This is a genomic window from Leucobacter sp. OLIS6, assembly GCF_002752355.1.
Classification (GTDB): Bacteria; Actinomycetota; Actinomycetes; order Actinomycetales; family Microbacteriaceae; genus Leucobacter.
Map to the genome: position 1 here is coordinate 1 of NZ_MRAV01000011.1, position 55,724 is coordinate 55,724.

The window sequence follows — 55,724 nt, forward strand, 5'->3', positions numbered from 1 at the left end:
CACTCGACCGGGGTAGGAGGGGAGACGGAGTGGGGTGGGCGGGGGACGGGGCGGGACGCAGCGAGGCAGCGGGTCGTAGGCTGGTGGGATCCGGCGGCCGACTCCGCCGCCCGACAACGAAGGGCCCGAGATGACCCACGAGCCGCAGAACGAGCTGCCCCCGGAGCTGCGCGAGTACCCCGCCGAGAGCCCCATCCCGACGGAGGCTCCGCGCCGCGGGCGCCGCGTCGGACCACTGGTCGCGATGACTCTCGCACTGCTGCTCGCCGTCGGCGGCGTCTTCGCGCTGCCGTTCAACGTCGGCGGCGCCTGGACCCAGCCGACGGTCGACTTCGAGCAGGCGACGCTCGCCAAGGTCGCCGAACAGACGGAGGGACTGCAGCCGCTCTGCGGCGAGGGTGTCGATCCGTCGAGCGTCCGCGTGGCCGGTCGACCCGCGAAGGACGTCCTCTTCGTCGTCGCGCGCACGCCGTCCGGCGCGCTCTGCGGCATGGCCGCCGACCCGAGCGGGACGGTCTCGTTGGCTTCCAGAACGCCGAATACTCCGGTCTCCGGAGTCGTCTCCCTCGGTCCGGATCAAGGCTATCTGGCGTTCTGGCTCGCGCCGGCCGCAGCCGGCGCCTCGGGGTTCCGGTCCGACTTCAAGCTGTTCTCCTCCGAGGCCGAGTCCTCGACCTGGTCGGGCTTCGGCTCCGACGCAGGGTCCCCCGCCTGAGCGCTGACGCACCCGCAAGTGACACACTCGGTGCGTGAGCGATTCCGCACCGACTCCCCCGCACGCACCGTCCGTTGCGCTCCCGACGGCGCTCGAGCTGCGTGATGCGCTGCGCCGCGGCGAGGTCTCGGCGGTGGAGCTCGTGCACGACGCCCTCGACCGGATCGCGGGCGACGAGCTCGGCGCCTTCGTCAGTGTGCAGCCCGTGGCGGCCCTCGCCGAGGCGCACGACGGCGACGCGCGGGTCGCCGCGACGCCGCGCGAGGAGCGCGGATCCCTGCCGCCGCTGCTCGGCCTGCCGACCGCGCACAAGGACCTGATCGATGTGCGCGGCGCGGTGACGAGCCACGGCAGCCGCGCGGTGCCGCACGTCGCGGCACGGCACGATTCGCCGGTCGCCGCGGCGGTCCGCGCCGCGGGGGCGATCTCGCTCGGCAAGACGCAGGTCCCCGAATTCGGCATCGCCGGGTACTCGGAGAATCTGGTCGCACCGCCAGCCCGCAACCCGCACGACCCAAGCCGCACCCCCGGCGGGTCCTCTGGCGGGTCAGCGGCTGCGGTCGCGGCGGACCTGATCCCGCTCGGGGTCGGCAGCGACGGGGGCGGCTCGATCCGGATCCCCTCGGCCGCGTGCGGTCTCGTCGGGCTGAAGCCGGGCCGAGGCGCGGTGCCGGCGGACCGCGGGAGCGGACTCGTCGACGAGATCGGCGCCCCACGGCTCACCGTGTCGGGACCGATCGCCCGGACGGCCGCCGACGCCGCGATGCTGTTCGACGCGATGCGCGGCCTCGCGTCCGAGCCGAGTCTCGCGGCGGTGCGGCGGGCGCACGAGCTGCGCGGCCTGCGTATCGGCGTGACGCTCCGCTCCCCGTTCGAGGGGGAGGTGCCGGTCGCGTACTCGCCCGACGCGCTCGCGGCGCTGGACACCGCCGTCACCCGGCTCGGCGAGACGGGGCACCGCATCGAGGAGGCGGACTGGGTACCGGATCCGCGCTATCCCGGGGCGTTCACGGACGTCTGGACGGCGGGCCTCGCCCGCATCGACTTCGGCCCCGATGCGGAGGCGCTGCTCGGCGAGCTGGCGGCAGCGTTCCTGGCGCGCGCCCGGCGGGCGTCGCCCGAGCGGCTGATGCGCGCGGCGCGCACGCTGCGCGAGTTCGCCGCGGATTGCGTGCGGCAGTGGGGCGCGTACGACGCGATCCTGACGCCCGCGCTCGCGTTCGCGGCGCCCCGGGTCGGCGCGTTCGTCGCGGCCGGGCCGGAGGACGACTACCGCCTGCAGTGCGAGTGGGCGCCGCAGACATCGATGGTGAACGTGGCGGGCCTGCCTGCGATCGTCGCGCCGACCCACCGGGACGCGGCGGGGCTTCCGTTCGGGGTGCAGCTGATCGGCCGAACCGGTGCGGAGACGACGCTGCTGCAGCTCGCGGAGCAGTTGGCACCCTCGGTTTCGACTCGCTAGCGCGCGCTCGACCACCGCAATCCCGGCGCCGAGCGAACGGCCTGCGGGGCGGGCGCGGTGTCTGGGATTGCCCGGCGGCGCATCGGGGTTGGCGTGGCGCGACGGAGGAGCGACATCGCCGGGGGATCCCCGCCTAAGCCGCGGGGCAATCCCAGACACCGCGCCCGCCCCGACCGAGAGCGACCCCTACTCGTACGCCCCCACGACGGTCTGGTCCCAGTCGATGATGGATCCGGTGACGACGCCGCTGCGGTCGCTGAGGAGGAAGACGACGGCGTCGGCGATCTCGTCGGGCTGGCCGAGCTTGCCCATGGGCATCGCGGCGGACGCCTGTTCGAGCCAGCCGTCCTCGGCGCCGTGGAACTTCTGCTGGGTGGCGTTCTCGCCGGGGGTCGCGGTCCAGCCGATGTTGAGGCCGTTGATGCGGATCCGGTCGAAGCGGTGCGCGAAGGCGGCGTTCTTGGTGAGGCCCGCGAGTCCGGCCTTGGAGGCGACGTAGGGCGCGAGGTAGGGCTGCCCGCCGTGCGACGAGATGGTGATGATGTTGACGATCGTGCCGGGCGCTCCGCGCCGCTGCATGTCGGCGACGGCGCCCTGCATGGTCATGAAGGGGGCGACGAGGTTGACGGCGAGGTGTTCGCCGAGCAGTTCGCGTGTGGTGTCGGTGAGGCTGCCGCGGGTGGGCAGGGCGGCGGCGTTGACGAGGCTGTCGATGCGGCCGAAGCGTGCGACGGTCTCGGCGACGGCGCGTTCAGCTTCGCCGGGGACCGCGAGGTCGGCGACGACGGCGATCGCGTTCGCAGGTCCGTCGTCGCTCCGGAGCGCGGCTTCGTGGATCTCGGTGAGCGCGCGTTCGGCTTTCTCGGCGGAGCGTCCGACGATCGCGATGCCGGCGGCTCCTTCGCGGGCGGCGGCGCGTGCGATGGCGAGGCCGAGGCCCTGGGTGCCGCCGGTGACGAGCAGGATCCTGCCGGCCATGAGGTGCTGCATCATGCCTCCTGGGGTGCGGTGAGGGCCGCGGTCGTGCCGGGTTCGGTGGGGATCCGTTCCCAGCTGCGTTCGGCTGCGGAGCGTTCGGCTGCGGAGACGACCCGGGCGGCCGAGAGGGCGTCGTGGATGTTCGACGCTGCGGCGTCGCGGCCGAGCACGGCGGAGAGGAACTTCTTGGCTTCGATGACTTTGAGGTCGTCGTAGCCCATGGAGGTGCCGGCGCCGGGTTGGAAGCGTCCGAATTCGCCCATGCCGGGGTGCGCCATGACGGTGGTGTAGCCGGGGTCTTCGGTGCCGAGCGGCGTGGAGACGCGCAGGAAGTTGAGCTGTTCGAAGTCCCAGATCGCGGATCCGCGCGTGCCGTAGACGGCGATCCCGTAGCTGGCGCGGGGGCCGACGGCGACGCGGGAGGCTTCGAGGGTGCCGACGGCGTCGGCCGCTACGGCGTCGCCGGAGAGCCGCACGAGCATGCCGGCGTAGTCCTCGTTCTCGACGGGTGCCATCTGGCCGCCTTCGATGAGGGCGAAGTGGGTGCCGGTGCCCATGGGCAGTTCGGGTCGTTCGGCGTAGACGGTGGAGGTGAGCGCGCTCACTTCGGCGACGGGCCCGAGCGTGTAGTGCACGAGGTCGACGAGGTGCCCCATGAGGTCGCCGAGCACGCCGGATCCTGCGAGTTCGCGCACGAAGCGCCAGGAGCGGGCGCCGCGCGGGTCGGCGGAGTAGTCGGCGAACATGTGGCCGCGCACGTTGGTGACGCGGCCGAGGGCGCCCGAGGCCACGAGCGCGCGGAGGTGCTCGACGGCGGGGGCGTGCCGGTAGTTGAAGCCGATGGAGGTGATGACGCCGGCCGCGTCGGCGGCTTCGGCGACGGCCGCGGTCTCGGTTTCGCCGCGTCCGACGGGCTTCTCGATCCAGAAGTGCTTGCCGGCCCGGGCGGCGGCGATCCCCATCTCGGCGTGCAGGAAGTTGGGGGCGCAGATCGAGACGACGTCGACTTCGGGGTCTTCGAGCACGGCCCGGTAGTCGGCGGAGGCGCGCTCGTAGCCGAGCACGTCGACTGCTTCGCGGCGCCGATCCTCGGAGGTGTCGGCGGCGTGCACGAGCCGCGGACGGACCCCGAGGTCGGGATAGGCGTATGCCAGGTTTCGGTAGGCGCGGCTGTGGAGCTGCCCCATCCACCCGACGCTGATGAGGCCGACCCCGACCTCGGTGGTTCCGTTCGCGAGCGTGCGCATGCGCCTCCTACTTCCGCGTCGCAGAGATCTCGTGGGCGAGCGATTCGAGCTCGGCGCCGCCGGCCATCGCCTGCACGAGTTCTTCGAGCTCGACCTTGCCGCGTTCGAAGTCGGCGATCATGCGTCCGCGGTTGAGCAGGTAGAAACGGTCGCCGACCATGAAGGCGTGGTGCGGGTTGTGGGTGATGAACACCACTGCGACGCCGCGTTCGCGGGCGGCGAGGATGTACTTCAGCACGATGCCGGACTGGCGCACGCCGAGGGCGCTCGTGGGCTCGTCGAGGATCAGCACCTTGGCTCCGAAGTGCACGGCGCGCGCGATGGCGACGGCCTGTCGTTCGCCGCCCGAGAGGGTGCCGATGGGCTGGTTGGTGTCGCGCAGGTCGATGCCCATCTCCATGAGCGCCTGCTTGGTGATGTCCTGCGACTTCTTGACGGACATGAAGCCGAAGAGCTTCGGTCCCTTGACCGGCTCGTTGCCGAGGAAGAAGTTGCGCCAGATCGACATGAGCGGCACGGTCGCGAGGTCCTGGAACACGGTGGCGATCCCGCGTGCGAGGGCGTCGCGGGGCGACGAGAACTCGACTGCTTCGCCTTCGACGCGGAACGCGCCGCTGCTCGGCTTGTGGACGCCCGAGAGGGTCTTGATGAGCGTGGACTTGCCGGCGCCGTTGTCGCCGAGCACGCAGGTGACGGATCCGGGGTCGACTTTGAGGCTGATGTCGCGCAGCGCGATGACGCTGCCGAAGCTCTTGCCGACGTTCTCGAGTTCGAGGGCCGGCGTCTTGGATTCCTGGGTCATTTCTTCCGACCTCCCTGTGCGCGACGCGAGATGGTGATGTTGATGAGCACTGCCGAGAAGAGGATCACGCCGAGGAACGTCGAGACCCAGTCCTGGTCCCACAGGGCGTAGGGGATGCCGACCGCGGCGAAGCCCATGATGAGCGCGCCGATGGATGCGCCGATCGCGGAGCCGGCGCCGCCGGTGAGGAGGCAGCCGCCGACGGCCGCGGCGATGATGTAGTAGAACTCCTGGCCGACGCCCTGGCCGGCCTGCATGCCCTTGAGTCGCAGCACGAACATGACGCCGACGAGCGCGGCGGCCATGGCGGTCATCATGAAGAGCAGGATCTTGGTGCGGTCGACGGGGACGCCCGCGTTGCGCGCGGCGTTGGCGTCGCCGCCGACGGCGAAGATCCAGTTGCCGAAGACGGTGCGGGTGAGCAGCAGCGTCGCGATGACGGTGAGCAGGATCCACCAGATCACGGAGATCTGGAAGGTGGTGCCGCCGATGGAGACGGTGCTGGCGAAGAGCGCCTGGGCCGAGTCGTAGCCGTCGCCCTGGTCGACGCCCGAGACGCGGACGGTGCCGGTGATGCCCTTGGTGACGGCGAGGTTGACGCCCTTGAGCACGAAGAAGGTGCCGAGGGTGACGATGAACGAGGGCAGCTTCGTCTTGACGACGAGCATGCCGTTGATGAAGCCGACGACGGCCGCGAAGACGAGGGTGACGACGATCGCGAGCCAGACGTTCATGCCCCATTCGGTGATGAGGAGGCCCGCGAGGAGGCCCGCGGTGCCGACCATGACGCCGGTCGACAGGTCGAACTCGCCGCCGATCATGAGGAGAGCCACGAACACGGCGACGATGCCGACGGGGGCCGCGAAGTCGGTCCAGCCGGCGGCGCCTTCGAGCGTCGCGAAGTTGCCGGTGGTGTCGGAGAAGGCGAACACCAGGAAGATGGCGACCGCTCCGATGAGTGCGCCGAGCTCGGGACGGCGCAGCACCTTGAGGTACCACGGCGTCGTGCTCACGCGTTCGTCGAGCTTGATGTTGCTGGTTTCGGTGAGGAATGTCATGGTCTCTCCCTGCGAGGGACGGGGCCGGCGGTGCGCCGCCGGCCCCGTCGTCCGCGTTAGCGCAGGCCTTCCTTCACGGATTCCTGCACGGCCTTCACGTTGTCCTTGGTCACGAATGCGGGACCGGTGTAGACGGGGAGCCCGCCGCCGATCTCGATCGCGTCCTTCACGGCGAAGTACAGCAGCTGCACGGCCATGTAGCCCTGCGCGTACTGCTGCTGGTCGATACCGAACTGCAGGGTGCCTGCGTCGATCGCCTTGAGGGCGTCGGCGGAGAGGTCGACGGTGCCGACCTTGATGTCGCGGCCGACGGTCTTGACGGCGGGGAGGACGGCGCCGGTGGCGACGTCGGCGTTCAGCGCGAACACGGCGTCGATCGACGAGTCGGCCTGGAGTGCGGCGAGGATCTTGGCCTGCGCGCCGTTCAGGTCGGCGAGCGCGCCGTCGGCGTTGAACTCCTGGACCTTGCCCTTGAAGGTCTCTGCGGCGCCCTTGCAGCGATCGGTGAGGCCGGAGTTGGCGGCTTCCTGGATCGGGCAGAGGATCTTCTTGACGCCGAGCTCGTTGAACTTCTCGCCCGCCTGGCGGCCGGCGACGATCTCGTCCTGGCCGACGTGGGTGAAGGCGCCGAGGTCCTTGTAGACGCTGGATCCCGAGTTGATGGTGACGGTGGGGATCTTGGCGTCGCTCGCCGCCTTCATCGCGGACTGGATCGCGCCGGGGTCGGGTGCGGAGGCGGCGATGCCGCTGCAGCCGCCCTTGACGCCGGCTTCGATGGTGGACGCCTGCTTGGCGGCGTCGTTGGTCGAGCCCTGGTAGTCGAGGGTGACGCCGAGCGTCTTGGCCGCGTCTTCGGCGCCCTTCTGCGCGACGGCCCAGAAGGTGCCGCCGTCGCCGTGGGTGTAGACGCAGATCTTGATGTTCTTGTTGTCGGGGGCGGCGCTTCCGCCGCCGCCTCCGCCCTTCGCGCCGGTGCCGGAGCAGCCGGCGAGCGCCAGGGTCAGGGCCGCAGCGGTGGCCACTGCGGCAGTGATGAGCTTCTTCTTCACCATGATGACGGTGCCTCATTTCCTCTTCATTGAGCTTTGCGAGGTGGGACGTGAACGGCCCTGTTCGCCAGTATCTTCCATCCCCGGATCAGGATCCAGCGATTCGGGGATATTTGTTATGACATTAGGGCATTTGAGACCAGATTGTTGCAAACTCCGCGCAAAGCTTCAGTTGAACGGCATCGCAACGACGCTACCGGTCTCGGCGGACCTCTGGGCGGCATCGGCGAGCAGCAGCGCGGCGCGGCCGTCGTCGAAGGTCGGGCTGTCGGACGGTTCGCCGCGCATGAGGCGCAGGAACGCGTCGAGCTCCGCTGAATACGACACGGCATAGCGATGCAGGAACTGCGGTTCGTAGGGCGCGCGCGCATCCACCGCCGTCGCATTCGACGCACTCACCAGGCTGAGCGACGGATTGTTCGCCTGCAGGGAGCCGAGCGACCCGAACGCCTCGATCCGCTGGTCGTAGCCGACGGCGCTGTGCCGCGAGTTGATGATCGTGACGATCGCACCCGACGAGGACTTCAGGGTCACGACGGCCGTGTCGAAGTCGCCGTGCTCGCGCGCGCCGTCGTCGAAGAGCGTGCTGCCCGTCGCGCTCACCTCGACGATGTCGGGCAGGAAGAACCGGGCCATGTCGAAGTCGTGGATCGTCATGTCGCGGAAGATGCCGCCCGAGACCCCGATGTAGGCGGCGGGCGGCGCCGCGGGATCCCGGCTGATGATGGTCAGCTGCTCGAGCGGCCCGATCTCGCCGGCCGCGACGCGGGCGCGCACCTCGGCGAACGCCGGATCGAAACGGCGGTTGAAGCCGAGCGCCACCGGCACCCCCGACGCCGCCACCTTCGGCCGCAGCGCTTCGACGCGCGCGATGTCGAGGTCGATCGGTTTCTCGCACAGCACCGGGATCCCGCGATCCACCGCCGCCTCGATGAGCGGGACGTGCGTGGGCGTCGGCGCGGCGACGAGGATCGCGTCGACCTCGCCCGAGTCGAGCAGTTCGTCGCTCGAATCGGTCACGCGACCGCCGAAGCGCGCCGCGAGCGCGTGCGCGCCGTCGACGAACGGATCGGCGATCCAGCTGAGCTCGGTCTCGGGATGCGCCGAGATGCTCGTCGCGTGCACCAGGCCGATGCGGCCCGTGCCGATGAGCCCCATGCGCACTCGGTTCTGCGTCATTGCTTCGGTTCCTTCTGCTCGTGGTGCGGTTCGGGAGCGCGTCCGCTCAGGCCCAGGGCCGGAGCGCCTCGCGGTTGGTGCGGTGATCGGCCAGGCGCCGCTCGGCGAAGGTCGCGAGGTCGATGCCGGCCTCGGGCAGCACGTCCTGTTCGACGACGACCCAGCCGGCGTAGCCCGCCCGATCCATGGCGTTCATGATGGTCGCGAGGTCGATGTCGCCGTCGCCGAACGCCGCGAAGGCGCCCGAGCTCCAGACCTCGACCATGCCGCCGCCCGCTTCGATGACCCGGGCGAGCTCGGCGCGGTCGACGTCCTTCAGGTGGAGGTGGTTGATGCGGGGCGCCCAGCGCTCCACCACGGCGGCGGGATCGCCGCCGCCGAGCAGCAGGTGCCCGGTGTCGAAGGTGAGGCCGACGTCGACCCGCTCGAGGAACCGCTCGACCTCGTCGGGCGACTCGACGAAGGTGCCCGCGTGGTGATGGAAGGTCGGCTCGAGCCCGGCCGCGCGCACCCGGTCGGCCGCGCGGGCGGCGTTCGCGGCGAGGCGGTCCCAGCCCGCGGCGTCGAGCGGGTCGACGGCGAGGCCGGGCCGCGCCTGGCGCGCTTCGGACCCGGAGTCCGCGAGCGTCGGCTTGGGCCGGAACGCGTCGGGTCCGCCGAGCGCGGCGGCCGCGTCGGCGAACACCGCGAGCGCCGCGTCGAGCTCGGGCAGTGCGGCCTCGAACGCGTCGTCGTCGCTCATGGGCAGTTGCACCCAGCCTCCGGCGAGCCCGAAGTCGTGCGCACGCAGGCGCGAGATCAACGTCTCCCCTTCGCCGAGGTAGCCCGCCGGCCCGAGATCGATCCCGGCGTACCCGGTCTCGTCGAGGATCTCGAGCATCTGCTCGGGGGCGATCGTGTCGGCTCCCTCGGGGGTGAGCTCGAACACTCCGAAGCTCACCGGGGCACCGGCGACTCGTGCGTCCATGCGTGCGCCTCCTTGCGCTGTTCGATCGCTCGGGCGGCTCCGCCCGAGGCTTTGATAAGACAATAGAGCATTTCTGGGGCGCCCGCTATCCGCCCGGACCCCGATTCCAACGATCGTCTCGTTTGCTAAAAATATGTAGACCGGTCTATTCTTCTGATCATGACATCCAAGGGAGATCTGACCCGAGCGCGGCTCGCGGCATCCATGCTCGAACTCATCCAGACGAGCGGTTACGCCGGCACCGGCTTGAACGCCGTGATCGAGCACGCCGCCGCCCCGAAGGGGTCCGTCTACTTCCACTTCCCCGACGGCAAGGAGGGCCTCGGAGTCGCCGCCGTCGAGCTGGCTGAGGCCCAGTTCGCGGCGCTGATCGCCGAGGCCGCCGCTCAGGCCGGAAGCGCCGCCGGTGCCGCGCGGGCCGCGATCGAGGCGTTGGCCACCCTCGTCGGCGAGAGCGACTTCCGCCTCGGCTGCCCGGTGTCCGTCGTCACCCTCGAGATGGGCGCGGAGAGCGAGCGGCTGCGCGAGGCCTGTGCGACGGCCTTCGAGTCGTGGATCACCCCGACGGCGGGGCTGCTCGTGGCGGACGGACTCACCGAGACCGAGGCCCGGTCGCTGGCGACCGTCATCGTCTCGATGATCGAGGGCGCGGTCATCGTCTCCCGCGCGACCCGGAGCACCCAGCCGCTGCACGCGGCCGCCGACGTCGTGGTCGAGCTCATCGAGGGGCGCATCGCGCAGGCGGGCGGCGCCCGATGAGCGCCGAGCAGACTCCGCGCAACGCCCTGGTCTTCGGGGCCTCCGGCCTCGTCGGCCGCACCCTCATCCGCTCCCTCGTCGAAGCGGGGGCGAACGTCACCGCCGCGGTGCGCAGCGTCGATTCCGGAACCGGGCTCGTGCGCTGGCTGCGAGAGCGCGGCGTGACGCAGAGCATCTCGGTGGCGATCGTCGACTTCGAGACACCCGATCTGCTGCCGGGCGGGCCGGCGGCCTTCAGCCGCATCACCGAGATCCACAACTGCGCCGGCTCCTTCCGATTCGGCATGCCGGCGGACGAAGCGCGCCGCGCGAACGTCGGCATCGTCGAGAAGGTCGTCGACTTCGCCGCCGGGCTCCCCCGGCTGCAGCGACTGCTGCACATCTCCGGCTACCGTGTCGGGGGCCAGGATCCCGCCGCGGTGCCGTGGTCGGACGCGCACCGAGCCGCGGTCTACGCGGAGCTCGGCGGCTACGAGGCATCGAAGGTGGAGTCCGACGCGATCTTCCAGGCCCGCGCGACCGAACGCGGGGTCCCCTGGACGATCGTCAATCCGGCGACCGTGATCGGCGACAGCGTCACCGGCGAGTCCGACCAGCACATCGGGATCGCGAACACGATCGAGCAGATGTGGCAGGGCACGGCGACCGCGCTGCCCGCGGGGAACTCCACGTTCGTGCCCGTGCTCACCGTCGATTACATGACCGCGTTCATGACCGCGGCGGCGATCGATCCCGACGCGAACGGGAAGGCCTATTGGCTCCTGGACGACGCCACCCCGCCGCTCGCCGAGCTGCTCGCGCACGCTGGCCGGCACCTCGGGGCGAAGGTCCCGAAGCTGCGGATCCCGGTCGGCGTGATCAAGCGGCTCCCGCAGGGGATCACGGGGGCGGATCCCGAAACCCTCGGCTTCCTGTCCTCCGAGCGCTACCCGACCGGACCCGCCGTCGCGCTCGCCGCGCGGCACGGACTCGCCATGTCCGACGTGCGCGCCTCGCTCGAGCGCTGGGTCGACTACATGGCCGCGCACCGGTTCGGCGCCGCGAAGGGCGGCGACCGACGCTTCGTCGATGCCGGCGGCGTGCGGACCTTCACGCTGGGCGCGCCCGACGCGCGGCGACTGATCCTGCCCGGGCTGCCGGTCAACGCCGACACCTGGGCCGACGTCGCGGCGGGCATCGAGGCGCGAGCGGTCGATCTGCCCGGGCTCGGGCTGAGCGGCGGCATGGGCATCCGCGACTGGGGACGCTGGCTGCCCGCGCTCCTGGGCGAGGAGCCCGTCGAGCTCGTCGGGCACTCGATCGGCGCGGCCGCGGCGGTCACCGCCGCCGATCGATTCCCCGAGCGTGTGGGGGCGCTCACGCTGATCGCCCCGTTCTTCCTGCAGGCTCCTGCGGGCGCGGGGACCCGCCTGCAACCGGTCGTGCGCGGCGTGCTGCGCCGCACGAGCGCGAGCGCGCTGTCGCGCCGCCTCACCGGCTCGGAGGCGAGCGCCGCGCAGCTCGCGAGCAGCGCCCAGGATCTGGGGCGCGGTCGCGCCAGGGCCGTCGCCGAGCACCTCGCGCAGGCCGGCTCGGAGCGCTGGCGCGCCGAGCTCCGCGAAGCGCTCGCACGGTTCCGCGGCCCGGTCCGCATCGTCACCGGAAGCGACGACCCGCTCGATCCGGCCTTCGCGGAATCGCTCGCGGCGCAGCCGAACGTCGAGCTGCACGAGGTGCGGGGCGCCGGGCACCACCCGCAGCTCACCCACCGCGACGCGCTCGTCGACCTCCTCGCCTGAGCGGATCGGGAGCGGGAGCGGCGGTCCCGCCGGGCTACCCCAGCAGGGGCCGCTGCGCCCGTACCTGCTCCTCGTACTCGGCGCGGGCCCGCTGCGTGGACGCGAGCTCCGAGACCTCGGCCACCGGCACGTCCCACCAGCCCTCGCCGTCGGGCGCGTAGACGAGCGGGTCGCTGTTGATGTGGATCACGGTCGACCGCGGCGACGCCTTCGCCGCGACCACGGCCTCGCGCAGCACCTCGGCGGCGCCGGCGGCGACCGGGATCTCGACCACATCGACGCCGTAGCTGCGGGCGTTCATCGCGAGATCGACGGGGAGCACCTCGTCGCCCTGGAAGTTGCGGGCCTCGGGGTCGTAGCGCCGGTACTTCGTTCCGAACCGCCCCGAGCCGACCGTCTCCGACAGGTGCCCGATCGAGGCGTAGCCGTGGTTCTGCACGATCACCACGACGAGCTTGATCCCCTCGGCGACGGCCGTCGCGAGCTCGGTGCTGAGCATCAGGTACGAGCCGTCGCCGACCATCACGATCACATCGCGATCGTCGCCGTCCGCTTCGAGCCCGCGCTTCGCGCCGAGCCCGCCCGCGATCTCGTAGCCCATGCACGAGTACGCGTACTCGACGTGGTACCCGAGCGGATCCCGCACCCGCCACAGCTTGTGCAGGTCGCCCGGCAGCGATCCCGCGGCCTGCACGATGACGTCGCGCGGATCGCTCGCGGCGTGCACGGCGCCGATGATCTCGGACTGGCCGGGCAGCGCGGCACCGGTCGGCGCGAGGGCCGTGTCGACGACGCCGTCCCACTCGCCCTTCTCGCGAGCGATGCGCTCGGCGGATTCGGCACCGAGGCGCCATCCGTCGAGCGCCGCGCCCAGTTCGAGCAGGGTCTCGCGGGCGTCGGCGACGACGGGCAGCTGCGATCCGTGCTTGATGGCGTCGAACGGCGCCACGTTGATGTTCACGAAGCGCACGCCCGGGTGCTGGAACGCGGTGCGGGAGGCCGTCGTGAAGTCGCTGTAGCGCGTGCCGATGCCGATCACGAGGTCCGCCTCGGCGGCGATGCGGTTGGCGGCGGTGGTGCCCGTGGCCCCCACTCCGCCGAGGTACTGCGGGTGGTCCCACGGCAGGGCGCCTCCGCCGGCCTGCGTGGTGCCGACCGGGATCCCCGTCGCCTCGACGAACGCGCGCAGCGCGTCCTCGGCACCCGAATAGATGACGCCGCCGCCGGCGACGACGATCGGGCGCTTCGCGGAGCGGATCGCCTCGGCCGCCGCCATCAGCACATCGCGCTCGGGGCGCGGGCGCCGGATCCGCCACTCGCGCGGCTCCAGGAACTCGACGGGCACGTCGAGCGCCTCGGCCTGCACGTCCTCGGGCAGCGCGATGGTCACGGCCCCGGTCTCGGCCGGATCGGTGAGCACGCGCATGGCGCCGAGCGCGATCGAGAACAGCTGCTCGGGGCGCTGCACGCGGTCGAAGAACCGGGACAGCGGGCGGAACGCGTCGTTGACGGTCAGCCCGATATCGTGCGGCTGCTCGAGCTGCTGCAGCACCGGATCGGCGACGCGGGTCGCGAAGGTGTCGCTCGGCAGCAGCAGGGCGGGCAGGCGGTTGGTCGTCGCGAGCGCTGCGCCCGTCAGCAGGTTGGTGGCGCCCGGACCGACCGAGGCGGCCGCGGCGAACGTGCCGCGGCGCCGGTGCATGCGCGCGTAGCCCACGGCCTGGTGCACCATCGCCTGCTCGTTGCGGGCCTGGTAGTAGGGCATCAGCGCCGGATCCTGCGCGTTGAGCTGCTGCAGCGCCTGGCCGACGCCGGCCACGTTGCCGTGACCGAAGATCCCGAAGACGCCGGGCACGGTGCGCTCGCGGATCTCGGCTCCCGACGCGTCGCGGTCGACGGTCCACTGGTGGGCCAGGAACTCGACCAGCGCCTGGGCGACGGTCATGCGGCGGGTGCTCATCGTGCGGTCTCCTCGGTGTCGGTGGCGGGCGCGGTGTGCGGAGCGAACGGCAGGCGGTCGTCGATGCCGAGCCCGTCCCAGGTGCTGCGCACCCAGCCGTGCGCGGGATCGTCGCTGATCAGCCAGACCCGCTCGGGGTCGGGGCCGGCCATGACGTTCAGATAGTAGAGGTCGTAGCCCGGTGCCGCGACGGCGGGGCCGTGGTAGCCGAAGGGGATCAGCGCGACGTCGCCCGTGCGCACCATCGCATCGATCTCGATGTCGCCCGCGGGCGACGAGTAGGTGCTGAACATGCCGAAGGCGTGCGCCTCGCTCGCCTCGGGCGCCGCGCCGCGCGCCGGAGCCGACTCGAAGTAGTAGATCTCCTCGAGCCGCGACTCGTGGCCGGGCACGTGCTCGTCGTGCTTGTGCGGCGGGTACGACGACCAGTTCTCGGCCGGGGTGATCACCTCGCACACGATGAAGCGAGCCGCGTCGAGCGCCTGCGGCGTGCCGAAGTTGTGCACCTGGCGGCTCGATGCTCCGCCGCCGCGCAGCTCGACGGGCACCTCGTCGGTGCCGATGCGCCGGGTGGGCAGCACGCGGTCGGTGGGTGACGTCGCGATCGCGAACCGCCCCGGTCCGCCGACGGCCGCGATCTCGGCCGAGGCGGTCGCCGCCGACAGGTAGAGCACATCCGTCGGCCCGTCGAAGACGGAGGCCCGGCCGACGAGCTCGGTCGTCGTGGCATCGCCGTCCGCCTCCGAGTGGGTCACCGCGAAGGATCCCGCGAGCGGCACGACGAGCCGTTCGACACCCGTGCCGTCGAGCGCGATCCGTTCGCCGGCCTCGAGCCGCGCGACCCGGAGGCCGGTGTGCGCCCAGCCCGGCGTCCGCTCGTCGACGACCGTCTCCCAGCCGCCGTCGGCCAGCGCTCCGCGCCGGTGGAACCAGCGCTCCCCGCCGCCGTTCGCCCGCTCGCTCATGCCGCCCCCTCCGTCGCCGTGCCTGCCGTGGACGCCGTGGAGGTCGTCAGATCACCGTGCACCAGTCGCGCGGCCGTGTCGACCGCGGCGGTCACATCGCCGTCCTGCGGGTAGAGCAGAGTGCGCCCGACCGTGAGACCGCGCACGCCGGGCAGCGCGAGGGCGCGTTCCCACGCGGCGAACGCCGCATCGGGGTCCCCGCCGCCCTCGCCGCCGAGCAGCAGGGTCGGCATCGTCGTCGCCTCCATCACCCGCTCCATCTCGTCCACGACGGGCAGCTTCATCCAGGTGTAGGCGCTCGACCGGCCCAGCCCCGATGCGATGGCGATCGAGAGGATCACCGCCTCGGGGCTCAGGTCGTTGACGACCCGACCGGTCCCGGCATCGCGTCCCGAGACGAACGGCTCGAGCATGATCGGCAGCCGGGCGTCGGCCGCGGCGTCGACCGCGCGCGCGGTCGCCTCGAGGGTGGGCGCGGTGCCGGGATCGTCGAGGTCGATGCGGATCAGCGTCTTCGCGAAGTCGAGCCGCTGCGCGACCATCGCGGGCACGTCGTAGGCGGTGTAGCGGTCGTCGAGCTCGAACGATGCCCCGCGCAGGCCGCCCCGGTTCATCGATCCGACGACGATCTTGCCGTCGAGCAGGCCGAGCGCCGCGAGGTCGTCGATGACATCGGGGGTGCCGAGCACCCCGTCGACGCCGGGGCGGCTGAGCGCGTGGGCGAGGCGGTCGATGAGCTCGCCCCGGTCGCCCATCGCGGTCGGATCCCCGCCGGCCGCGAGCGCGCCGCGCGCCGGATGGTCGGCGGCGACGATGAAGAGGCGTCCATCGCCCGCGAGCAGGTCGCGGCGTTGGCGGGTGGCCAGGTAGTCGCCGATGGCCTCGGGGCGTTCGGCGCGCGTCGCGCGCAGGCGCGCCAGGTCGGCGTCGCTGAGGTGCAGGTTCATCGTCGGACCGCGCCTTCCGCTGCGAGGCGGGCTATGTCCCGCGCCTCGGTGTCGCGCACCGCGTCGGCGGATCCGCCGGCGAGCACCGCCTCGACCTCGGCGGAGCTCGGCATGGCCGTGGAGCACTCGCGGCGGGTGGCGACGATCGCCCCGGCCGCGTTCGCGTACTGCAGGATCCGTTCGAGGCCCCAGCCCTCGAGCAGGCCGTGGCAGAGCGCCCCGCCGAACGCGTCGCCCGATCCGAGGCCGTTCACGACCTCGACGAGGTGGGGCGGCACCTCGACCGTCTCGTCCGCGGTCTTCGCCAGCACGCCCTTGGGCCCCTGCTTGACGATGGCGAGCCGCACCCCGCTCTCGAGCAGCGCGTCGGCGGCGCGCAGCGGCTCGGTCTCGCCGACGGCGACCTCGCACTCCTCGCGGTTGCCGACGGCGACCGTCGCGTGCGGGAGCGCGCGGGCGACCTGCGCGCTCGCTTCCGCGGGATCCGGCCAGAACATCGGCCGGTAGTCGAGATCGAGCACCGTGTGCTGCGCGGTCGGCACGGGGCTCGCGCTGCGCGCTTCGAGAGCGGCGTGGTGGGCGGCTCGGCTCGGCTCCTGACTCAGCCCGGTGACGGTGAGCCAGAGGATCCGTGCGGCGCGGATCGCGTCGATGTCGAGGTCCTGCGGGGCGATCTCCAGGTCGGGCGCCTTGGGCTCGCGGTAGAAGTAGAGCGGGAAGTCATCGGGCGGGAAGATCTCGCAGAAGGTGACGGGCGTCGGGTAGCGCGGGTCGACGCGCACCTCTCGCGGGTCGACGCCGAGGCGTGCGAGCTCGGCGAGGAGGTACCGGCCGAACGGGTCGTCGCCGACGCGCGACACGAGGGCGCTCGCGTGGCCGTAGCGCGCGGTCGCCACGGCGACGTTGGCCGCGGAGCCCCCGAGGTACTTGCCGAAGCTCGTGACCTCCTCGAGCCCCACACCGTCCTGCAGCGGATACACATCGACGCCGAGGCGGCCCATCACCAGCGCGTCGTCGGGATCCCGGTCAGCCATCGCCGACCTCCTCTCGGGCATCATTGCCGATCATTTGTCCTAACAATATCACTTTCTCGGAGTCCGTCCAGCGGTCGGCCCCCGCGAAGCCGCCGCAGGGCTCGCCCGAATCGGCGTAGGGTGGACTCACGTCTGGTTGTCCGCACAAAGTGCGGAAGGGGAGGAGGGCGAGATGAGCGCAGAACCGGTGTGGCCCGAAGAGCTGTTCGTCGATCTCGACCGCAACGGCCCCGTGCCCCTCTACTACCAGGTGTCCTCGCGCTTGGAGGAGGCGATCCGCTCGGGCCGCATCCCCGCCGGCGCCCGACTCGAGAACGAGATCTCGATCGGCGAGCGCCTCGGGCTCTCGCGCCCGACCGTGCGCCGCGCGATCCAGGAGCTCGTCGACAAGGGCATGCTGGTGCGCCGCCGCGGGATCGGCACCCAGGTCGTGCAGGGCCGCGTCAGCCGCCCCGTCGAGCTCACGAGCCTGAACGAAGACCTGAGCCGCACCGGCCACGCCCCCACCACCGAGGTGCTCGAGGTCGAGCGCGAGCCCGCGAGCGACGAGATCGCCGCGCAGCTCGGCGTCGAACCCGGCACCGAGGTGACCCGGATCCGCCGCCTGCGCCGTGCCGACGGCACCCCCATGGCGATCCTCGTGAACTACCTGCCGCCCGAGTTCTCCGACCTCACGGCAGAGCAGCTCTCGGAGCGCGGCCTCTACGAGATCCTGCGCGCCCGCGGCATCGCGATCCGCATCGCCAATCAGACGATCGGCGCACGCCGCACGCACGGCGACGAGGCCGAGCTGCTCGACATCGCGAAGGGAAGCCCGCTGCTCACCATGGACCGGGTGGCGTTCGACCACTCGGGTCGCGCGATCGAGGCCGGCCACCACTGCTACCGCCCCGACCTCTACTCGTTCGAGACCACGGTCGTCGCGCGCTAGCTCGGTCGACCGGCTCCACGGAAGGATCCTCCGATGAGCACCACCGACCCCGTCGCCGAGCGCCGTCGCCGCGAGGCCGCGCGCCGGGGCTCCCCGACCACCGCCGTCGGCCTCGTCGTCACCGGTGCGCTGACCGCCATCGGCGCGGGACTGGTCGCGGCGTCCCTGCTCGCCTTCGCCTCGATCGGCGACTTCACCGAGGCGCCGTTGTTCCCGTGGCCCGCGCTCGGCCTGGCCCTCGGTATCCCCGCCCTCGTCGCCGGCTCGATCGTGCACTCGGGTCTCGCCCGCCGATTCACCGGCCGGGCGCTCGAGTACCCCGTCGTCGGCCCGCTCACGACCCAACTGCTCGGCGCCGCGGTCGGCGCCTGGGTCGGCTGGCTCGCACCCGTCGCGGGGCCGCCGGGAGGCGTCTGGTGGCTCGTCCCCGTCGGACTCACCGTGCTGGCGCTGCTCGCCCTCGTCACCGGGATCCGCGGCCGTCTCGGGAAGCGCGCGGCGCGCGCGTCGCTCGCGGCCCAGCTCGCGACCGGCCGCGTCACCGCGGGCGAGGTCACCGCGATCCCCGAGATCGGCCCCGATTCCGGCGGGCTGCTCGGCGAGATCGTCGTGCGATTCGTCGACGACGCCGGGACGGATCGCTGGGTGCAGCGGCTCGGCCAGTGGAGGCGGCACGAGCTGCCGAAGACGGGCGACACCGTCGCCGTGCTCTTCGACCCCGCGGCGCCCGGCGACACGAAGCGGATCTGGATCGGCCCCGCAGACTCCCGCACCGTCGAGGACTTCTCGCGCTGGACCCTGTAGCGCTCCGGCGCCCGCGCGACGCACTGACGACCGAGGTGCATGGCGCCGCTCGAGGCACCGCGAACGCCGAACGGGCGGGCGGTCCGAGGACCGCCCGCCCGTTCGCGGAGCTCGCCGGCGCGGAGCCGGCGGACGCAGGACTAGTCGTTCTGCGGGAACCCGAGGTTGATGCCGCCGTGGGTGGCGGGATCGAGCCAGCGGCTGGTGACGGCCTTCTCGCGGGTGAAGAACTCGAAGCCGTGCACGCCGTACGCCTTCGCGTCGCCGAACAGCGAGGCCTTCCAGCCGCCGAAGGAGTGGTACGCGACCGGCACGGGGATCGGCACGTTGATGCCGATCATGCCGACCTGGATCTCGCGCTGGAAGCGGCGGGCCGCCCCGCCGTCGTTCGTGAAGATCGCGGTGCCGTTGCCGAACTGGCCCGAGTTGATGAGCTCGACGCCCTCATCGAACGACTTCACGCGCACGACCTCGAGCACCGGTCCGAAGATCTCCTCGGTGTAGGCGCGCGACGTCGTCGGAATGTTGTCGATCAGGGTGGGTCCGACGAAGAAGCCCTCCTCGTGGCCGTCGACCGAGAAGTTGCGGCCATCGACCACGATGGTCGCGCCGTCCGCCTCGGCGATGTCGATGTAGCCCGTGATCTTGTCGCGGTGCACGTCGGTGATGACCGGGCCCATGTCGGGCTCGGGGCTCGACGCGCCGTTGCCGATGTTGAGCTTGCCGATGCGCTCGACGATCTTCGCGATCAGCTCGTCGGCGACGGGCTCGACGGCGAGCACGACCGAGATGGCCATGCAGCGCTCGCCCGCGGCGCCGTAGCCCGCGTTGATCGCCTGGTCGGCGACGAGGTCGAGATCGGCGTCGGGCAGCACGAGCATGTGGTTCTTGGCGCCGCCGAGCGCCTGGACGCGCTTGCCGTTCTTCGACGCGGTCTCGTAGATGTACTGCGCGATGGGGGTGGAGCCGACGAACGAGATCGACTGGACCTCGGGGGCGTTCAGCAGGCCGTCGACGGCGAGCTTGTCGCCGTTGAGCACGGTGAAGACGCCGTCGGGGAGACCGGCTTCCTTCCAGAGCTCGGCCATCCAGAGCGCGGCCGAGGGGTCCTTCTCGCTCGGCTTCACGACGACCGAGTTGCCCGCGGCGATCGCGATGGGGAAGAACCACATCGGCACCATGGCGGGGAAGTTGAAGGGCGAGATGATGCCGACGACGCCGAGGGGCTGCTTGATCGAGTAGACGTCGATGCCGGTCGAGGCGTTCTCCGAGAACGCGCCCTTGATGAGGTGCGGGAACCCGGTCGCGAGCTCGACGACCTCTTGGCCGCGGAGGATCTCGCCCATGGCGTCGGACACGACCTTGCCGTGCTCGGCGGTGATGATCTTCGCGAGCTCGGGCTTGCGCGCGTTGAGCAGCTCTCGGAAGTTGAAGAGCACGGTCTGGCGCTTCGCGATGGAGTACTCGCTCCAGATCTCGTAGCCGCGCTGCGCCGAGGCGATGGCCTCGTCGATCTCGGCCTGGTCGGCGAGAGCGACCTGCGCCTGCACCTGTCCGGTGGCGGGGTTGTAGACGGGGGCGGTGCGGCCGCTGGTCGAGGGGCGGCGTGCGCCATCGATCCAGTGCGGGATCACGGTGGTCTCGGTCATCGCTGTGCTTCCTTCGCGTGCATCGTTGGGTGCGGCTGTTCGTGCGTCGCGCGGCCGGCGCGGCGCATCGTGGGTCGCGGGCGAACCGCGAGCTCCGACGAGTTCGAGCGTAGATCAGTCGGCCCGCCCGCGCAGGGGGCGCGGGGCGGTCTCACGGGGTTTCGCGCCGACTTCCTGACACGGTGTCCGGTGGCTTCGGAGTGGCCGAACACTCTGGCGCGGATCGCTTACCAGGAGAGGGATCGACGCGAGCTGACGTCAGGGACAGTTTGTCCGGTCGAGCAGCGTCCGGTACGCGGCGAGCAGGTGCTCGGCCGAGCGGTCCCAGCCGTGCGCGAGGGCGAATCGGCGAGCCTCCTCGCCCATCCGCTCCAGACGCACGCGATCCCGCAGCAGCACCTCGATCTCGTCGGCCCAGGCCTCCGCGCTCGCGCCGTCGGGCAGCAGCACGCCCGTCACGCCATCGCGCACGGCCTCGCGCAGTCCACCCACCTCGCGGGCGATCACGGGGACCCCCGATGCGGCGGCTTCGAGCGCCACGAGCCCGAAGGTCTCGGTGTGCGAGGGCACGAGCATCAGGTCGGCCTGCCGGATCCGCTCGGCCAGCTCGGTGCGGCGCAGCGCGCCGTCGAACGCGGTCGTCGAGACCATGCCCGCGTCGACCACGGCGGCGTGCAGGGCGCGCGCATAGTCGTCGCCGTCGGGCGGCGGGGCGCCGACGATGCGCAGCACGGGACGGCGCTCGGCGGCGATGAGCGAGATCGCGGCGACGGCGAGGTCGAAACCCTTGAGCGGGTGCAGCCGGCCGACCACGATCACCTCGGGGCGTCCGCCCCGCTCGATCCAGTCGCGCTGTTCGGCGCACTCCGCCGTCTCGCAGGGATGGAAGCGCTCGGTGTCGACGCCGAGCGGCACGACGGCGATGCGTTCGGGGTCGCCGCCGAGGCGCCGCTCGATGGTGCGGCGCTCGGCCTCGCTGACGGCGAGCAGCAGGTCGGCCTCGCGGGCGAGCCGCTGCTCCCCCGCCTCGCGACCCGGTGATTCGGCCCGCTCGCCGTCGCCGAGCGGGCTCTCGGCAGGTGCGGCGATCGAATGGTAGCTCTGCACGAGCGGGATGCTCAGCGCGTGCGCGACGGGCAGCGCGGCGATGCCCGAGAACCAATGCTCGGCGTGCAGCAGGTCGGCGGGGTACGCCTCGAGCTCGGCGGCGAGCGCGCGGCCGAAGTCGTCCATCACGGACTCGTGGTCGCCCTTCGCGAGCAGCCGCGCCGGGCCGGCGTCGAGGTGGACGACCGTCAGGTTCTGACGGGTTTCGACGCGGACGGGCGACTCGGGGTCGGCACGGCGTGTCAGGATCCGGACCTCGTGGCCCGCATCGGCGAGGGCTTCGGCCTGGGCGCGGACCGCGACGTTCATACCCCCCGCGTCCTTCGTCCCGGGGACGTCGAGGGGCGAGGTGTGGAGCATCACGAACGCGATGCGGAGCGCGGGCTGGCGTGAGGTCACCATCCGAGGGTATCGGGCGGGTGAACGCGTCGAACCCCCATCCGGATCGGATGGGGGTTCGACGCGTTCACCCGCGCGGGCCGGTCGACGACCGCGCTACGAGATCTTCTTGCGGTAGATGACGTTCGCCACGACGTAGGCGACGATGAGGATCCCGACCAGCCAGGCGAGCGCGATCCAGATGCTTCCGCCGGCCGGCTGGCCTGCGAACAGCGCCCGGATCGTGTCGACGATCGAGGTGACGGGCTGGTTCTCGGCGAACCAGGCGACGGGGCCCGGCATCGAGGAGGTCGGCACGAACGCCGAGCTGATGAACGGCAGGAAGATCAGCGGGTAGCTGAACGCGCTCGCCCCGTCGACGGTCTTCGCCGACAGGCCCGCGATCACGGCGAGCCAGGTGAGCGACAGCGTGAACAGCACCAGAATCCCGAGGACCGCCAGCCACGCGCCGGGCGAGGCCCCGGTGCGGAACCCCATCGCGAACGCGACGCCGACGACGAGCGCCACCGAGACGATGTTGGCCACGAGCGAGGTCAGCACGTGCGCCCAGAGCACGCTCGACCGCGCGATCGGCATGGACTGGAAGCGTTCGAAGATGCCGCCCTGCAGGTCGAGGAACAGCCGGTACGACGTGTAGGCGATGCCCGACGCGATCGTGATGAGCAGGATCCCGGGCAGCATGTAATTGATGTACGACTCGGAGGATCCGGTGCGGATCGCACCGCCGAGCACGAATACGAAGAGCAGCATGAGCGCGATCGGCGTCACCGCGGTGGTGATGATCGTGTCGGGACTGCGCAGGATGTGGCGCAGCGAGCGCCCGGTGAGCACGCGGGTGTCGCTGAGGGCATGGGCGGTCATTTCGTCGCCTCCTTCTCGGCGTCGGTCGCGGTCGCGGCCGTGGGTCCGACGAGCGCGAGGAAGACTTCCTCGAGCGTCGGCTGCTTCTCGACGTACTCGACCTTCGCCTGCGGCAGCAGCCGCTTCAGCTCGTCGAGCGTGCCGTTCTGGATGATGGTGCCCTCGTGCAGGATCGCGATGCGGTCGGCGAGCTGCTCGGCCTCGTCGAGGTACTGCGTGGTGAGGAGCACGGTCGTACCGCCGTCGGCGAGCGCCTGGACGGTCCGCCACACCTCGATCCGGGCCTGCGGGTCGAGCCCCGTGGTGGGCTCGTCGAGGAAGATGACGGGCGGATCCCCGATGAGGCTCATCGCGAGGTCGAGCCGGCGGCGCATGCCGCCCGAGTACGCGCCGACCCGCTTACCGGCCGCGTCGGCGAGGCCGAAGCGGTCGAGCAGCCGGTCGGCGGTTCCCATCGGGTCGTCGACGCCGCGGAGCCGCGCGATCATGACGAGGTTCTCCCGGCCCGAGAGGATCTCGTCGACCGCGGCGAACTGCCCGGTGAGGCTGATCGCTTCGCGCACGCGGGCCGAGTCGCGGACCGCGTCGAATCCGCCGACGGTCGCGGTGCCCGCGTCCGGCTTCATGAGGGTGCTGAGGATCCGCACGGTCGTCGTCTTGCCGGCACCGTTCGATCCGAGGAGGGCGAAGATGCTGCCGCGGGCGACCTCGAAGTCGACGCCGCACAGCACCTCCTGCTCCTTGAACGATTTGCGCAGTCCGCTGACGCGGATCGCGGGTTCGGTCGCGGTCATGATCCTGTTCCTTTCGACTGCGCCCGGTCTAGTCGACCGTGACGCCGGTGAGATCGGCGCCGAAGCTCTTGAGCCCGGCGTAGGTGAGCTTGTCCATGCGCGCCCCGGTGAAGTCGACCTTGCGGAAGCCGGTGCGGTACTTGCGGCTCCAGCCGCGGAAGGAGACGTCGCGCAGCGTGGCGCCGGCGAACGACGCGCCGGCGAGGCCGGCGTTGTCGAAGCGCACGCTCGTGAGGCGTGCGCCGCTGAAGTCGAGGCCGCTCACGTTGGAGTAGGCGAAGTCGACCCCGACGAAGCTGCAGCCGTCGAACTCGACGTTCGTGAGGTCAGCCCGCTTGAAGCGCACGTCGGTGAGTTCGGACGCGCCGAACCGGGCATTCTTGAGGGCCGAGGTGCTGAAGTCGGTGCGCACGAGGATCGCGCCGACGAAGCTCGCGCCGGTGAGGTCGCTCGTGGTGAGCACCGCATCGGTCAGGTTCGCCCGATCGAAGTTCGCACCGGCCATGTCGCTGCTCTTGAAGGTGCTGCCGGCCAGATCGGCCCCGGTGAAGTCGGAGCCCTTCATGGCGCTGGCCGAGAAGGTGCCCTTGCGCACGGTCACGCCGGCGAAGTCGCTGCCGGTCAGTTCGCTCGCGTTGAATCGGGTCGCCATCTGGCGCTCCAGGGTGACGGTCATGTCGCTCATCTCTCTCACGGTCTCTTCGATATCGCCGATGCTGTCGAAGGTGGCTTCGAGCGCTTCGGCTTCGCTCGTGCCCGATGCGACGAGCTCGCGGTAGCGATCCTGGAGGTCGGCGTGGAGGTCCGACTTCAGTTCGTCGATGCTCTTCGCGCCCTCGTGGGCGGCGAAGAGGGCGTTCACATGCTCGGTGATCTTGTCGTTGGTGCTCATGGGTGATCCGTTCCGATCTCGTTCGTTCACAGCAGCCGGTCGAGCACGCGCTTCGCGTGCTCCCAGTTGCTCTTGTTCTGTTCGTAGGTGCCGCGTCCCTTGTCGGTGATGCGGAAGTACTTGCGACGTCCGCCCTGCGACTCGTCGCCCCAGTACCAGGTGATGTCCCCGTCGTGCTCGAGGCGGCGCACGCTGGAGTACATGGTCGCCTCCTTCAGTTCGTACTGCCCATCGGACTGCTCGGCGATCAACTTGACGATCTCGTAGCCGTACCGATCGGCGCCCAGGAGCTGACGCAGGATCATCGTGTCCGCGTGCCCCCGCAGCAGGTCCGAGGTGACTGTGCTCGTTGCCATGGCCTCTCCTTCCGGTCATGAAGAATGTACGTCCAAGTACTGTGCCTGTCAAGGTACTCGTTTGGCAAAGGTACTTCGGCGGGTCCGGATCCCTGACGCCGCCTCGATCTCGGCGCGGAGAATTCTTCGTCGACCGGGTTGCGCCATATACCCCTCAGGGGTATGGTTGCGTTCAGATACCCCCACTGGGTATTGCGGCGACACGGACGGGGTTCCACGTGAAACACGCGTCCGTCCCGCCGGAAGTTCTCCGACCGAACGGTCGACGCACTCCGAGGAGCATCCCGATGAGCACCCCCACCGACACCGCCGCCACCCGCACCGAGTTCACCGTCACCGGCATGACCTGCGGGCACTGCGAGGGCGCGATCACGCGCGAGGTGAGCGGGATCCCCGGCGTCACGGACGTCGAGGTCAGCGCTCAGACCGGCCGCCTCGCCGTGACCGCGCAGGGCCCCGTCGACGCCGCAGCCGTGCTGGCCGCCGTCGACGAGGCCGGATACTCGGCCACCGCGGCCTGACCGATCCGAATCGTCGCGGGGCGCCGTAGTCGACGTCCCGCGACCCCGGCACAGCATCAGAGCAGAAAGCGAGCAGCAGCATGACCCCCACACCGGACCCGCTGGTCCTGGACATCGGCGGAATGACCTGCGCATCGTGCGCCAACCGCATCGAGAAGAAGCTCGGCAAGATCGAGGGCGTCGAAGCGAGCGTCAACTACGCCACCGAACGGGCGACAATCCGCCCGTCGGCCGGTGCGGATCCCGCGGCGAGCGCCGAACTGCTCGCCGATCCGGAACGCTTCGTGCACACGGTCGAGGATCTCGGCTATCGCGCCTCGGTGCGGCAGACCGCGGTCCGGCCGGCACCCGCCCAGACGGCCCCCGCCGCACCGACGCACAGTTCCGGCGCCGACGGGCACGCTCCCGACGGGCATCGCGATCCGCACACCGGCCACGACATGGCGGGGCACTCGGGCGGCGACATGGCCGGGCACGATCACGGCCTCTCGTTCGCCGAGGGGGCGAAGGAGGCCGACGACGCCGAACTCCGCGACCTGAAGCACCGCCTCATCGGATCCGTGATCCTCTCGGTCCCCGTGATCCTCATGGCGATGATCCCGGCGCTGCAGTTCACCAACTGGCAGTGGCTCTCGCTGGCGCTCGCGGCGCCCGTGATCACCTGGGCGGCCTGGCCGTTCCACCGCGCGACCTGGATCAACCTCAAGCACGGCGCCGCCACCATGGACACGCTCGTCTCGGTCGGCACGGGCGCCGCGTTCCTCTGGTCGCTCTACGCGCTGTTCTTCGGCACGGCGGGCCACCCCGGGATGACCCACGGCTTCGAGCTGACCGTCTCGCCCGGCTCCGTCGACGGGGCGGGCAACATCTACCTCGAGGTCGCGGCGGGCGTGACCATGTTCATCCTCGCGGGCCGCTACTTCGAGAAGCGCTCGAAGAAGCAGGCCGGCGCCGCGCTCCGCGCGCTCATGGAGCTCGGGGCCAAGGAGGTCACGGTGCTGCGCGCGGGCGACGGCGGCGAGACCGAAGTGCGGATCCCCATCGAGGATCTGCGCACGGGCGACCGGTTCGTCGTGCGGCCGGGCGAGAAGATCGCGACCGACGGCGTCGTCGAATCCGGCGCGAGCGCCGTCGACGCCTCGATGCTGACCGGTGAGTCCGTGCCGGTCGAGGTCGCCCCGGGCGACGCCGTCACCGGTGCCACGGTCAACACGAGCGGCCGCCTCGTGGTCCGCGCGACGCGCGTCGGCTCCGACACGCAGCTCGCTCAGATGGCGCGCCTCGTGGAGGATGCCCAGTCGGGCAAGGCCGCCGCGCAGCGACTGGCCGACCGCATCTCGGGCGTCTTCGTCCCGATCGTGATCCTCGTCGCCATCGGCACCCTCGTCACCTGGCTCCTGATCGGCGCAGCTCCGGCCGCCGCCTTCACCGCGGCCGTCGCGGTGCTGATCATCGCCTGCCCCTGCGCCCTGGGCCTCGCGACGCCGACCGCGCTGCTGGTGGGCACGGGCCGAGGCGCCCAGCTCGGGATCCTCATCTCGGGTCCCGAGATCCTGGAGTCGACGCGCAGGGTCGACACGATCGTGCTCGACAAGACGGGTACGGTGACGACCGGTCGCATGGCGCTCGCCGAGGCGATCCCCGCGGCCGGCGAGGATCGCGCCGAACTGCTCCGGATCGCGGGCGCGCTCGAGGCCGGATCAGAGCACCCGATCGCCGAGGCGATCGCCGCGGGCGCCCGTGAGGCCGACCCGCGGCTCCCCGAGGTCGAGTCGTTCCAGAACGCCCCGGGCACGGGCGCGAGCGGCGTGGTCGACGGCCGAGCCGTCCTGGTGGGCCGCGAGGCGCTGCTCGCCGACTGGGCGGCCGCGATCCCCGAGGAGCTCGCGGCGGCGAAGGCGGCCGAGGAGGCGAAGGGCCGTACCGCGGTGCTCGTCGCCTGGGACGGTGTCGCACGCGGCGTCGTCTCGGTCTCCGATCGGGTGAAGCCGACGAGCGCGGAGGCGATCCGGCAGCTGCGGGAGCTCGGACTCGAGCCCGTTCTGCTCACCGGCGACCACGAGACGGTGGCCCGCGAGGTGGCCCGCGAGGTCGGCATCGACCGCGTGATCGCCGGCGTGATGCCGGCCGACAAGGTCGAGGTCGTGCGCGGCCTGCAGGCCGAGGGCAAGCGGGTCGCGATGGTCGGCGACGGCGTCAACGACGCCGCCGCGCTCGCGCAGGCCGACCTGGGTCTCGCGATGGGCACCGGCACCGACGCGGCGATCGCGGCGGCAGACATCACGCTCGTGCGCGGCGACCTCATGGGCGCCGTCGACGCGATCCGACTGTCGCGCCGCACCCTCGGCACCATTTACGGCAACCTGTTCTGGGCCTTCGCCTACAACGTGGCCGCGATCCCGCTGGCCGCGCTGGGCCTGCTCACCCCGATGATCGCGGGCGCCGCGATGGCGTTCTCGAGCGTGTTCGTGGTCGGCAACAGCCTGCGGCTGCGCCACTTCCGCAGCGTGACGAAGGGCTAGGCGGCCCGGCCACCCGTCCGTCCCCCGTCTGCGTCGAGGTGCCCCGTGTTGCGGTTCTGATCACGCAGCACCGCGGCGCGGGGCACCTCGACGCACGACGATGCGGCGCGAACCCGCTCAGGCGAAGAGCTCGCGCACGCGCGGGATCACGCGTTCGTAGTCGGCGCGCACGGTGCGATACGCCTCGACGAGCTCGGGCTCCGGTTCGACCAGTTGCCCGGGCCGCACCATGGCCGCCACCGCCGCGTCCCAATCCGGGTGCAGCCCGATCGCGACCGCCGCCGAGACCGCGGCTCCGACGCCCGCGGCGTCGGCGATCCCGGGCCGTCGCACCGGCCGGTCGAACACGGCGGCCAGGATCCGGAGCATCAGCTCGGAAGCTGCCCCGCCCCCGGTCACGACGACCTCGCGCAGCTCGCGGCCCTGGGCCTCGACGAGCGCGCGACAGCTGCCCCCGACCGTCACCGCGAGGGCCTCGAGGATCGCACGGAACACGTGTCCGCGGCCCTGGGTCCCGTCGAAACCGACGATGGCCCCGCGGCGTTCGGGCGCATCGCTGGGCGCGAGCCAGTCGAGGGAGACGATCAGTCCGCCGCTGCCGGGAGGCACCGACTCCGCCTCGCGACCGAGCTCCGCCTCGCTCGGCGCAGCCCCCGGCTCGCGCCCCGCCCCGAGAAGCTCGCGGAACCAGCTCACCGTCCACATGCCGCGGCGGACCCCGGCGCACTCCACCAGGTAGCTGCCGGGCTCCGCCCCGAAATTGACCCAGGCCTCGGAGAGCGGCGGTTCCGCCCGCTCGCTGAGCGTCATGCCCGAGACGTAGGTGCCGAGCGAGATGAGCGCCCGGTCGGGCTCTCGGAGCCCCGCGCCCAGGGCCTCTACCGCCTTGTCGTTCGAGGTCGCGACGACGGGCAGCCCCTCGGGCAGGCCGGTCGCGGCCGCCGCCGCCGCCGTCACACCGCCGAGGATCGTGCCCGGAGCGACGAGGTCGAACAGCATCTCGCGCGGCATCCCGGTACGCACGAACGCCTCCGGGTCCGCGCTCCACGTCCAACGCTCCGGGTCCACGGGCCAGACCCCCTGCGCGTTGCCGGCGGTGTCCCGGCGCTCTCCCGTCAGCCGGAAGCCGAGGTAGCCCGACGAGGTCGTGAGGTACCGCGCATCGACGGGCGATTCCGCAGCCGAGTGCGGGCGGGACAGGCGTTCGTCCATCCAGCTCATGACCGGCTGCGCGAGCGACCCGTCCTCCCGCAGCACAGCGCGGCAGAAGCGGATCGTGCAGAGCCCGACGCCGACGATCTCGGCTGCGTCTCCCCCGGCATCCGCGAACGCCGTCAGCACCGCCCGCACGGTCGCCGCGAGCGAATCCCAGAGATCATCGTCCGGGTGCTCCCAGCGCCCCGGCCCCGGCGACGCGTACGGGCGGAGCGCCCGCTGCGCGCTCGCGCGCAGGACCCCGCGCGCGTCGAACACCGACACCTTGGTGCTCTGCGAGCCGCCGTCGATAGCGATCACGCAGGGTCCCGAACCCACGCCCGGCCCTACGCGATCGGGAAGACGGTGCCGAGGTTCATGATCCCGTTGGGATCGAACTGGCGTTTGAGGCCCGCGAGCAGCGGGTAGGCCGTGCCGTGCTCCTCCAGGGTCCACGGGGTGCGGTACTTGCCGATGCCGTGGTGGTGCACCATGGAGCCGCCCAGTCGCAGCGCCTCCTCGACGATGATCGCGTTGAGCGGCACGTGGTACTCGGCGATCTCCTCGCGCGGCTCGCAGTCGATCCGATAGTCGTAGACGAAGTAGAGGTTGGTCCCCGTCTGGTAACTGTGCGAGGAGTGCGCGCCGAGCATGGTGAGGTCGGCCTCGCGCAGGAACTCGGTGCGGACGCGGTGCATCACGGACTCGAACAGCTCGCGGACCCCCAACCAGCCGATGGAGACCTCGGTCGTGTACCCGAGGTGCGCGGTCTCGAGCATGGTGCGCTTCTCGGCGTCGATCTTGTCCTGCCCCCAGTTGAGCCCGTCGAACCAGGCCTCGACGAGCGCCGGGTCCACCGGCTCGTGCGGGATCCCGGCGAAGATCCGTTCCACGCCCTCGGCCGTGGCATCGGCGATCGCCTGCGGTCCCTCGGCCACGACCACCACCACGGCCCGGCCGCCCGCGAAGTGGGCGAAGTGCTGGGCCGCGTCCTCCTCCGAGTAGGCGCGAGCGACCGAGGGCCGATAGCCCTCGACGATGATCTCTCGGAGGCCCTCGACGCCCGCAGGCAGGGACTCGACGAGGAATCCGAGGAATCGCAGGTGCTCCGGCCGGTGCCGGAAGATCTTCACGGTGACCTCGGTGATGAAGCAGAGCGCCCCCTCGTTGCCGATCACGATGTGGCGGATGTCGGGCCCGGCCGCGCGCCGCGGCACGTTCTTGATGCGCCGCACCGCGCCGCCGGGAAACACCGCCTCGAGCCCCATTGTGAGGTCCTCGATGCCGCCGTAGAGGGTCGAGAACTGACCGATCGAGCGCGTCGCCACGAGCCCGCCCATCTGCGCGATGGGCTTCGACTGGGGCGAGTGCCCCGTCGTCAGCCCGCGCGCGCGCAGTTCGTCCTCGAGGCGCTGCAGCGGCACGCCGCACTGCGCGGTCGCCGTCATGTTCACCGGATCGATGTCGAGGATCGCGTCCATCTGCGAGCCGTCGAGCACGATCGTGTCGTCGACGATCGTCTCGAGTCCGCCCTCCGTCGCGGTGCGGCCGGTGCGCGGCACCACGTTGATGAGGTGCTCGTCGGCGAAGGCGAGCACGCGCGCGACGTCCTCGGTCGAGCGCGCCAGCACGATCGCGGCCGGGATCGGGCCGTCGAAGATGCCGTGCACCGCCGTGTACTTCTTGAAGCGGTCGACGCTCGCCTCGCGCAATTCCTGTTCGTCGGTGACGATCTGCTCGGGCGTGAGGAGCCGCTCCAGACGGGCGACGATCTCGGAGCGTTCGAGCGGCGATCGGGATGCAACCATGGCGTTCGGGATCCTGTTCTCTCGGGTGTGGTCGGTTCGAATCGGGCGGGCGCGGGTCAGCGCACGAGGTAGCCGCCGTCGACGGTCAGCACGTGGCCGTTCACGAAGTCGGAGGCGCGGCTGGCGAGGAAGACGGTGGCGCCCATGAGGTCGGCGATGTCGCCCCAGCGCGCGGCCGGGGTGTGGTCGATGATCCGCCGGTTGCGCTCGGGGTCCGAGCGGGTCTCCTCGGTGATGGAGGTCTTGAAGTAGCCGGGAGCGATGGCGTTCACCTGGATCCCGTACCCGCCGAGCTCGTCGGCGTAGGCCCGGGTGAGCCCCGCGATCCCGTGCTTCGTCGCCGCGTAGGCCGGCGAGCCGAGGCCGCCGAGGAACGCGAACAGCGACGCGATGTTGATGATCTTGCCCGAGCCCTGCGGGATCATGGCTTTCGCGGCCTCGTGGCTCATCTCGAACGCGCCGGTCAGATTGACGGCCATCATTGGGTCCCACAACTCACGGCCGAACTCGACGACGTCGGCAATGCGGCTGATCCCGGCGGAGTTCACCAGGATGTCGACGCCGCCGAGCTCTTCGACGCACCGGGCGACCGCGGTGCGGGGCGCCCCGGGAACGGTGATGTCGACCGCGAGCTCCGCGTACCGCACGCCCTCGGCCCGCACGAGCTCGGCGGTCTCGCCGTCGTCGTCGTGCAGCCCGGGCACGAAGACATCCGCGCCGGCCTTCGCAAGCGCCAGGGCGAAGCCTTGGCCGAGCCCGCGATTGCCGCCGGTGACGATCGCGCGACGCCCCGCGAGCGAGAACAGGTCGAGCGAGAAGTCGGTGATGTTCACGCCGCGGCCCCGATTCCCTCGGCCGCGCCCTCGAGCCGCAGCTCGCGCCCCAGCAGCTGTTCGTAGAGCCGGAACGGCGTCATCTCGCCGGCACGGTCGCCGTAGCTGGCCCGCGCCCGGCGGAACACCTGCTCGACGAGCGAGGACAGCTCGACGGGGACGCCGACCGAGCGCGACAGGTCGACCGACAGGCCGAGATCCTTGCAGGCCAGGGCGATCGCGAAGCCCTCGTCGTAGTCGCCGTGCGCGAGGATCGAGAGCACATCGCGCTCCACGAACGCGCTGTTCGCCGGGCTCGCGATGAGCGATTCCCGCAGCACTCCGAGGTCCACGCCGGCGGCGACGCCGGTCGCGAGCACCTCGGCGGTGGCGACGAGGTGCGAGAACCAGAGCTGGTTGATCATGAGCTTGACCGCGTAGCCCGCACCAGCGCCGCCCACGTGCAGGATCCGCTCGGGGTCCCCCATCGCCTCGAGCACCGGGCGCACCCGCTCGACGTCGGCGGCCTCGCCTCCGACGAAGATCTGCAGCATCCCGTTCGCCGCCCCGACCGACATCCCGCTGACGGGGGCGTCGAGGATCCGCAGCCCGCGTTCGGCCGTGGCCGTGCGGATCCGTTCGACGACGTCGGGCACGGAGGTCGACATGTCGATCCAGGTGCCCCCGTCGGCGATCCCGGCGAGGATCCCGTCGGGCCCTTCGGCGGCGTCCGCCACGTGCCGCGGGGTCGGCAGCATCGTGATCACGAGGTCGCTCGACCGGGCGACCTCGGCGGCGGTATCGGCCCAGACCGCACCGCCGGCGACCAGCTCGGCCGCGGCCTCGCGGCGCAGATCGCTGACGACGAGCGGGAACCCGGCGGCCTGCAGGTTGCGGGTCATGCCCGAGCCCATGCTGCCGAGCCCGATGAACCCGACGGTGGGCAGTGGAGTGTCGTTCATGCTGAGAGCGCGTCCTTCGGCGTGTAGAAGGGGTTGGAGGGGGTGTCGCGGGCAGCCAGCACCTCGTCGAGCGCGGGCAGGCCCGCGGCTCCGTTCGCCAGTGCGGTGCGGGTCGCCTCGCGGTTGTTGCGGTAGATCTGCTCGGCGTCGTCGGCACCCGGGTTCACCCAGACGGCGGCGATCAGCGCGTGCGTGTCGGCGTGCCGGGCCGGGATCGTGCCGGCTGCCACGGCGTCAGCCACCCCGGCAGCGACCCCCGCCTGCGCCGGTCCCCAGATGTGCGTGCCGTGGGCATCGGTCTCGGGGGCGGCCTTCGTCACGAAGAGCGTGAGCGGCTTCACGGGGAGCGAGGGGCGGAGCACCGCGACGAAGGGCACGTGGCCCTGGCTCGGCGAGGCGAGGGCCGTGGCCCACGCCGCGCCCGTCGGCCCGTCTCGGTGGCCGAGCACGGTGTTGATGTGCGCGGCGTTCACGCCGGATCCGACGAAGCTCTCGCCGATCTGCACGGCTGCGGACTCGGACTCGGTGCTCACTTGATCAGCCCCTCGTCCTCGAGCCACTCGATGGCGACGTCCTGCGGGTCCTCGCCGTCGACGTCGACCTTCGCGTTGAGCTTCTGCATCACCTCGGTGGTGAGCTTGGGGCTGACCTGGCCGAGCACGTCCGCGATCTTCGGGTACTTCTTCAGCGTCGACTCCTTGAGGGTGAAGCCGCCCTGATAGCTCGGGAAGAACTGCTTGTCGTCCTCCATCACGGTCAGCTTCAGGGCCGGGATCCGGCCGTCGGTCTGGAACACCTCGCCGAAGTTGCAGTCGGTGCCCTTCTGCGTCGCGGTATAGATCACGCCGGTGTCGAGCATCTTCACGTTCGAAGCCGGTGCATCGAAGCCGTAGGCCTTGGTGAGCCCGGGCCAGCCGTCGTCGCGCGTCGAGAACTCGCTCTCGATGCAGAAGGTCTGGTCGGCCTGCGGCAGCTTCGCGACGTCGCTGAGCGTCTTCACGCCGAGCTTCTCGGCCTCGCTCGAGCGGATCGCGAACGCGTAGGTGTTGTTGAACGGCGCCGGCTTCAGCCATGCGATGCCCTTCTTCGCGTCCGCTTCCTTCACCGCGGTGAACTGCTCGTCGACGCCCTTCACCGGCGACGTGTTGCCGTTGTAGGTGATCCACGAGGTGCCCGTGTACTCCCAGTAGCCGAGGAACTGGTCGTTCTCGAGCGCCTGCCGAACGTTGGCGGACCCGACGAGCTTGGTGTTCGCCTTCACGTCCGCACCGTGCGCGTTGAGCAGCTCCGTGGTGATGTGGGCGAGGATGTACTGCTCCGAGAAGTCCTTGGAGCCGATCTCGCCGGTCAGCCCGGCCAGCTCCTGGTCTCCTCCGCCGGATCCTCCGGAGGATGAGGAGCATCCGGTGAGGGCGAGGGCGCCCGCGGCGAGCAGCGCCGCCGCGGCGAATCCGATTCTGCGAGTGTGCATGGGTGGTTCCTTTCGGGTGACGGGATCGGGCCTCAGAGGCCCTTCGGACGGACGACGTCTTCGATGACGCCGGCGACCCAATCGATGAGGATGGCGATGCAGGCGACCAGCACGGCGCCCACGAGGAGGACGGGATAGCGCTGCAGCTTCAGGCCGTTGACGATCATGTCGCCGAGGCCGCCCGCGTTGATGAAGGTCGCGACGGTCGCGACGCCGACCGCGAAGACGAGCGCGGTGCGCAGGCCGGCGAGGATCACGGGAGAGGCCAGCGGCAGCTCGATGCGGCGCAGCACCTGCCCCGAGGTCATGCCCATGCCGCGGGCGGACTCGCGTACGCTCGGATCGACCTGGGCGAGGCCCGTGATCGTGTTGCGCAGCACCGGCAGGAACGAATAGATCACGAGCGCGAGCAGCGCCGTCGCGAACCCGGTCTGCCAGACGATCGCGAGCAGGATCACGACGCCGATGGCCGGGGTCGCCTGGCCGATGTTCGCGAGCCCGATCACGATCCCGCGGAACACCCGCGAACGCGATCGGCTGACGGCGATGCCCGCCGGGATCGCGAGCACGGCGACGAGGACGGCGGCCAGCACCGAGAGGACGAGGTGCTCGCCGATCCGGGCGACGATGTAGCCGGGGTTCAGCGTGCGGGACTCGATCGAATCGAGCTGCAGGCTGCCGACCCAGAGGAACAGCGCGAGCAGCACGCCGACCACAACGAGGAGCGGGACGCAGCGGCGCAGGATCCTGCGCCCGCGACCGCTCGGTGCCGCGGGGATCGTGCCGATCAGCGCGGTCGGCGACGGAGTGATCTGCGGGGCGGACACGTCACGCCCTCCCGCGCGCGGCCCCGGGTGCGCTCGCGCCGAGCACGTCCGAGATGGCCGCGTGATCGATCGAGCCGACGATCCGATCCCCGTCGAGGACGTTGATGCGCGGAGCCCCAGTGACGACCAGCCGGTCGAGCGCCTCGCGCAGGGAGTCCCGCACGCCGATCGTCTGCGGCGGGGCGTCTCCCGCCGCAGCGCCGAGCGCAGCCTCCGACACCGGCATGAGCGCGAGCCGCTTGAGGGCGGCGCCCTGGCCGATGAACGAGCTCACGTACTCGCTGGCGGGGTTCGCCAGGATGTTCGCAGGGGTGTCGAACTGCTCGATCCGGCTGCGCTCGCCGAGCACCGCGATGCGGTCGCCCATGCGGATCGCCTCCTCGAAGTCGTGCGTGACGAAGATGATCGTCTTGCCGATGTCCTCCTGCAGGCGCAGGAACTCGGCCTGCAGCTTCTCGCGCGTGATCGGGTCCGTCGCGCCGAACGGCTCGTCCATGAGCATCACCGGCGGGTCGGCGGCGAGCGCCCGGGCGACGCCGACGCGCTGCTGCTGGCCGCCGGAGAGCTGGCGGGGGTAGCGGTTCGCGAAGACGCCGGGGTCGAGCTGCACGGTCGTCAGGAGCTCCTCCACCCGCTCCGCGATGCGGGCCTTCGACCAGCCGAGGAGCTTCGGCACGGTCGCGATGTTCTCGGCGATGGTGAAGTGCGGGAACAGGCCGATCTGCTGGATCACGTAGCCGATGTGCCGTCGCAGTTCGTTGCCGTCGAGCGAAAGCACGTCGTTGCCGCCGATCCGGATCGATCCGGAGGTGGGCTCGATGATCCGGTTGATCATTTTCATCGTGGTGGTCTTGCCGCAGCCGCTGGGGCCGACGAACATGATCAGCTCGCCGGGGTCGATTCGCATCGAGAACTCCTCGACCGCGGCGACCTGCTGCCCGGGGTACTGCTTGCTGACTCGGTCGAGTTCGAGGTCGACGCCGCCCTGATGCGAGGCGAGCGCCGAGAGGATTCCGGTGTTCGTGGTGGGTTCAGGCACGGAGCCCCCTTGAGGTCGTGAAGCGGGAGATGAGGACGAAGAGACCGTCGAGCGCGAGCGCGAGCAGGATCACGACGACGGTTCCGGTGAGCGCGTAGTTGAGCGCGTTCTTGGACCCCAGCGAGGAGAGGCCCTTGAAGATGTACTCGCCGAGACCGGGTCCGGCGACGTAGGCGGCGATCGCGGCGATGCCGACCGTGAGCTGCGCGGCCACGCGCACTCCGGTGAGGATCACCGGCCAGGCGATCGGCAGCTGCACGGTGAGGAGCACCCGCGAGGATCCCATTCCGACGCCCCGCGCCGCTTCGAGCACCGAGACGGGCACTTCCCGGAGCCCGACGACGGTGTTGCGCACGATGGGCAGCAGCGAGTAGAAGACGAGCGCGACGACGGTGGGGAGCCAGCCGAGGCCGAGCACGGGGCTCAGCAGTGCCAGCAGCGCGAGCGAGGGGATCGTGATCGCGACTGCCGAGGCGGTGAGTACGGCGGAGCGCGCGAACCGGCGATCGCGCACGGCGATGCCGAGTGCGATGCCGATGATCATCGCGAGCACGAGCGAGATCAGCACGACGACCAGGTGGTCGATCGTGAGCTGCACGATGTCTTCGCCGCGTCGGCGGAGGAAGGTCATGAGGCCTTCCCAACTGAATCCGGTCAATGGAATCCACTCCTGTCTCGTCATTGAGGCGGGCGCCAGGGTCCGTGAAAGCCACGGTACTGGTGGTGATCATTTGGTCAAAGGTTGTTGATGATATGGCAACCGAAGAGTACGCTGCCCGCATGAGCAGCACTGCAGCCGGCCCGCGCCGCAATACCTCGGGTCTGAGTCGGGACATCGAGATCCTCGAGCTGCTGGGCGGGGACGCGTCCTTCGCGAGCGGCGGGCTGGGCGTCACCCAGATCGCCCAGCGCACCGGACGCGACAAGGCGGTCGTCTCGCGGGCGCTCTCCACACTCGCCGACGCCGGTCTCGTCGATCGCGACGACGAGACGCTGCGCTACCTGCCGGGATCGCGCCTCTACGCGCTGGCCGCGCACTCGGCGCACGCGGCCCTGATCGCCGCCGCGCGGGGTGCGCTGCGGCACCTCGTGCAGACGACGCGGGAGACCAGCCATCTCTGCGTGCTCAGTGGCGGCAACGTGCTGACCCTGCTCAGCGAGCTGAGCCCCCACGAGGTGCGCACCACCGGCTGGGCCGGTACCACGACCGCGGCCTGGCGGACCCCGTCCGGGCGGGCGCTGCTGAGCGACTGGGACGAGGGATCGCTGGGCCGCTGGTACGCGGAGCACGGCAACGATCTCCCGCTCATGGGACCCGTCGATCCCGGCCGTTCGCGCAGCGGCTTCCCGGTTCCGGACGCGCCGCTGCCGGGCACCGCGCCCGCGGCCGACCTCGAGAGTCTGATCCTGGAGCTGCGGGGCGTGCGGGAACGCGGGTACGCGCTCTCGGCCGAGGAGCTCGAGATCGGCGTGGTGGCGGCATCGGCGCCCGTGACCGACTTCACCGGCCGGGTGGTCGCCGCGATCAACGTCAGCGCGCCCAAGGATCGGATCGGCGACCGGCTGCCGACGCTCGGCGCGCACGTGGCGAGCACCGCCCGCGAGCTCTCGGCGCGCCTCGGCGCGGCCCCGCAGTAGGCCGTCCGGGCTCCCGGACGCTCGGCGCGCCCGGGTCCCGCACCCGGCTTCCTTACGCCTCCGTAAGGAAGCCGGGCGGGTGTCAGACCCCCGTGCAAGACTGCGCACGACCCCGGTAGACACCCTCGAAAGGATCCGAAATGACCGACACCGCCGGCCAGTGCCCCGTCCCCCACGGCGCCCCCTCCGCCTCGCGCACGGCACCCACCAACGCTTCCTGGTGGCCCGACCGCCTGAACCTCAAGATCCTGGCGAAGAACCCGGTGGTCGCGAATCCGCAGGGCGCCGACTTCGACTACCGCGCGGCATTCGAGACCCTCGATCTGGCCGAGGTGAAGGCCGACATCGCCCGCCTGCTCACCGAATCGCAGCCCTGGTGGCCCGCCGATTTCGGCAATTACGGCCCGCTGATGATCCGCATGGCCTGGCACTCCGCCGGCACCTACCGCGTGTTCGACGGCCGCGGCGGCGGCGGAACCGGACAGCAGCGCTTCGCTCCGCTCAACAGCTGGCCCGACAACGTCGGCCTCGACAAGGCGCGCCGTCTGCTCTGGCCGGTCAAGAAGAAGTACGGCCGCTCGCTGTCGTGGGGCGACCTGATGATCCTGGCCGGCAACGTCGCGCACGAGCAGATGGGCATGCCCGTCTTCGGCTTCGCCGGCGGCCGCCCCGACGTGTGGGAGCCCGACGACGACGTCTACTGGGGCTCGGAATCGACCTGGCTGGGCGACGAGGGCCGTCTCGGCGCGGACGGCGCGCAGGAGCTCTCGAAGCCCCTCGGCGCGACCATGATGGGCCTCATCTATGTGAACCCCGAGGGCCCGCGCGGCAGCGGCGACCCGATCGCAGCGGCCCACCAGATCCGTGAGACCTTCGGGCGCATGGCCATGGACGACGAGGAGACCGTCGCGCTGATCGCGGGCGGTCACACCTTCGGCAAGACCCACGGCGCCGCCCCCGAGGAGGGCAGTGTCGGCGAGTCGCCCGAGGGTGCCCCGATGGAGCAGCTGGGCCTCGGTTGGAAGAGCAGCCACGGCTCCGGCAGCGGCAACGACACCATCGGCTCGGGCATCGAGGTCACCTGGACCTACCACCCCACCCGCTGGGACAACGAGTTCTTCCACATCCTCTTCGCCTACGAATGGGAGCTCGTGACGGGCGAGGGCGGCCACACCCACTGGCGGCCGAAGGACGGCGCCGGATCCGACATGGTGCCCATGGCGCAGGGCGAGGGACGCCGCGAGCCCCGCATGCTCACGACCGACATATCGCTGCGCGAGGATCCGATCTACCGCGAGATCTCGCTACGCTTCAAGAACGACCAGGAGGCCTTCACCGAGGCCTACCGCCGCGCCTGGTTCAAGCTGACCCACCGCGACCTCGGACCGAAGTCCCGCTACCTGGGCGCGGAGGTCCCGGCGGAGGACCTGCTCTGGCAGGATCCGATCCCCGCGCCGACGGGCCCGGCCCTCGGCGACGCCGACGTGGCCGATCTCGCTCGCCGCATCGGTGAGCTCGATCTCCCCGCGGCCGAGCTGGTGCGGGCCGCGTGGGCGGCGAGCTCGTCGTTCCGCGGCAGCGACAAGCGCGGCGGCGCGAACGGCGGACGGATCCGCCTCGAGCCGCAGCGCAGCTGGGAGGTCAACCGGCCCGCGCAGCTCGCCCGCGTGCTCGACGCACTCGACGCGATCAAGGCCGAGTTCGATGCCCAGGGCGGCCCGACGGTCTCGATCGCCGACCTGGTGGTGCTCGCGGGCAACGTCGGCGTGCAGCAGGCCGCCCGCGCGGCCGGGCACGAGGTCGAGATCCCGTTCACCCCGGGCCGCACCGACGCCTCGCAGGCGCAGACGGACGTCGAGTCCTTCGGGTTCCTCGAGCCCGCGGCGGACGGCTTCCGCAACTACGAGAGCGCACGGACCCTCGGCATCCCGGCTGAGCACCTGCTGCTCGACCGCGCCAATCTGCTGACCCTCTCGGCACCCGAGATGACCGTGCTGCTCGGCGGCCTCCGCGTCATCGGCACCAACTGGGACGACTCGCAGCACGGCGTGCTCACCGACCGCCCGGGCGCACTGACGAACGACTTCTTCGTCAACCTGCTCGACCTCGACACGCAGTGGCGCGCGCTCGACCCGCAGCAGCGCGCGTTCGAGGGCGTCGACGAGTCGAGCGGAGAGCGGCGCTGGACGGGCACCCGCGCCGACCTGGTCTTCGGCTCGAACTCCGAGCTGCGCGCCATCGCCGAGGTCTACGCGAGCGACGACGCCCAGACGCAGTTCGTGCGCGACTTCGTCGATGCTTGGGTCAAGGTCTCGAACCTCGACCGCTTCGACGCACGCTGACCCGCGACCGACCCGCAGTCGAAGCGTGGTCGAAGCGTGGTCGAAGCGCCTGACCAGGGGCCGTTTCCGAGCATTCGGAGGCGGCCCTCGGTCATGGGTGACGGTTCTGCGTCGATTTCGCCTCGGAATGCTCAGGTTTTGCCATAATGAACACAAACCTGGGGGAAACCTCTCGATTCCATGAAAGAGAGCACAATGACTGGCGTCCTTCGCAACGCAGTTTCTGAAGCACTCGCGACCCTGCTGTTCGTATTCACGATCATCGGCGCGATCAACAACGGCGGCGATTTCACGCCGCTCATCATCGGATTCACCCTGATGGTGCTGGTCTACGCGACCGGCCACATCTCAGGTGCGCACCTGAACCCCGCCGTCTCGCTCGGCGCGCTGATCCGCGGCGCCCTGAGCGTCGGCGACTTCGTCGTCTACATCGTCGCCCAGTTCGTCGGCGGCGTGCTCGGCGCCCTGCTCGCCTCCGCCCTGTGGAAGCGCCCGGACGCCGCGGTCAAGATCGAGACCGGCCCGGCATTCATCGCCGAGCTCGTCTTCACCTTCGTGCTCGTCTTCGTCGTGCTCAACGTGGCCACCTCGAAGGATAACGAGGGCAATTCGTTCTACGGCCTCGCCATCGGCACCACCGTGTTCCTCGGCGCCTCCACCGTCGGCCCCATCTCGGGCGGCGGCTTCAACCCCGCGGTGGCCCTCGGCCTCGCGGTGAATGGCAACTTCGATTGGGCCAACATCTGGCTCTACCTCCTCGCGCCGGCCGTCGGTGCGGTGCTCGCGGGCCTCGCGTTCCGCCTGCTCAACGCGCACGACCTCAAGAAGGTCGACGCCTAAGCACGACGCACCGCACCGCTCGCAGCGGTACGCAGAGGGCCCGCTCCGGTTCGCCGGGGCGGGCCCTTCGTCGAGCGCTGCGGCGCTGCAGCGTTGCGGCGCCGCGGCCCGCGCGGCCGCACGGCCCGCGCTGCCGCAATGCAACGTAATCCGGCGATCCCGTCCGGCGCGGCGCGCTTAGCATTGGCGGAAGTTCCGGACCCGGCCACGACGGCCACCGATCCCCAGGAGAGCGCATGACCGCCCCCACCCCGGTGACCGCCGACGCCGTCGTCGTCGACCTCGAGGGCACGACGAGCGCCGCGGGGTTCATCCTCGGCGACCTCTACGACTACGCCAGGCCCCGGCTCGACGCCGTGCTCGGCCGCGACGACCGCACGGTGCGCGAGGCGCGCGCGCAGGCGATCGCCGACGCCGGCCTCCGCACGGACGCGTCCGACACCGAGGTCGCGGACGCCCTGCGTACCCTGATGGACGCCGACGTGAAATCGACGCCGCTCAAGACGATCCAGGGCGTGATCTGGGCCGAGGGCTTCGCCGCGGGCGAGATCACCTCGCACTTCTTCGACGACGTGCCCCCGCGACTGCGCCACTGGCACGAACGGGGGATCCGCATCGCGGTCTACTCCTCGGGTTCCGTGGCCTCGCAGCAGCCCTGGTTCCGCAACGCCCCGCAGGGCGATCTCTCGGGTCTCGTCGAGGCCTGGTTCGACACGGTGAACGCCGGCCCCAAGAAGGATCCGGCCTCGTACGCGCGGATCGCCGACGCCCTCGGCACCGATCCTGCGCGGACCCTGTTCCTCACCGACCACCCCGAGGAGGTCGACGCGGCCCTCGACGCCGGCTGGCGGGTCGTCGCGCTCGACCGCGCGGGCGAGCCGTGGGCGGGTGCGGATTTCTCCGCCCCCGCGGTACCGCACTTCGACCGCATCGAGGTCGTCCCGGCGGACGCGTCCGCCGACGCCGACGCCGCTCCCACGGCGGGCGCAGGCGCCCCGTTCGTCCCAGCCGAGCGCCTGCGCGAGGCGGGCCGCGTCCTTGCCGCGGAGGCCGCGCGATTCTCGGACTTCGGCTGGATGCGCGGCACGGCGGGCAACCTCTCGGCGGTGGTGCACCGCGATCCCCTGCTGCTCGCGGTGACCGCGTCGGGCCTCGACAAGTCCGAGCTCACGGAGCGCGACGTCGTGCTCGTCGACGCCGCCGGCCGCAGCGCCGACCCCGCGGACGCGCGCAAGCCCTCCGCCGAGTCCGGCCTGCACGCCCACATCGCCGCGCGCACCGGCGCCGAGGCCGTGTTCCACGTGCACGCGCTCGACGCCGTGCTCGCCGCTCAGCTCTGGCCCGCGGGCGTCGAGATCAGCGACCTCGAGATGCTGAAGGGGATCGGGCACCCGGCCCACGACACGACCGTGCGGATCCCCGTCATCGCGAACCACCAGGACATGGCCGTCGAGGCCGCGCGCTTCGACGAGGTGTACGCGCCCGCGACCGACGGAATCCCCGAGGTGCCCGCGCTCATCGTGGCGGGACACGGCATGTACGCCTGGGGGCGCACGGCGACCGCCGCACGGCACCACCTCGAGATCGTCGAGTGGCTGCTGCGCCACGCGGTCGCCGCCCGAGGCCTGTGACGGCGCCCCGCCCGGGACGCCGCAGAACCCCAGACACCCGAACCCCGAGGAGGGACCGATGACGCTGCTCACGATCTGGAACGAGACCGATCCCGCGAACCCCGTGGTCGAGACCACCGACGAAACCGAGATCCGCGCGGCGCTGAACGCGCTCGGCGCGCGCTTCTTCCGCTGGGAGGTGAAGGACTTCGCCGACGACGCGAGCCTCGACGAGATCCTCGCGCTCTACGCCGACGAGGTCGAGCAGGTGAAGCAGTCGGAGGGCTACACGCTCGTCGACATCGTCGGCCTCAGCCCGGCGCAGGAGAACTACGACGAGGTCAAGGGTCCGTCGCGCGAGAAGTTCCTGTCGGAGCACCGGCACGACGACGACGAGGACCGCTTCTTCGCCAAGGGCGCGGGCGTGTTCTACCTGCACACGGGCGGGAAGGTGCACGCCCTCTACTGCGAGCCGGGCGACCTCGTCTCGGTGCCGGCGAACACCACGCACTGGTTCGACATGGGCACCGCACCCGAGTTCACCTCGATCCGCTTCTTCCACGACGAGGACGGCTGGGTCGGCCACTTCACGGGCAACCCGATCGCCGAGACCTTCGCGACCTTCGACCAGTTGCACGCCCGCCGGGCGGAGCTCGCCGCGGTCTGATCCGGCGGATCGCCGCACGGCACCGCGGTCCCGAGGACCGTCGCCGAAACGGGTCCGTCTCCGGCGCACCGGAGACGGACCCGTTCGCGTTCCGAGAGGGTCAGAGGATCATCGAGAACAGCACCGAGAACCCGAGCACGAATCCGGGCAGGCAGAGCACGGCGGCGACGATCCCCCACCACATGGCGCCCCATCGGCGCACCATTCCGGCCCAGATCGCCCCGAGCAGCGCGGACGGGAACAGCAGCAGGCAGGCGAGCCACATTCCGGCGAGCCAGCCGAGCCCGGCCCAGTTGTCGACGTTCACGAGGGCGCCGATCCAGCAAATCGCGAGCACCGCGTAGGGCAGGCCCACCATCCAGGCGGCCGCGGCACCTCGACGCAGCCGGCCTTCCGTCGCGTCGCGGGGAGGTTCCCACGACCCGTTCCAGCGCGCCTTCCGCCCGCGGCTCAACTGCTCGCGGTACTCGGGCGGCAGCGGCGGCTGCTCCCAGGTCACGAGTCCCGCCCCGCCCGTTCCGAATCCGCCGCTCAGTCCAGCAGCAGCGCGGGCTCTTCGAGCACCGAGGCGACGTCGGCGACGAAACGCGAGATGACATCGCCGTCGACGATGCGGTGGTCGAAGGATCCGCCGACCGTGGTGACCATGCGCGGACGCACTTCGCCGTCGACCACCCACGGCTTCTCGCGGATGGTGCCCATCGCCATGATCCCGCACTCGCCCGGGTTGAGGATCGGGGTGCCGAAGTCCATGCCGAACACTCCGATGTTCGTGATGGTGATGGTGCCGTTCTGCATCTCGGCGGGCTGGGTGCGCCCGTCGCGCGCGGTGATCGTGAGCTGCTCGATGGCCTTGGCCAGGTCGAGCAGGCTGAGGTCCTGCGCGTCCTTGATGTTCGGCACGACGAGACCGCGGGGCGTCGCCGCGGCGATGCCGAGGTTCACGAAGTGGTGGCGGATGATCTCGGTCTCGGTGAAGGTCGAGTTGACCTGCGGATTGCGGCGGATCGCCCACAGCATCGCCTTCGCGAAGATGAGCAGCGGCGAGACCTTGACCCCGGCGAAGTCGGGCGACGTCTTGAGCCGCTTCACGAACTCCATGGTGCGCGTCGCGTCGACATCGGTGAAGACGCTCACGTGCGGCGCCTCGAACGCGCTCTCGACCATCGCCTTCGCGATCTGCTTGCGCATGCCCTTCAGCGGGATCCGCTCCTCGCGGGCCTCGGCGGGCTCCGGCGTGGAGAGGTTGCGGAACAGGCTCGCCTGCGAGGCCTGGCGAACGACGTCGTCGCGCAGGATCTCGCCCGCGATCCCCGTGCCGTGCACCTCGGCGAGGTCGACGCCGAGATCCTTCGCGAGCTTCCGGATCGGCGGTTTCGCGATCACCGGGGCCGCGGCGGCGACCGGGATCGGAGCGGCGTTCACCGGAGCGGCGCCGGCGAGCAACGGCTCGCCGCCGCGGCGACGGCGCGACTTCACTGTGCCGGCGGTGCCGTAGCCGACGAGCACGGCTCCCCCGGCGTCCTCCTCGTGCTGCACGCTCGCGGCGGCGTCGGCCACCGCATCGCGGGTCTCGTCCGAGTCAGCGGGCGCGGCGGGAGCGGCCGCGGCGGCCGGGGCCGCAGCAGGAGCGGACGGCGCGGCCGGATCCGCTGCGTCGCCCGAGCGCACGCGTAGGATCGGATCGCCGACGGGCACCGTCTGGCCGACCTCGGCCAGCAGTTCGGTGACCTCACCGGCGAACGGCGACGGGAGCTCGACGAGCGACTTCGCCGTCTCGATCTCGCAGATCACCTGGTTCAGCTCGACGCGGTCGCCCGGGGCGACGTGCCACGTCACGATCTCGGCCTCGGTGAGGCCCTCGCCGACGTCGGGAAGGGGGAAGATCTGCTCGCTCATCGGGCTCTCCTAGTAGTGCATCGTGCGATCGACGGCTTCGAGCACGCGATCGGCATCCGGCAGATAGATTCCTTCGAGGCGCGCGGGCGGGAACGGCACGTCGTATCCCGAGACGCGGAGCACGGGCGCCTGCAGCGAGTAGAAGCACTGTTCGGCCACGTGCGCAGCGATCTCGCTCCCGACGCTCGCGTTGCCCGGAGCCTCCTGCGCGACGACGAGGCGGCCGGTCTTGCGCACCGAGGCGAGCAGCGGCGCGTAGTCGATGGGCGACACGGTGCGCAGGTCGACGACCTCGAGGCTCGTCCCCTCGGCCGCGGCCACGTCGGCGGCCTGCAGCAGCGTGGTCACCATCGCGCCGAAGCCGACCACGGTGCAGTCGGTGCCGGTTCGGGCGACACGGGTGCGGTGCAGTTCGCCCGGAGCGCCGGTCGGATCGACCTCGCCCTTCTGCCAGTACTTCGCCTTGGGCTCGAAGAACAGCACCGGGTCGTTCGACGCGATCGCCTGCTGGATCATCCAGTAGGCGTCGTTCGGGGTGGAGGGCGCGACCACGCGCAGGCCCGGGGTGTGCGCGAAGTACGCCTCGGGGCTCTCCTGGTGGTGCTCGACCGCACCGATGTGCCCGCCGTAGGGCACGCGGATCACGACGGGCATCGGCACGGTGCCGTCGTGCCGGCTCGTGATCTTGGCGAGCTGCGTGACGATCTGGTTGAAGGCCGGGAAGATGAAGCCCTCGAACTGGATCTCGATCACGGGGCGGTACCCGCGCATGGCCAGGCCAATCGCACTGCCCACGATCCCGGCCTCGGCGAGCGGGGTGTCGAGCACGCGAGCCGAGCCGAACTCGGCCTGCAGCTTGTCGGTGACGCGGAACACGCCGCCGAGCGGGCCGATGTCCTCGCCCATCAGCAGCACGCGCTCGTCGGCGGCCATCGCGGCGCGCAGCCCCTCGTTGATGGCGCGCGCCATCGGCAGCGTCTGCCGCTCGGTCAGCGTCTGAACGGCGCTCATGCGGTGCCCTCCTCGAACGATGCCTCGTAGCGCGCGAGCCAGTCGCGCTGCTCCTCGATCCGCGGGTGCGGCTCGGAGTAGACGTGGGCGAACATGTCGTCGGCGTCGGGCGCCGGCAGGGTCAGGATCGCGTCGCGCACCCGCTTCGCCTCGGCGTCCGCCTCGGCCGCGGTCTGCGCGACGAACGCGTCGTCGATCAGCCCGCGGTCGCGCAGGTAGCGCTCGAAGCGCTCGATCGGGTCGCGCTGCTGCCAGGCGGCGAGCTCCGCGTCCTCGCGGTACCGGGTCGGGTCGTCGCTCGTGGTGTGCGCGCCGATGCGGTAGGTGAGCGCCTCGATGTAACCGGGGCCGCCGCCCGTGCGCGCCTCGCGCAGGTAGCGGCGCCCGACCGCGTAGGCGGCGAGCGGGTCGTTGCCGTCGATCTGCACGGCGCGCAGGCCGAAGCCGAGCGCGCGACGGTACAGCGGCGTGCGCGACTGGCGCTCAACCGGTACCGAGATGGCCCAGCGGTTGTTCTGCACGACGAACACCTCGGGGGTCTGGTAGCTCGCGGCGAAGATCATCGCCTCGTTCGCGTCGCCCTGGCTGGTGGTGCCGTCGCCGTAGAACACGAGCGTCGCCTCGCCCGTCTCGGTGGCCTCCTCGCCGGCGTCCATCGAGGTGACGCCCGCGCGGCGCTTCGCGTCGAGCAGCTGGCCGAGCGCGTTGCCCGTCGCGTGCTGGGTCTGGGCGCCGAGCACGAGCGTGTAGAGGTGGAAGTTGCCGTTCGCCGGGTCGGTGACGTCCCAGCCGCCGTGGGTCAGGCCGCGGAACTGTGCCGCGACCTGGAGGAATCCGACACCGCGGATGCGCGCGATGGCGTGCTCGCGGTAGGCGGGGAAGATGTGGTCCTGCGGCTCCGAAGCGCGGGCGATGCCCACCTGGCAGCCCTCCTGCCCGACGCTCGGCACCCAGAGCGCGAGCTGCCCCTGGCGCTGCAGGTGCGTGCACTCGGTGTCGAAGGCGCGGGTCGCGACCATGTCGGTGTACCACTGCCGCAGCTCGTCGTCGGAGACGCTCTCGAGCTCGGCGGCGTACTCCGCGGCGGTTTCGGACGGCGCGAACCGTCCGTCCTCGTCGAGGAATCGGATCGGTTCGGGGTCGGCTCCGCTGTGCAGCGGGCTCGCGCTGATCTGTTCGGCCATCGTTCCGAGTGTAACGAGGCCGCATCGCGAATCGCGGATATGTTCGGGGCGTCCCGCCAGCCCCGCGCACTACCGGGCCGCGAGGGACTCCCGCACGATCCGGATCACGACGGGCAGGCTCTCGGCCTCCGCGACCGTGATCCGCACGCCAGCACCCGGGAACGGACGCACCAGCGTGCCCTCGGCGGCGAAGGCGGCGGCGAGCTCGGCCGCGCTCTCGACACCACCGGGCCCCTCGGGGATCCAGACGAAGTTGCCCTGCGCGTCCGGGATCGCGAGCCCCAGCTCGCGCAGACCCGAGACGAGCTCGGCGCGACGGGCGACGAGCACCTCGATGCGGGCGGCGAGTTCGGCTCGGGCGTCCGGCTGCAGCGACGCGAGCGCGGCCGCCTCCGCGACGCCCGTGACCGAGAGCGGGATCGCGGTGACCTGCGCGGCGGCGAGGATCGCCGGGGCGCCGACGGCGTAGCCGATGCGCAGGCCGGCGAGCCCGTACGCCTTGGAGAAGGTGCGCAGCACGACCAGGTTGGGATGGTTCGCGAGCACCTCTTCGCCGCGAACGGCCTCCGGGTCGGTGACGAACTCGCGGTAGGCCTCGTCGAGCACCACGAGGGTGTCGGCGGGCACGCGCTGCATGAAGCGCTCGAAGTCGGCGCGGCGGATCGTCGGACCGGTCGGGTTGTTGGGCGTGCAGAGCAGCACGATGCGGGTGCGCTCGGTGATCGCGTCCGCCATCGCGTCGAGGTCGTGCTCGGCGTTCTCGGTGAGCGGCACGGGCACCGAGACGGCGCCCGAGTTCAGGCCGAGCGAGGGGTACGCCTCGAAGCTGGGCCAGGCGTGCAGCACCTCGTCTCCCGGCGCCGCGGCCGCGGCGACGAGCTGGAACAGGATCGCGACGGACCCGGCCGCGAGGTGCACCCCGTCGAGCGAGACGCCGAACTCCGCAGCGAGCGCGGCACGCAGCTCGGGCATCGCGGCGGCGGCGTAACGGTTGACCGCGGCGGGGTCGGAGAGCACGTCGATGACGGCCTGCAGCGGCGGGAAGGGGTTCTCGTTGCTCGACAGCTTGAATCCCGGTCGGGTGGGCGCCGCGCCCTGCCGGTAGGGCGGCACGGTGAGCACGTCGGCCCGCAGGCGGACCGGAGGACGGGGGGCTGCGGACGCGGCTTCGCTCATCCCCTCAGTTTAGTGAGAGCCCCAGGCCGACCCCGGCGACGATCGCGCCAACCGCGGCGATCCCGATGGAGGCCGCAGCGATGCGGCGGGCGGTGCGGACCGCCTCGGCCGAAGGGAGCCGATCGGCGACCAGTCGGCGTTCCTTCGCCTGCGCGAGCGCGACGAGCGGCGGGCCGGCGAACACGGCCATGATCCCGAATGCGGCGCAGGCGCCGATCACCGAGTCGACATGCCACTCCTGCGCGTGCCCGAGGACGCCTCCGCCTACCGAGAGGGTGAGCACGACCCCGAACAGTGCGGCGAACACCCCGACGCCGAGCCGCCCCCATCCGGTGTTCGCCTCCTTCTGCTTGGTCCTCGCGATCATGCGCAGCGTCGAGGCGGAGTGCAGGCCTTCGAGCCGGCGCTCGTCGGCTCGGGAACCGAACAGGATCGCGAGTTCGGCGACGAGCAGCCCGAACAGCGGCACCCCGATCGCGAACCAGTGCGTGGCGACGCCCCACAGCGGCCACGGGAGGCAGACGAGGGCGAGCGGTACGGCGAACCGCAGCCTCGGCGCCCGCTCCCAGGTCCTGCGGAACTCGACCCGCGAGGCCGCGCGCATGCTGCCGAGCAGGATCACGAAGTTCTTGATCATCAGGACCACGAGGAAGAGGAGGGCGAGCGGGAGCGCGAGCGCGACGGTGCTCCAGATCGCGAACGCCGGGATCCAACGGCGTCGTACCCAGATGGTCTCGCGGAACGCCCACGCGGCGGCCGAATCGGTCGGGTCGGCCGCGAGCGCCGACCGGATCAGCCGGGTCGCACCGATGTCGGTCCGAGCTCCGAACGCGGCCTGCTGGAGCAGGAGCACGGGGTCGCCCGGGTCGATCGCGAGGCCCGCCCGCACCAGGCGAGCGGCCTCCGCGCGATCCTTGATCTCGCCCATGACCGCGGCAGCAGCGCTGAGCGCACCCGGATCGCTCGGCGAGAGCGACACCGCGGTCTGCGCATGCTGACGGGCCAGGTGGAAGGCGCCGGGCTGCCGCCGGCCCACGCCGGCCTCGGCGCGCGCGAGCAGCAGGTGCGCCCCGGCGTTCCAGGAGTATCGCGCCACCACTCCGCGTGCGAGGTCCCGGGCCTCCTCGAAGCGCTCCTGGTCGAGCAGGATCCGGACGAGGGTCACGGGCAGCAGGCCGTTCTCGGGGTCGAGCCGGATCGCGGTGCGCGCCGCGTGCTCGGCCGCACCGAGGCGCTTGCGCGCCAGCTCGATCTCGGAGAGCAGGTCCCAGAGCCGCGGGTCCTCGGGGAAGCTCGCGAGACCGGTCCCGCACTCCTCGGCGGCCTCGTCGAGGCGACGGAACTCCTGCAGCATCTCGACGCGCTTCGCGACGTCGCTCGCGGTCGTCCCGCGCTCGCTCATCGGGTCCTGCATGCGGCGGCGATCCTCTCGTGGTCCTCGGGCCAAGGATAGGAGGCTCGCGTGGTTCCCGGGCGGATCCGGGGCCAGGGTGCGAGAATCGTCCCATGAGGATCATCGCCCGCATCATCGTCTGCGCGTTCGCGCTGTGGCTCACCACGCTGATCGTGGGCGGCAGCGGGGATCACGGCGTCTGGGTCGAGCCCTACGCCGACGATTCGAGCGCCCGGGTCATGAGCTTCCTGCTCGTCGCCCTCATCTTCGGCATCGTGAACGCGACGCTCGGCACCGTCATCCGCATCGTGTCGATCCCGCTCCGGATCCTGACCCTGGGCCTGTTCGGCCTGATCATCAACGGATTCCTGCTGCTCGTGGTGGCCTGGTTCGCGAACGCGATCGGCTGGGGCCTGCACGTCGACACCTTCTGGTGGGGCGTGCTCGGTGCGCTGGTGCTCTCGATCCTGTCAGGCATCATGAACGGGATCCTCGGCACCGGCAAGCGCGCGGACCGGGATCGCTGAGCCGATGGCCGGGTCGACGACCGGGGCGGCCGTCACCGCTCCCCTGCGCGTCTGCTTCGTCTGCACGGGCAACATCTGCCGTTCGCCCATGGCCGATGTGGTGTTCCGCGCCCTCGCCGAGCGGGCGGGATCGGGCGACCGCTTCGCCGTGACCTCGCGAGGAACGGGCGACTGGCACGTCGGCCAGCAGGCCGATGCGCGCGGACGCGACGCCATGCGGCGGGCCGGCTACGACGGTGAGGCGCACCGGGCCGCGCAGCTCGCGGCCGCCGATGTCGCGGGGAACGACCTGCTCGTCGCGCTCGACCGGGGGCACGCGGAGGCGATGCTCCGGCTCGGTGCGGACCCGGATCGCGTCGTGCTGCTCACCGAGTTCGATCCCGAGCACCCCGAGGATCCCGACGTGTTCGACCCCTATTACTCCGAGCAGCCCGTGTACGACCGGGTGCTCGCCCAGGTGGAGCGCTCCTGCGCGGTGCTGCTCGAACGGCTCGACGGCGGGCGCGCCGGCGCATAGGGCGTCGACGGCTCAGGCCGCGCAGCCCGAGGTGTCGCCCGGTGCGGCGCCCGCTTCGGCCCCTCCGGTCCCGGCGTAGCTCGCGACCGGCAGCAGGTCGGCCCAGCCGAGGCGCAGGTAGAGCGCTCGGCCCTCGGGCGACGCGATGAGCGCACCGGCGTCGGCCCCGCGCGACACCGCCCAGTCGCCGAGCGCGTCGACGACCCGCCGTCCGAGCCCCCGGCGGCGGAACCGCTCGTCGGTCGAGATGCGGTCGAGCACCGCGAAGTCGCCCGCCAGGCCTGCCGTGCCGCGAGCGGCCTCGACCCCGTCCACCATGAGCGAAACGGTCGCGACGTCGCCCCGCTCCTCGAGGATCGCGTCGCGGTCGCGCGGCATCGCAGTGAGCCGCGCGGTCATCATGGTCTCGACGCGGGACACGCTCCGCAGTCCGCCGAGCTCGGCGGCGACCTCCGCGTCCGGCTCGCCGAGCACGGTCAGCCAGCGGCGCGGGCCGTCGGAGCGCGCGACGAGGCGACGCGCCTCCTCGGGCGACGGGGACTCGACGACGCGCTCGACCTCGCGGTGCTCATCGCCGATCCGCACCAGCCAGGCGGCTCCGTCGCGCTCCAGCGGCTTCTCGCGGCACGCGGCCCAGCCCTCGGCCCACCGGTCGACCATCAGCGACATCGCTGCTCCCCTCGCTCGTCTGCAGCGAGCCTACGCTCCGCGGCATCCGACGGCACGGCTCAGAGGATCCCGCCGACCGCCCCGCACCAGCCCGCCTGCCCGGCGCCCGCGCGGCTCCCGATCACCGAGACCAGCGAGCCGTAGGGCTCCCGCCATTCGCTGTGCCGGTGCGCGTGCTGATCGGCGGCGATCGCGTGCCCGCCGATCCAGCCGTCGGCCGTGCGCTCGACGGGAACGAGGGCACCGTCGACGGCGACCTCGATCCACTCGGCGTCGCTCCGCACGCGGACCTCCACCGCGGGCGCGCGACCCTGCTCGTCGGCCTCCGATCCGTCGCCCACCAGGCGCAGCGCGACATCGAGGGTCGGCGCGGCGGCGAGCGCACCGCCTCCGGGCCGGGTTCCGGTCGGGATCGGTCCCGTACCCGGTTCCCCCGTGAGCGCCGGGGTGCGCTCGGGCGCCGCGCGCAGCGACGTCCCCGTCTCGAAGGCCCCCGCGAACGCGATGAGCCGCCAGTCGTCGTACGCTCGGCCCGCGAACGTGAGCCCCACCGGCATGCCGGTGCTCGCCATGCGCCCCATGGGGACGGTGGCGGTCGGGATCCCGTAGTGCCGCGGGACGAGGCCCCCGTTCGAGACGCCGACGCCGTTCGTCCAGGCCTTCCGGTGCTCGTCGTGATCCCGCTCGGCGTCCTCGCGGCTCACGTCGGCGGCCGCGGGGAACACGAGGGCGTCGAGGCCCTGCGCGGTCATCCATTCCTCGAGGTCGATGCGGCGCGCCGCTTCGAGCCCGCGCACCCCCGCTTCGAGGTGCGCGAAGTCCTCCAGGCGCTCGGGGAGCCCGCGCCGCGCGATCTCGACGTACTCGGCCATGTCGATGTCGTAGACGGGATCGTAGACCTCGAGCACGTCGGCGACCGTTCCGGTCGGCACGGGGTAGATCCGCGGCCCGTCGGCGTCGACCAGGCGGTGCAGCCCGGGATCGCCGTTCGCTCGGAGGAAGTCGTCGAAGCCCCACGCCTGCAGGTCGTGCACCTCCTCGCGCAGGTACTCCTCGGGCCACAGGCCGCGCTCGACCGGGGTCCGGGCACCCGGGCGATCCCGTTCGTAGTTCGACACCGCGGGGAAGTCGCACTCCACCACCTCGGCGCCGAGACCTTCGAGCGCGCGTCGCGCGCGCTCCCACAGCGCGAGCACGTCGGGGTGCGTCTCGATCGGCACGTCGGCGCCCGCGTCGCGACCGATGTACATGCGCGGCACCCCGAGTCGCACGCCGCGCAGGGCGCCGTCGTCCCTCAGCCGCGCGAAGCGTTCGGGCCGCAGCTCCGACGGCCGGGGCAGCGCGATCCAGCGCTGGCTGCGCCAGAAGTCGCCGCGCGTCTCGGAGTCGTCGACCACGAGCAGGTCGAGCACCTCGAGCAGGTCGGCCACGGTGCGCGTCTGCGGCACCACGACGTCCATCGTCGGGGTGAGCGGCCAGTTGCCGCGGGTCGAGATGACCCCGCGCGATGGAGTGTAGGCGACGAGGGCGTTGTTCGATGCGGGGGCGCGGCCCGACGACCAGGTCTCCTCGCCGAGGCCGAAGGCGGCCATGCTCGTCGCGGTCGAGACGCCCGATCCGTTCGAGGATCCCGACACGTAGGCTGCGGCGAGGTAGTCGGGGTTGTAGGGACTCTCGGCTCGGCCGTACACGCCGCGCTGCATGCCGCCGTTCGCCATCGGCGGCATGTTGGTGAGGCCGAGCAGCACGGCACCGCCCGCGCGGAGCCGTTCGACCGCGAAGGCGTCGTGCTGCGCGATGAGACGGGCGAAGGCCGGGGATCCCGCGGCGACGGGCAGGCCGCGAGCGAGGTAGCTGTCCTTCGCGGTGTAGGGGATCCCGTCGAGCGGACCGAGCAGCTCCCCCGCGGCGCGGCGCTCGTCGGATGCGCGGGCGGCGGCGAACGCGCCGGGATCCAGCACGGGGATCGCGTTGAGCCGCAGCCCGTGCCGGTCGTAGCCCCCGATGCGCCGCAGATACTCGTGCACGAGGCCGACGCTCGTCACCTCGCCGCCGTCCAGCGCGCTCCGCAGCTGCTCGATCCCGGCCTCGACCACATCGATCCGCTCCACACCGGCCTCCTCGCCCGCCCGACGTTATTGTCACCCCTCACAATAACGACTGCGCGGCTCGAGTCCAACACCGATCCCGCCCGGCTAGGCTGACCGCCATGGCCGTCGATCCCTCCCAGCCCCGCGCACGGCGCATGCGTCCGGAGGATCGCCGCGAGCAGATCGTCGCAGCCGCACGCGCGCTCGCCCTCGAGGAGGGGCTCGACGCGATCTCCCGGCGCACCCTCGCAGCGCGGATCGGGGTCGCCGCCGCGCTCATCGGCCACTACACGACCTCGATGGAGGAACTGGTCGCCGAGACCTTCACCGCCATCAGCGCCCGCGAACTCGCCGAGGTGCGCGAACTCGCCACCGCTCGCCCCACACCGACCGCGGCCCTCGCGGCGACCCTCGCCACCCTGCTCGGCGGCGAGCGCGACGACGTCACGGCCGTGTGGGCCGATGGTTGGAGCCTCGGTCGGCGATCGGCGCCCCTCGCCGGGGCCGTGCTCGAGCAGCTGATCGCCTGGGAGCGCCTCATGAGCGGAATCCTGCGCGACGGCGTCGCGGCCGGCGAGTTCCGCTGCGCCGCCCCCGAGGCGCTCGCCCGCGAGGTGATGGGCATGATCGACGGCCTGAACGCGCAGGCGCTCGTCCGGCGCCGGGCGGGCGGCGATCCCGGCGAATCGGAACCGCGCATCGATCTCGTCGCGGCCGTGCTCGCGACCGAGCTCGGGATCCCCCGGGAGGCGCTCGGACCGCGGCCCGCCTGACCTTCGGCCCCGGCCCCGGCCGCACGCGCGCGAATCGGGGCGGGGCCGGAATCGGACATGGGAGAATGGTCGGAGCAGCGCACGCCACCGACTCGGGAGAACGCCGAACATGACCTCGCTTCCCACGCAGCCCATCAGCCCGCTCGACGGCCGCTACCGCTCCGCGGTCGCCGGTCTCGGCGACTTCCTCTCGGAGGCGGGCCTGAACAAGGCCCGCGTGCACGTCGAGGTCGAGTGGCTCGTCTACCTGACCGAGCACTCGCTGCTCGGCGCGACTCCGCTGAACGCTGACGAGGTCGCCGAGCTGCGCGCCTGGGCCGCGGACTTCGGCCAGGCCGAGATCGACCAGCTCGCCGAGACCGAGCGCACCACCCAGCACGACGTCAAGGCCGTCGAGTACCTCGTGCGGGGCAAGCTCGACGAGATGGACCTGGGCCGCCTGGCCGAGCTCACCCACGTCTGCTGCACGAGCGAGGACATCAACAACCTGTCCTACGCCATCACGGTCAAGCAGGCGGTCGCCGAGGTGTGGCGTCCGAAGCTCGAGTCGGTCCTCGTGGAGCTGGCTCGCCAGGCCGAGCAGTACCGCGAGCTCCCGATGATGAGCCGCACCCACGGCCAGCCCGCCACCCCGACCACGCTCGGAAAAGAGATCGCGGTGTTCGTGCACCGCCTCTCGCGCCAGGTCGCGCAGCTCGACCAGATCGAGTACCTGGGCAAGTTCTCGGGCGCCACGGGCACCTGGGCCGCGCACCTCGCCGCCGATCCCGACGCCGACTGGCTCGCGATCTCGCGCGAGTTCGTCGAGGGCCTCGACCTCGACTGGAACCCGATCACCACCCAGATCGAGTCGCACGACTGGCAGGCCGAGCTCTACAGCCGGATCGCCCACGTCAACCGGATCCTGCACAACCTGGCGACCGACATCTGGAGCTACATCTCCATCGGCTACTTCCGCCAGATCCCCGTCGAGGGCGCCACGGGCTCCTCGACCATGCCGCACAAGGTCAACCCGATCCGTTTCGAGAACGCCGAGGCGAACCTCGAGCTCTCGAACGCGATCCTCGACTCGCTCGCCGAGACCCTCGTGACGAGCCGCTGGCAGCGCGACCTCACCGATTCGTCGGCGCAGCGCAACATCGGCGTCGGCCTCGGCCACTCGGTGCTCGCGCTCGACAACATCCTCAAGGGCCTCGGCCAGATCGACGCGGCGCCCGAAGCGCTGGCCGCCGACCTCGACGCCAACTGGGAGGTGCTCGGCGAGGCGATCCAGACCGTGATCCGCGCCGAGGTCACCGCCGGCCGCTCCACCATCAAGGATCCCTACGCGGCGCTCAAGGAGCTGACCCGCGGCCGCCGCATCGGCCAGGCCGAGCTCATCGAGTTCGTCGAGGGTCTCGAGATCGGCGACGCGGCCAAGCAGCGCCTGCTCGCCCTGACCCCCGCGACCTACACGGGCGCGGCAGCGCAACTGCTCGACCTGCTCCGCGGGTGACGCCATGACGGCGGGCACGGAGAACGGGGCGCCCCGGCGCCGCA

At 71.5% G+C, this 55,724-nt stretch carries 51 protein-coding genes and 1 pseudogene (1 of these 52 running past the window's edge); 18 read left to right on the plus strand and 34 right to left on the minus strand.

The features are described from left to right. Window positions 1-130 precede the first annotated feature (130 nt). Window positions 131-715, plus strand: coding sequence for a hypothetical protein (locus BMH31_RS06570; RefSeq protein WP_099724492.1), 585 nt, complete (start codon window positions 131-133; stop codon window positions 713-715). Between the two features lie 34 nt (window positions 716-749). Next, the gene (locus BMH31_RS06575; RefSeq protein ID WP_099724493.1) at window positions 750-2,177 is read left to right on the plus strand and encodes an amidase; all 1,428 of its coding nucleotides are present in this window, start codon (window positions 750-752) and stop codon (window positions 2,175-2,177) included. Between the two features lie 186 nt (window positions 2,178-2,363). On the opposite strand, the gene BMH31_RS06580 is transcribed toward BMH31_RS06575, so the two are convergent. The 7 genes from BMH31_RS06580 to BMH31_RS06610 all read right to left on the minus strand — a co-directional run bounded on the left by BMH31_RS06580 (window position 2,364) and on the right by BMH31_RS06610 (window position 9,457). Further along, entirely contained in the window at window positions 2,364-3,170 is an 807-nt protein-coding gene (locus tag BMH31_RS06580) for an SDR family oxidoreductase (protein WP_306460333.1), read from the minus strand. Continuing rightward, window positions 3,167-4,402 carry a Gfo/Idh/MocA family oxidoreductase gene (locus BMH31_RS06585; RefSeq protein WP_099724495.1) on the minus strand — a complete coding sequence of 412 codons (1,236 nt, stop codon included), beginning with the start codon at window positions 4,400-4,402 and terminating at the stop codon, window positions 3,167-3,169. Before BMH31_RS06585 ends, BMH31_RS06580 begins: the two co-directional genes overlap by 4 nt. A gap of 7 nt (window positions 4,403-4,409) precedes the next feature. Next, window positions 4,410-5,204, minus strand: a complete 795-nt coding sequence (locus BMH31_RS06590) for an ATP-binding cassette domain-containing protein (protein ID WP_099724496.1) — start codon at window positions 5,202-5,204, stop codon at window positions 4,410-4,412. After that, a complete protein-coding gene (locus tag BMH31_RS06595; RefSeq protein WP_099724497.1) occupies window positions 5,201-6,262 on the minus strand; it encodes an ABC transporter permease in 1,062 nt (353 codons plus the stop codon). The genes BMH31_RS06590 and BMH31_RS06595 overlap by 4 nt, the downstream gene beginning before the upstream one ends. A 56-nt stretch (window positions 6,263-6,318) precedes the next feature. After that, window positions 6,319-7,314: a substrate-binding domain-containing protein gene (locus BMH31_RS06600; RefSeq protein WP_099724498.1), complete on the minus strand. Its 996-nt coding sequence runs from the start codon at window positions 7,312-7,314 to the stop codon at window positions 6,319-6,321. Between the two features lie 165 nt (window positions 7,315-7,479). After that, window positions 7,480-8,490, minus strand: a complete 1,011-nt coding sequence (iolG, locus tag BMH31_RS06605; protein WP_099724499.1) for an inositol 2-dehydrogenase — start codon at window positions 8,488-8,490, stop codon at window positions 7,480-7,482. Window positions 8,491-8,536: 46 nt separating this feature from the next. Then, window positions 8,537-9,457: a sugar phosphate isomerase/epimerase gene (locus BMH31_RS06610; RefSeq protein ID WP_099724500.1), complete on the minus strand. Its 921-nt coding sequence runs from the start codon at window positions 9,455-9,457 to the stop codon at window positions 8,537-8,539. Window positions 9,458-9,616: 159 nt separating this feature from the next. On the opposite strand from BMH31_RS06610, the gene BMH31_RS06615 reads away from it, so the two are divergent. Continuing rightward, the gene (locus BMH31_RS06615) at window positions 9,617-10,216 is read left to right on the plus strand and encodes a TetR/AcrR family transcriptional regulator (protein ID WP_099724501.1); all 600 of its coding nucleotides are present in this window, start codon (window positions 9,617-9,619) and stop codon (window positions 10,214-10,216) included. Then, the gene (locus BMH31_RS06620) at window positions 10,213-11,994 is read left to right on the plus strand and encodes an alpha/beta fold hydrolase (protein WP_099724502.1); all 1,782 of its coding nucleotides are present in this window, start codon (window positions 10,213-10,215) and stop codon (window positions 11,992-11,994) included. The genes BMH31_RS06615 and BMH31_RS06620 overlap by 4 nt, the downstream gene beginning before the upstream one ends. A gap of 34 nt (window positions 11,995-12,028) precedes the next feature. On the opposite strand, the gene iolD is transcribed toward BMH31_RS06620, so the two are convergent. From iolD to iolC, 4 genes are read right to left on the minus strand one after another with little or no spacing between them, the layout of a single operon-like run. Beyond that, entirely contained in the window at window positions 12,029-13,954 is a 1,926-nt protein-coding gene (gene iolD, locus BMH31_RS06625; protein ID WP_099724503.1) for a 3D-(3,5/4)-trihydroxycyclohexane-1,2-dione acylhydrolase (decyclizing), read from the minus strand. After that, entirely contained in the window at window positions 13,951-14,919 is a 969-nt protein-coding gene (gene iolB / locus BMH31_RS06630; RefSeq protein WP_099724504.1) for a 5-deoxy-glucuronate isomerase, read from the minus strand. Before iolB ends, iolD begins: the two co-directional genes overlap by 4 nt. Continuing rightward, entirely contained in the window at window positions 14,916-15,866 is a 951-nt protein-coding gene (locus tag BMH31_RS06635; RefSeq protein WP_168187903.1) for a deoxyribose-phosphate aldolase, read from the minus strand. The genes iolB and BMH31_RS06635 overlap by 4 nt, the downstream gene beginning before the upstream one ends. After that, window positions 15,863-16,900: a 5-dehydro-2-deoxygluconokinase gene (gene iolC, locus BMH31_RS06640; RefSeq protein WP_099724505.1), complete on the minus strand. Its 1,038-nt coding sequence runs from the start codon at window positions 16,898-16,900 to the stop codon at window positions 15,863-15,865. The genes BMH31_RS06635 and iolC overlap by 4 nt, the downstream gene beginning before the upstream one ends. A gap of 172 nt (window positions 16,901-17,072) precedes the next feature. Between iolC and BMH31_RS06645 the strand changes: the two genes are divergently transcribed. After that, on the plus strand, window positions 17,073-17,831 hold the full coding sequence (locus BMH31_RS06645) for a GntR family transcriptional regulator (protein ID WP_099724506.1): 759 nt from the start codon (window positions 17,073-17,075) through the stop codon (window positions 17,829-17,831). Window positions 17,832-17,864: 33 nt separating this feature from the next. Continuing rightward, window positions 17,865-18,635, plus strand: a complete 771-nt coding sequence (locus BMH31_RS06650) for a hypothetical protein (RefSeq protein ID WP_099724507.1) — start codon at window positions 17,865-17,867, stop codon at window positions 18,633-18,635. A 140-nt stretch (window positions 18,636-18,775) separates the two neighbouring features. Here BMH31_RS06650 and BMH31_RS06655 read toward each other — a convergent pair whose 3' ends face one another. From BMH31_RS06655 to BMH31_RS06680, 6 genes are all read right to left on the minus strand, one after another. Further along, entirely contained in the window at window positions 18,776-20,284 is a 1,509-nt protein-coding gene (locus tag BMH31_RS06655) for a CoA-acylating methylmalonate-semialdehyde dehydrogenase (RefSeq protein WP_099724508.1), read from the minus strand. Window positions 20,285-20,542: 258 nt separating this feature from the next. Further along, on the minus strand, window positions 20,543-21,793 hold the full coding sequence (locus tag BMH31_RS06660; protein ID WP_099724509.1) for a glycosyltransferase: 1,251 nt from the start codon (window positions 21,791-21,793) through the stop codon (window positions 20,543-20,545). Between the two features lie 93 nt (window positions 21,794-21,886). Then, the gene (locus BMH31_RS06665) at window positions 21,887-22,651 is read right to left on the minus strand and encodes an ABC transporter permease (RefSeq protein ID WP_099724510.1); all 765 of its coding nucleotides are present in this window, start codon (window positions 22,649-22,651) and stop codon (window positions 21,887-21,889) included. Continuing rightward, complete coding sequence (locus tag BMH31_RS06670; RefSeq protein ID WP_199068363.1) at window positions 22,648-23,445, minus strand: ATP-binding cassette domain-containing protein; 798 nt, start codon at window positions 23,443-23,445, stop codon at window positions 22,648-22,650. Before BMH31_RS06670 ends, BMH31_RS06665 begins: the two co-directional genes overlap by 4 nt. Before the next feature lie 28 nt (window positions 23,446-23,473). Then, window positions 23,474-24,337, minus strand: a complete 864-nt coding sequence (locus tag BMH31_RS06675) for a pentapeptide repeat-containing protein (RefSeq protein ID WP_099724512.1) — start codon at window positions 24,335-24,337, stop codon at window positions 23,474-23,476. A 26-nt stretch (window positions 24,338-24,363) separates the two neighbouring features. Further along, window positions 24,364-24,693, minus strand: coding sequence for a PadR family transcriptional regulator (locus BMH31_RS06680; protein WP_099724513.1), 330 nt, complete (start codon window positions 24,691-24,693; stop codon window positions 24,364-24,366). Window positions 24,694-24,980: 287 nt separating this feature from the next. On the opposite strand from BMH31_RS06680, the gene BMH31_RS06685 reads away from it, so the two are divergent. Further along, a complete protein-coding gene (locus tag BMH31_RS06685; RefSeq protein WP_099724514.1) occupies window positions 24,981-25,214 on the plus strand; it encodes a heavy metal-associated domain-containing protein in 234 nt (77 codons plus the stop codon). An 80-nt stretch (window positions 25,215-25,294) separates the two neighbouring features. Then, on the plus strand, window positions 25,295-27,736 hold the full coding sequence (locus tag BMH31_RS06690; RefSeq protein WP_158234906.1) for a heavy metal translocating P-type ATPase: 2,442 nt from the start codon (window positions 25,295-25,297) through the stop codon (window positions 27,734-27,736). A 117-nt stretch (window positions 27,737-27,853) separates the two neighbouring features. Here BMH31_RS06690 and BMH31_RS06695 read toward each other — a convergent pair whose 3' ends face one another. The 9 genes from BMH31_RS06695 to BMH31_RS06735 are packed head-to-tail and all read right to left on the minus strand — an operon-like array spanning window position 27,854 to window position 36,480. After that, a complete protein-coding gene (locus tag BMH31_RS06695; RefSeq protein ID WP_241898174.1) occupies window positions 27,854-29,251 on the minus strand; it encodes an FGGY-family carbohydrate kinase in 1,398 nt (465 codons plus the stop codon). A gap of 26 nt (window positions 29,252-29,277) precedes the next feature. Further along, entirely contained in the window at window positions 29,278-30,738 is a 1,461-nt protein-coding gene (locus BMH31_RS06700; protein WP_099724516.1) for an FAD-binding oxidoreductase, read from the minus strand. 56 nt (window positions 30,739-30,794) lie between these two features. Further along, window positions 30,795-31,571, minus strand: coding sequence for an SDR family oxidoreductase (locus BMH31_RS06705; RefSeq protein ID WP_099724517.1), 777 nt, complete (start codon window positions 31,569-31,571; stop codon window positions 30,795-30,797). After that, entirely contained in the window at window positions 31,568-32,512 is a 945-nt protein-coding gene (locus BMH31_RS06710) for an NAD(P)-dependent oxidoreductase (protein WP_099724518.1), read from the minus strand. Before BMH31_RS06710 ends, BMH31_RS06705 begins: the two co-directional genes overlap by 4 nt. Beyond that, entirely contained in the window at window positions 32,509-33,045 is a 537-nt protein-coding gene (gene fae / locus BMH31_RS06715; protein WP_099724519.1) for a formaldehyde-activating enzyme, read from the minus strand. Before fae ends, BMH31_RS06710 begins: the two co-directional genes overlap by 4 nt. After that, the gene (locus tag BMH31_RS06720) at window positions 33,042-33,983 is read right to left on the minus strand and encodes a glycine betaine ABC transporter substrate-binding protein (RefSeq protein ID WP_099724520.1); all 942 of its coding nucleotides are present in this window, start codon (window positions 33,981-33,983) and stop codon (window positions 33,042-33,044) included. The genes fae and BMH31_RS06720 overlap by 4 nt, the downstream gene beginning before the upstream one ends. A 32-nt stretch (window positions 33,984-34,015) precedes the next feature. Beyond that, window positions 34,016-34,810, minus strand: coding sequence for an ABC transporter permease (locus BMH31_RS06725; protein WP_199068366.1), 795 nt, complete (start codon window positions 34,808-34,810; stop codon window positions 34,016-34,018). Window position 34,811: 1 nt separating this feature from the next. Beyond that, entirely contained in the window at window positions 34,812-35,849 is a 1,038-nt protein-coding gene (locus tag BMH31_RS06730; RefSeq protein WP_199068368.1) for an ABC transporter ATP-binding protein, read from the minus strand. After that, entirely contained in the window at window positions 35,842-36,480 is a 639-nt protein-coding gene (locus BMH31_RS06735; RefSeq protein ID WP_099724521.1) for an ABC transporter permease, read from the minus strand. The genes BMH31_RS06730 and BMH31_RS06735 overlap by 8 nt, the downstream gene beginning before the upstream one ends. A 149-nt stretch (window positions 36,481-36,629) precedes the next feature. On the opposite strand from BMH31_RS06735, the gene BMH31_RS06740 reads away from it, so the two are divergent. The 5 genes from BMH31_RS06740 (at window position 36,630) to BMH31_RS06765 (ending at window position 42,946) form a co-directional block, all read left to right on the plus strand. Then, the gene (locus BMH31_RS06740) at window positions 36,630-37,487 is read left to right on the plus strand and encodes an IclR family transcriptional regulator (RefSeq protein WP_099724522.1); all 858 of its coding nucleotides are present in this window, start codon (window positions 36,630-36,632) and stop codon (window positions 37,485-37,487) included. 140 nt (window positions 37,488-37,627) lie between these two features. Beyond that, complete coding sequence (gene katG / locus BMH31_RS06745; RefSeq protein WP_099724523.1) at window positions 37,628-39,829, plus strand: catalase/peroxidase HPI; 2,202 nt, start codon at window positions 37,628-37,630, stop codon at window positions 39,827-39,829. Between the two features lie 195 nt (window positions 39,830-40,024). Next, window positions 40,025-40,669: an aquaporin gene (locus BMH31_RS06750; RefSeq protein WP_099724524.1), complete on the plus strand. Its 645-nt coding sequence runs from the start codon at window positions 40,025-40,027 to the stop codon at window positions 40,667-40,669. Window positions 40,670-40,905: 236 nt separating this feature from the next. After that, window positions 40,906-42,300, plus strand: a complete 1,395-nt coding sequence (gene mtnC / locus BMH31_RS15715; protein WP_168187904.1) for an acireductone synthase — start codon at window positions 40,906-40,908, stop codon at window positions 42,298-42,300. A 58-nt stretch (window positions 42,301-42,358) separates the two neighbouring features. Then, window positions 42,359-42,946: a cupin gene (locus BMH31_RS06765; protein ID WP_099724525.1), complete on the plus strand. Its 588-nt coding sequence runs from the start codon at window positions 42,359-42,361 to the stop codon at window positions 42,944-42,946. Window positions 42,947-43,046: 100 nt separating this feature from the next. On the opposite strand, the gene BMH31_RS06770 is transcribed toward BMH31_RS06765, so the two are convergent. The 6 genes from BMH31_RS06770 to BMH31_RS06795 all read right to left on the minus strand — a co-directional run bounded on the left by BMH31_RS06770 (window position 43,047) and on the right by BMH31_RS06795 (window position 49,630). Continuing rightward, window positions 43,047-43,445: a hypothetical protein gene (locus tag BMH31_RS06770; protein ID WP_099724526.1), complete on the minus strand. Its 399-nt coding sequence runs from the start codon at window positions 43,443-43,445 to the stop codon at window positions 43,047-43,049. Between the two features lie 32 nt (window positions 43,446-43,477). Beyond that, window positions 43,478-44,845, minus strand: a complete 1,368-nt coding sequence (locus tag BMH31_RS06775; RefSeq protein ID WP_099724527.1) for a dihydrolipoamide acetyltransferase family protein — start codon at window positions 44,843-44,845, stop codon at window positions 43,478-43,480. 9 nt (window positions 44,846-44,854) lie between these two features. Beyond that, the gene (locus BMH31_RS06780; protein ID WP_199068372.1) at window positions 44,855-45,856 is read right to left on the minus strand and encodes an alpha-ketoacid dehydrogenase subunit beta; all 1,002 of its coding nucleotides are present in this window, start codon (window positions 45,854-45,856) and stop codon (window positions 44,855-44,857) included. Continuing rightward, complete coding sequence (locus BMH31_RS06785; protein ID WP_099724528.1) at window positions 45,853-47,040, minus strand: thiamine pyrophosphate-dependent enzyme; 1,188 nt, start codon at window positions 47,038-47,040, stop codon at window positions 45,853-45,855. Before BMH31_RS06785 ends, BMH31_RS06780 begins: the two co-directional genes overlap by 4 nt. Window positions 47,041-47,109: 69 nt before the next feature. Next, on the minus strand, window positions 47,110-48,216 hold the full coding sequence (locus BMH31_RS06790; RefSeq protein ID WP_099724529.1) for a histidinol-phosphate transaminase: 1,107 nt from the start codon (window positions 48,214-48,216) through the stop codon (window positions 47,110-47,112). Window positions 48,217-48,220: 4 nt separating this feature from the next. Then, complete coding sequence (locus BMH31_RS06795) at window positions 48,221-49,630, minus strand: hypothetical protein (protein WP_099724530.1); 1,410 nt, start codon at window positions 49,628-49,630, stop codon at window positions 48,221-48,223. Between the two features lie 92 nt (window positions 49,631-49,722). Here BMH31_RS06795 and BMH31_RS06800 point away from each other — a divergent pair, with 92 nt between their 5' ends. After that, window positions 49,723-50,136, plus strand: coding sequence for a phage holin family protein (locus BMH31_RS06800; protein WP_099724531.1), 414 nt, complete (start codon window positions 49,723-49,725; stop codon window positions 50,134-50,136). Between the two features lie 4 nt (window positions 50,137-50,140). Beyond that, the gene (locus BMH31_RS06805) at window positions 50,141-50,653 is read left to right on the plus strand and encodes a low molecular weight protein-tyrosine-phosphatase (RefSeq protein WP_099724532.1); all 513 of its coding nucleotides are present in this window, start codon (window positions 50,141-50,143) and stop codon (window positions 50,651-50,653) included. 12 nt (window positions 50,654-50,665) lie between these two features. Here the strand turns inward: BMH31_RS06805 and BMH31_RS06810 are convergent, their stop codons facing one another. Continuing rightward, entirely contained in the window at window positions 50,666-51,322 is a 657-nt protein-coding gene (locus BMH31_RS06810) for a GNAT family N-acetyltransferase (protein ID WP_099724533.1), read from the minus strand. A 437-nt stretch (window positions 51,323-51,759) separates the two neighbouring features. Beyond that, a pseudogene (locus BMH31_RS06815) lies at window positions 51,760-53,433 on the minus strand (amidase); the annotation flags it as partial. A gap of 98 nt (window positions 53,434-53,531) precedes the next feature. Between BMH31_RS06815 and BMH31_RS06820 the strand changes: the two are divergent. The 3 genes from BMH31_RS06820 to BMH31_RS06830 all read left to right on the plus strand — a co-directional run. Next, a complete protein-coding gene (locus tag BMH31_RS06820; RefSeq protein WP_099724535.1) occupies window positions 53,532-54,185 on the plus strand; it encodes a TetR family transcriptional regulator C-terminal domain-containing protein in 654 nt (217 codons plus the stop codon). Window positions 54,186-54,294: 109 nt separating this feature from the next. Beyond that, on the plus strand, window positions 54,295-55,680 hold the full coding sequence (gene purB / locus BMH31_RS06825) for an adenylosuccinate lyase (RefSeq protein WP_099724536.1): 1,386 nt from the start codon (window positions 54,295-54,297) through the stop codon (window positions 55,678-55,680). 4 nt (window positions 55,681-55,684) lie between these two features. Continuing rightward, window positions 55,685-55,724, plus strand: partial view of an LssY C-terminal domain-containing protein gene (locus BMH31_RS06830; protein WP_099724537.1) — the start only. Its footprint extends 827 nt past the window's final position; only the first 40 of its 867 coding nucleotides appear in the window; it begins with the start codon at window positions 55,685-55,687; its stop codon lies off the right edge, out of view.

What these genes read in the sequence shown, in the direction of transcription:
- BMH31_RS06645 (WP_099724506.1), top strand. Translation starts at nt 17,073, where the DNA reads ATGAGCGCAGAACCGGTGTGGCCCGAAGAGCTGTTCGTCGATCTCGAC.
- iolG (WP_099724499.1), bottom strand. Translation starts at nt 8,490, where the DNA reads ATGACGCAGAACCGAGTGCGCATGGGGCTCATCGGCACGGGCCGCATC.
- BMH31_RS06720 (WP_099724520.1), bottom strand. Translation starts at nt 33,983, where the DNA reads ATGCACACTCGCAGAATCGGATTCGCCGCGGCGGCGCTGCTCGCCGCG.
- iolB (WP_099724504.1), bottom strand. Translation starts at nt 14,919, where the DNA reads ATGAGCGAGCGGGCGAACGGCGGCGGGGAGCGCTGGTTCCACCGGCGC.
- BMH31_RS06655 (WP_099724508.1), bottom strand. Translation starts at nt 20,284, where the DNA reads ATGACCGAGACCACCGTGATCCCGCACTGGATCGATGGCGCACGCCGC.
- BMH31_RS06635 (WP_168187903.1), bottom strand. Translation starts at nt 15,866, where the DNA reads ATGAACCTGCACCTCAGCGACGCCGACCTGGCGCGCCTGCGCGCGACG.
- BMH31_RS06680 (WP_099724513.1), bottom strand. Translation starts at nt 24,693, where the DNA reads ATGGCAACGAGCACAGTCACCTCGGACCTGCTGCGGGGGCACGCGGAC.
- BMH31_RS06735 (WP_099724521.1), bottom strand. Translation starts at nt 36,480, where the DNA reads ATGACCTTCCTCCGCCGACGCGGCGAAGACATCGTGCAGCTCACGATC.
- BMH31_RS06690 (WP_158234906.1), top strand. Translation starts at nt 25,295, where the DNA reads ATGACCCCCACACCGGACCCGCTGGTCCTGGACATCGGCGGAATGACC.
- BMH31_RS06810 (WP_099724533.1), bottom strand. Translation starts at nt 51,322, where the DNA reads ATGTCGCTGATGGTCGACCGGTGGGCCGAGGGCTGGGCCGCGTGCCGC.
- BMH31_RS06570 (WP_099724492.1), top strand. Translation starts at nt 131, where the DNA reads ATGACCCACGAGCCGCAGAACGAGCTGCCCCCGGAGCTGCGCGAGTAC.
- BMH31_RS06795 (WP_099724530.1), bottom strand. Translation starts at nt 49,630, where the DNA reads ATGCAGGACCCGATGAGCGAGCGCGGGACGACCGCGAGCGACGTCGCG.
- mtnC (WP_168187904.1), top strand. Translation starts at nt 40,906, where the DNA reads ATGACCGCCCCCACCCCGGTGACCGCCGACGCCGTCGTCGTCGACCTC.
- BMH31_RS06595 (WP_099724497.1), bottom strand. Translation starts at nt 6,262, where the DNA reads ATGACATTCCTCACCGAAACCAGCAACATCAAGCTCGACGAACGCGTG.
- BMH31_RS06785 (WP_099724528.1), bottom strand. Translation starts at nt 47,040, where the DNA reads ATGGCCGAACAGATCAGCGCGAGCCCGCTGCACAGCGGAGCCGACCCC.
- BMH31_RS06590 (WP_099724496.1), bottom strand. Translation starts at nt 5,204, where the DNA reads ATGACCCAGGAATCCAAGACGCCGGCCCTCGAACTCGAGAACGTCGGC.
- BMH31_RS06660 (WP_099724509.1), bottom strand. Translation starts at nt 21,793, where the DNA reads ATGGTGACCTCACGCCAGCCCGCGCTCCGCATCGCGTTCGTGATGCTC.
- BMH31_RS06675 (WP_099724512.1), bottom strand. Translation starts at nt 24,337, where the DNA reads ATGAGCACCAACGACAAGATCACCGAGCATGTGAACGCCCTCTTCGCC.
- BMH31_RS06580 (WP_306460333.1), bottom strand. Translation starts at nt 3,170, where the DNA reads ATGATGCAGCACCTCATGGCCGGCAGGATCCTGCTCGTCACCGGCGGC.
- iolC (WP_099724505.1), bottom strand. Translation starts at nt 16,900, where the DNA reads ATGGCTGACCGGGATCCCGACGACGCGCTGGTGATGGGCCGCCTCGGC.
- BMH31_RS06615 (WP_099724501.1), top strand. Translation starts at nt 9,617, where the DNA reads ATGACATCCAAGGGAGATCTGACCCGAGCGCGGCTCGCGGCATCCATG.
- BMH31_RS06585 (WP_099724495.1), bottom strand. Translation starts at nt 4,402, where the DNA reads ATGCGCACGCTCGCGAACGGAACCACCGAGGTCGGGGTCGGCCTCATC.
- BMH31_RS06610 (WP_099724500.1), bottom strand. Translation starts at nt 9,457, where the DNA reads ATGGACGCACGAGTCGCCGGTGCCCCGGTGAGCTTCGGAGTGTTCGAG.
- BMH31_RS06800 (WP_099724531.1), top strand. Translation starts at nt 49,723, where the DNA reads ATGAGGATCATCGCCCGCATCATCGTCTGCGCGTTCGCGCTGTGGCTC.
- BMH31_RS06740 (WP_099724522.1), top strand. Translation starts at nt 36,630, where the DNA reads ATGAGCAGCACTGCAGCCGGCCCGCGCCGCAATACCTCGGGTCTGAGT.
- BMH31_RS06620 (WP_099724502.1), top strand. Translation starts at nt 10,213, where the DNA reads ATGAGCGCCGAGCAGACTCCGCGCAACGCCCTGGTCTTCGGGGCCTCC.
- BMH31_RS06775 (WP_099724527.1), bottom strand. Translation starts at nt 44,845, where the DNA reads ATGAGCGAGCAGATCTTCCCCCTTCCCGACGTCGGCGAGGGCCTCACC.
- BMH31_RS06665 (WP_099724510.1), bottom strand. Translation starts at nt 22,651, where the DNA reads ATGACCGCCCATGCCCTCAGCGACACCCGCGTGCTCACCGGGCGCTCG.
- BMH31_RS06805 (WP_099724532.1), top strand. Translation starts at nt 50,141, where the DNA reads ATGGCCGGGTCGACGACCGGGGCGGCCGTCACCGCTCCCCTGCGCGTC.
- iolD (WP_099724503.1), bottom strand. Translation starts at nt 13,954, where the DNA reads ATGAGCACCCGCCGCATGACCGTCGCCCAGGCGCTGGTCGAGTTCCTG.
- BMH31_RS06700 (WP_099724516.1), bottom strand. Translation starts at nt 30,738, where the DNA reads ATGGTTGCATCCCGATCGCCGCTCGAACGCTCCGAGATCGTCGCCCGT.
- BMH31_RS06710 (WP_099724518.1), bottom strand. Translation starts at nt 32,512, where the DNA reads ATGAACGACACTCCACTGCCCACCGTCGGGTTCATCGGGCTCGGCAGC.
- BMH31_RS06820 (WP_099724535.1), top strand. Translation starts at nt 53,532, where the DNA reads ATGGCCGTCGATCCCTCCCAGCCCCGCGCACGGCGCATGCGTCCGGAG.
- BMH31_RS06750 (WP_099724524.1), top strand. Translation starts at nt 40,025, where the DNA reads ATGACTGGCGTCCTTCGCAACGCAGTTTCTGAAGCACTCGCGACCCTG.
- BMH31_RS06650 (WP_099724507.1), top strand. Translation starts at nt 17,865, where the DNA reads ATGAGCACCACCGACCCCGTCGCCGAGCGCCGTCGCCGCGAGGCCGCG.
- katG (WP_099724523.1), top strand. Translation starts at nt 37,628, where the DNA reads ATGACCGACACCGCCGGCCAGTGCCCCGTCCCCCACGGCGCCCCCTCC.
- BMH31_RS06670 (WP_199068363.1), bottom strand. Translation starts at nt 23,445, where the DNA reads ATGACCGCGACCGAACCCGCGATCCGCGTCAGCGGACTGCGCAAATCG.
- BMH31_RS06780 (WP_199068372.1), bottom strand. Translation starts at nt 45,856, where the DNA reads ATGAGCGCCGTTCAGACGCTGACCGAGCGGCAGACGCTGCCGATGGCG.
- BMH31_RS06600 (WP_099724498.1), bottom strand. Translation starts at nt 7,314, where the DNA reads ATGGTGAAGAAGAAGCTCATCACTGCCGCAGTGGCCACCGCTGCGGCC.
- BMH31_RS06790 (WP_099724529.1), bottom strand. Translation starts at nt 48,216, where the DNA reads ATGAGCGAAGCCGCGTCCGCAGCCCCCCGTCCTCCGGTCCGCCTGCGG.
- purB (WP_099724536.1), top strand. Translation starts at nt 54,295, where the DNA reads ATGACCTCGCTTCCCACGCAGCCCATCAGCCCGCTCGACGGCCGCTAC.
- BMH31_RS06685 (WP_099724514.1), top strand. Translation starts at nt 24,981, where the DNA reads ATGAGCACCCCCACCGACACCGCCGCCACCCGCACCGAGTTCACCGTC.
- BMH31_RS06765 (WP_099724525.1), top strand. Translation starts at nt 42,359, where the DNA reads ATGACGCTGCTCACGATCTGGAACGAGACCGATCCCGCGAACCCCGTG.